Below are 56,104 nucleotides of genomic sequence, written 5' to 3'. Positions count from 1 at the left end.
CTGGCGGCCGAGATCGGGTGGAGCCGGAAGCGACTGTGGTCGCGGTTCCGCTCCCAGGTCGGCCTCACTCCCAAACAGGCCGCGAATCTGGTTCGTTTCGATCATGCGGTGCACCGCCTCGCCGCAGGTCATGCCGCCGCTCGGGTGGCCGCGGACACCGGTTACGCCGATCAGCCGCACCTGCATCGGGATGTCATGGCCTTTACCGGGCTGACGACCACCGCCGCGGCGGTCGCGCCCTGGCTGGCGGTCGACGATGTCGCCTGGGCGGGCCGGGAGCACATCTCCGCGAGGTAAACGGCACCGGCGCAACGACATTCGCCCGCCGGGAACATTTATTCAAGACGTTGTGCTCGCACGGCTGCAATGCTGCCTCTCAGGACCGCGAGGACGAGGTGGCCGTCAGACCGCCCGACGGTGCGACAGGAGATGGTCCGATGACAAAGCAGATGTCCGGTGAGACGAATACCGGTGACCGGTTCGTCCGGCTCGACGATGGCGACATGCATATAAGGGAGGACGGCAAGAAGGATGCGCCTGCCGTACTGCTGATCCACGGAGCGGCTGGAGGGCTGGCCATCTGGGACCCGGTGGTCCCGCTGCTGGCCGATGCCTTCCGCGTCATCCGAGCCGACCTGCTCGGGCACGGGCGATCGACGACCCCTGCCGGTGGATTCGACATTGCCACGCAGGCCCGGCGGGTCGGTGCGGCGTTGGACCGGCTCGGCGTCGGTCGGTTGATGGTGGTCGGGCATTCCACCGGGTGTGCCGTGGCCACCGCCCTTGCCGAGCAAAGGCCCGGCACGGTGACTGCCCTGGCACTCATCGATATGGGACCTACCCCGGAATCCAAGATCCCGCAGCGCCTGCTCGAGCGTCTCTTGCTGACGCGCTTTCCCGGGCGGGTGCTTTGGCGGCTGTATCGGCTCCAATCCGCCGATGGCATCCGAAAAGCCTTGCGCGCCGCCTGCGTTCGCCCGGCCGAGTTTCCCGATGCCGTGGTCGAAGGCGTGGTCAGGACGACGCATCGCTCCTTCACGGGCACCATGCGCGCGCCCCTTGACTACATTGCCCAGCGCAGCCTGACCGACCGCCTCGCTGCACTGGACCTGCCCGTGCTGGTGGTCTTCGGCGCCGATGACCCGCGCTGGCGGCCCTCCTCGGCCGCGGCCTACCGGACCGTGCCTCGCACCCGCGTCGAGATGCTGCCGGGTGTGGGACACATCCCGATGATGGAAGACCCGCAAGCCACGGGCACTCTGCTGCTGGACTTCGCCGGGAGATGAATACGGTCCCAGGCCACCCAGGCCACCCTGGGTGGTGATCTCTTCCACCTTGGGCGGCGGAGCTCACTCCACGGGGACCTGCTGTCGACGGCGTGTGCGGCGAATAGTTGGAGCAATCCCGCACACGAACAGGAACCCCGATGTCGATCGCAAGCACCATCGCCGCCGCGGCGCACCGTCGTGTCACGGTCCGGACCGAAGATGGTGTGACACTTGCGATTCAGCAGTACGGTCCTCGCCATGCCGAGGTGACGGTTGTGTTGTTGCACGGCCACTGTGGCCGGAGTGAATCCTGGACTCACGTGCGTGACGACTTGCGGCGGCGGTATCCGAGCGCTCGGATCGTTTGTTATGACCACCGGGGTCACGGGGACTCCGCCGCGGCGGCTCGGCGGACCTATAACCTCGAGCAGCTCGGGCATGACCTTCGCGAGGTGCTCGACGCGGTCGCTCCGACCGGCCCCGTGATTCTGATCGGGCATTCGATGGGCGGCATGAGCGTGCTGACCTACATCAGCCAGCATCCGCATGAGATCGGTACGCGTATCGCGGGTGTCGGGCTCATCGCGACGGCCGCGGGCAGCCTCACCGACGCCGGGTTCGGCCGTCTGCTGCGTCACCCGGTCATCTCCCTGTTCCAGGCGGCCGTTCATTTCGCTCCCGGATTCATGCATCACGCGAAACTTATGGCGGGCAAGGCTTTCGCGCCGATCGTGCGGAACGCCGAGCGTGGCAGTCGTAAGGTCGGCCCGCGCGTGCTGGCCCTCGCGAACGCGATCCACAACAAGACGCCGATCGTGACGATGGCCGCCTTCCTCGATGCCTTCGAGACGTATGACCGCACCGACGCACTCGCGATGCTGTCGCAGATCCCCACGCTGATGCTGTGCGGTTCCGCGGATCTGATGACTCCCCCGTCGCACACCATCGCGATGGCGGCGGCCGTCGATTACTCGGATCTGGTGCTGATCGAGGGTGCCGGGCACGCGGTGATCCTCGAGCAGCCGGGCCGGGTCGCGGAAGCCCTCACACGCCTGATCGTTCGGGCGAGCGAACCTGCTCGTGCGCGACTTGCTCTCGTTGCCTAGTTACCAAGTTGCCTAGTAAAACATCACTCCGGCAATAGATTCTGGCTCCATTGCCAAGTTGTCAGATCAATGGCGTTGCCAGAATGGTTGTCTCCCGGCGGGTTCCGCGCGGAAGAAGATTCGAGCCGTGGCTCAGGTGCGCCGATGGCCTTGGGGCACAACGGGTTGCGCGCGTCGGCGGATGTCGAACGTGTGACAGTAAATTAACGACATTTCGGATATTGTTCGCGAAACTCAGCGTAGCCTGTCGTGAATACTCACTGAGGTTCCCCGCTTTGAGAGCCTCGGCAGGCACGTATTAACGCCGACCCCGTGTGGGGCGGCGGGGCTGAGACGCAATGGCGGACAATATGATCGACGATTCGGCAGCGGCTTCGACACCACCCGGCGAGGCGGCGATCCACTCCCCCGCACTGGCTCTGAACGGCGGAGATCCCGTACGGCGGGCGCCCTGGCCGACCTACGACCGGGGCGCTGTCTGTGTGCATGTCGAGGATGAAGAGGCGGCGCTGCGCGCCATTCGCAGTCATCTCTACTTCCGATACGACTACCGTGCGTCGCAGGAGACCGAGTGCGCGCAATTCGAGGCGGAGCTGTGTACCTATTTCGGGTCCAGGCACGCGCTTGCCACCTCCAGTGGCACCACCGCTCTGGCACTCGCGATCATGGCCGCCGGGGTTGAACCGGGGAGTCTGATCGCTTGTCCCGGTTTCACTTTCGCCGCCACACCCAGTGCGATCGTGCTTGCCGGATGCACGCCGTTCCTGGTCGATGTCGACGAGAATCTGCACCTCGACGTGGCTGACCTGCGCAGCCGGTGGACACCGCGGGTCAGGGCGATCGTGGTGGTGCACATGCGCGGCTTCGCCGGGGATATGGGCGCGCTGCTGCGATTCGCCGAGGAGCAGGGCGTGCCGGTGTTCGAGGATGCGGTGCCCGCGCTCGGCGCGGAACTCGACGGGCGCAAACTCGGCACCTTCGGGCTGGCCGGGGCGTTCAGCACGCAGTCGGACAAGTCGCTCAATAGCGGTGAGGGTGGCTTCCTGATCACCGATGACAGTGCCCTGTTCGCCCGTGCGACAGTGCTTTCCGGCGCGTATGAGGGGCGCTTGCGGCGGCACTTTCCCGACGGCGAGCCGCCGCTGGACACCGATCTGGATTTGCCGCTGTTCAGCTTCCGCATGGACGAGATTCGCGCCGCGCTGCTGCGGAGCGAACTGGAGCGGCTACCCATTCGGCTGGCTGCGTTCCGCACCAACTACGACTATGTCGCCGCGGCGCTGGCCGACCTCGACGCCATCAGGATTCGGCGTCCCGTCGCACCCGGCGCCTACCTCGGCGAGGCCTTCATCTTCCAGGTCGCGCATGGCCGTGCGCCGTGGTTCACGCAGGCGCTGCGTCACGAGGGCATCGAGGCGCGCAATATCGGCTCGGATTCCGATCGCAATATCCGGGCCTTCTGGAACTGGCGATTCATGTTCCGTGGCATCGAAACCGACGCCATCAAGCAGCTCTTGCCGAATGCGACCCGCCATCTGCAAGAGGCTGTGGACATTCCGCTGTCCTCCACTCTGACGCGGGCGGATTGCGATGATCTGATCGCCGCGGTGCGGAAGGTCGCGGCCGGTCTCACCGGCGTGGAGACCGGCGCGGATTCCTCCTGGGCCGCACAACGATGACGGCTTCCTCCGAAACGGGCGTGCTCCCGCGGCTCACGCTCACCGCGGTATTCGGCGGATTGTTCTGCGGATATCTGGGGCTGTCCGCGGCCATTCCGGTACTGCCGGACCATGTTCGTGACGAGTTCGGTGCGGGCGATCTCGTGGTCGGGCTCGCGGTCACCGCCACCGCGCTGACCGCCCTGCTCACCCGGCCGGTGTTCGGCGGGCTGGCCGACCGGCACGGGTATCGGCAGGTCATGCGGTTCGGTGCGCTTGCCATCGCGGCCGGGGGGTTGCTCTATTTCCTGCCGCTCGGACTAGCCGGTTTGATCATGGTGCGCTTGCTGGTCGGTGTCGGCGAGGCCGCGCTGTTCGTGGCGGGCGCGGCGTGGACCGTCACGCTCGCGCCGCATAATCGGCGCGGGCAGTTGATCGGGTTGTATGGGGTGGCCATGTGGGGTGGCATCTCGCTGGGGACCGCGCTCGGTGCGGCGCTACGACACTTCGGGATCGGCGCGGTCTGGACACTATGTGCCGCAGCGCCTTTGGTGGGATTCGTATTGATCAGCTCCGTCGCGCCGGAGTCTCGACCGGCGGGCTCCGGTGGGGGGCGTGGGCTCATGCTGCGACCGGCCGCGCTGCCCGGCCTGGCACTCGCGCTCGCCGCCGCGGGCTATGTCGGGCTGGCCGCGTTCATCATCCGTGATCTGCAAGTGCGCGGAATCGGTTCCGGTGCAGTGGTATTGAGTGTATTCAGTGCGGTCTATGCGGGTACGCGGCTGGTCATCGGGCGGCTGCCGGATCAGCTCGGACCGCGACGCGTCGGCACCGTGTCCGGTCTCGGCGAGGCGGCCGGGCTGCTGATCATCGCGTGGTCGCCGAACCTGCCGGTGGCGCTGCTCGGCGTCGTCGTCATGGGAGTCGGGTTCTCGCTGCTGCATCCTTCGCTGGCGCTGATGGTCATGAACAGCACCGAAAGCTCGAAACAGGGTGCGGCACTGGGGGCTTACACCTCGTTCTGGGATCTGGGCCTGTTCGTGTGGGGTCCGGCGACGGGGGCAATCGCGTCCGGATTGGGTTATCCCGCCGTGTATCTCGTCGGCGCGGGGTGCGCGCTCGTCGCCGCGGTCATGGCGTACACGATTCGGCAATCGGTCACCACCAGCTGAGCAGGAGTCGGCAGATGAGCACACCACCGGTCAAGGTCCTGTCCATCACCGGATGGTGCCGCAATGGCAGCACCATCCTCGGCAATATTCTCAATGAGATTCCCGGCGTATTCCACGTCGGAGAACTGCATTTTCTCTGGAAGAACGCGGCGGGCCGCGGGGTGAACGAGCAGTGCGGGTGCGGGCACAAGCTCGTCGATTGCCCGGTCTGGTCGACGATTCTGCCGGTCGGCAGGCCTTCCGGAGCCACGCTGGAAGCCCACGCCGACACCGTCATCCGGAATCAGCTCGGCAGTGCCCGGACTCGGCACACGTGGCAGGTGCTCGCCCGTGGTCTGCACAATGCGCAGCTGCGCGAGCACGCCGGGTTGCTGAGTCAGGTCTATCAGGCCGTCGCCGAGCGCAGTGGTGCGCGTGTGATCGTCGATTCCTCGAAGATGCCCGGGGAAGCCGCGTTGCTGCCACACCTCGAAGGCGTCACTCCGTATTACCTGCATCTGGTTCGTGATCCGCGGGCGGTTGCTCAATCCTGGAGTAAGCCAAAGGATTACGTGTACGCCATGTCGGCGGGGAAAAGCACCGGATACTGGAGCGGCTTCAATCTCGCGTCGCATGCGATCAATCGGCGATACCCGCGGCAGTCGCTGTTTCTGCGCTATGAGGACTTCATCGCCGACCCGGAGGGGACGGTCGACACCGTGCTGCGGCTGTGCGAGATCGATACGGCCGCCAACCCGATGATCGATCGAACGATCGACCTGCATTCCAATCACACGGTCACCGGGAATCCCGACCGCTTCCGTACCGGGGCCACGCTCATCCGCCCGACCGACGATTCCTGGCGCACCGGACTGCCGGAGTCCGCTCAGCGCACGACGACGGCGCTGTCGTGGCCGCTCATGCTGCGGTATGGGTATTCGATCCGCAATGGAAGGGTTTGAGCGGCAATGGATCTGGGGCTGACGAACAAGGTCGCTTTGGTCGCGGGTGGGTCGAGCGGCATCGGGCTGGCGATCGCTCGCGAACTGGCCGCCGAGGGCGCGCACGTTGCGATCGGGGCGCGTGACCCGGGACGGCTCGAGGCGGCCGAACGCACCGTCAAGGCGGTGGCGCGCGCTCGGGTCCACACCACTTGCGTGGATATCACTGACGCCGCAGCGGTCCGGCGGTGGGTCGACGAGGTCGCCGCGGAGTTCGGTGGCCTGCACATTGTCGTCGTCAGCGGTGGTACACCGCCGCCCGGGACCGCGGCGACCTTCGAGTCGTCGGCCTACCGCAAGGCCGTGGAGGTGGTGCTGATGCCCGCCGTCGAGCTCGCCCTGGCGGCATTGCCGCATTTGCGTGAAGCTCGGTGGGGCCGAGTGCTTTTCGTGGCCTCGGAAACCGCGGCGGTTCCGATCAGTGGTCTGGCGCTGTCCGGGGTGACCAGGGCGGCGATCGTGCGGTTCGCTCAGTCGCTCGCCGCGGAGGTCGGTCGTGATGGGGTGACCGTCAATGTGCTCGCACCGGCCGCGACTCGCACGCCATTGCTGGAGCGAGTCCTGGGATCCACGGGCCGCGACGTCGAAGCCGAACTGGCGGCCGTCGGCGGCAAGACAGCGGTGGGGCGCATTGCGCAACCCGGGGAAATCGCCGCTCTGGCAGCGTTTTTGGCCGGTGACCGTGCCGCCTACATCACCGGCACGGTCCAACTCATCGACGGGGGCGCGAGCGTGCTCGGCGCTTCCTCCGCGTACTACGCCGATTCCCAGGAGGGGAAATGTTGAAGACAGACCACGTGAAATCGACCCTGGCGCAGGTCGTCGCGGACCGCAAGCAGGAGTTGTCGCCGGGCCGGATGTTCGTGGAGGCATGCGTGCGGGACGGGCTCGACGCGGCCGTCGAATACGACGTGACCATCACCGATTCGCTGACCAGTTCGCGGCGCAAGCCCCGCAATCCCGCCCGGAACATGCTGCGGGCCGTCGACCTTTCCCGCGATCCGCGTGAGTTCTACTGGCACGAGAGCGCTCCCGCGCCAGGAGACGCGCCGATCGCCGGGGCCGAGGTGCGACGTGAAATGGCCAGCCGATTCCACAAATCGCCGATTCCGGAATTGCTCACCACCACCGCGTGGGTGCAGGTGCCCCCGGACCTGTGGAAGGACCCCGAAACCTTCGAGACCTTCATCAACTACCGCTTGATCGTCCGGCTCTGCACCGCCGAGAACGTCACGATCATCAGCGGCGAAGGCGGGCTGCTGAACATTCCCGGGATCGAACGGATGACCTCACCGGGACCCTACGCTTCGGCAATCCTGCGCGCCTGCAATGAGATCGAGCAGATGGGCGGCACCGCGGACGGCATGATCATCAACCCGAGCGACTACTACCTCGCCATGGGGAACGGGCGGCTGATGGAGGACCTGGAACAGAACGGCGTCTTCATCGTCCGCACCCGCCTGGTCGACCCGGGGCAGGCCATCGTGGGCGATTTCGGGCATGGCGCACAGCTTTTCGATGCCGGGCGTTCGGTGATCCGCTTTGCCGAGCCGCCCGCGGGCACCTTCAGCGAGCCCGGTCTGGCGCTGTGTGCGGAGATCTATGAACGGGTCGTGGTCAATCTGCCGACGAACTTCTTCGTGGTCAGCGTGTAGGCGGCGGTGGTGACACCTGATCAGGGGACTCCTGTGCGTGAGGACCCGGATGTCGTGGTCATCGGCGGTGGAGTCGTCGGACTGTTCTGTGCCTACCAATTGCGCCGCAGCGGGGCCACGGTCACGGTGCTCGAGCGCGGGGCGCTCGGCGGACCGCAATCGTGTTCCTCGGGGAACACGGGATTCGTCGGCACTCACGGGGCCGCGCCCTTGGCCGAACCCGGCATGCTCGCCCTCGCCGTCCCCGGGGCGACGGAGCCGGACGCGCCCTGGTACATCGAGCCGTCGACGGATCCCGGACGGCGGCGCTGGCTGGAGCATTTCCAGCGCGCCTGCACGGCCGAGGCTGCCGCGGCTGGATTCCGGACGCTGATCGAGATGAAGAAGCGCAGCCTGGAGATTCTGCGAGACCTGTGCGCCTCGGAAAGCCTTGCCGCCAGCCTCGAATCACCGGGCATTGTGCTGGCGTTCAAAACGATGGAGGGTTTCGACGATGCGCGGCGAGCCGTCGCGCGCACGGTTGCGGGCGGCGTGCCGCTGCGCGTGCTGCGATCGAGCGACCTCGACGAGCTCGAGCCGAAGACCAAGTTCGATATCCACGGCGCGCTGTACAACCCGGAGGGCGCTTACCTTCACGTCCCCGAGTTCATTCGCGAATTCGGGCGGGTCCTGCGGGATTCGGGCGTGGAGATCCACGAACACACCGCGGTGACCGGATTCGAGATTCGTGAGCGAAAGATTGTGCGGCTCAGTACGACTCGCGGAGATCTGCGTCCCGGCAAGGTAGTCATCGCCGCGGGCGCATGGTCGGCGGAGTGTGCCCGCATGGCAGGTATCGACCTGCTGCTCCAGCCGATCAAGGGCCACAGCGTCACGGTGCCCATGCCGCCGGGCGCACCCAGTCGACCGGTTCTGCTGAGCGAAGCGCGCGTCGCGATGGTCCCGCTCGGCGACCGGCTGCGCATCGGCGGGCAACTCGAGCTGGCCGGAATGAACACGTCCGTCTCCGAACGCCGAATCCAGGCCCTGCTGCGCACCGTCCGCGACTACCTTCCCGACTTGGAGCAACCACCAATCCTGGAGTCGTGGAGCGGATTACGGCCGTGCACCCCCGACAGCCTGCCGCTGATCGGCCCTGCCGGTGACCTCCGTAACCTCCTGATCGCCGCCGGACACGGCCACATCGGCCTGGGACTCGCGGCCGCGACCGGCGAGCTCGTCACCGACCTCCTCACCGGCGAGCATCCCCTCACCGACCCGATCCCATTGCGGCCGAACCGTTTCGGCGCATCCTCCTGAAACGGTGCCCTCATGACAGACCGGCCAGACCCCAGCATCGGTGTCCTATGTCTCGACACCGCCTACCCCAAAATCCCCGGCCACATCCGCAATCCAGCCACCTTCGACTTCCCCATCGTCTACCAGGTGGTCCACGGCGCAACCCCCCGCCGCCTGATCACCGAAGCCGACCCAACCCTCCTCGCCCCCTTCATCGACGCCGCCCGAAAACTCGAATCCGAAGGCGTCGCAGCAATAACCTCCGCCTGCGGCTTCCTGGTCCTCTTCCAACAACAACTGGCCAACGCAGTCCACATCCCCCTCTACAGCTCGAGCCTCATCCAACTCCCGATGGTCCACCGCATGCTCGCCCCTGACCGCAAGGTGGGCCTACTCGTCGCCGCCGAAAACTCCCTCACCCCCCGCCACCTACAAGCAATCGGCGCCGAATCAGTGCCCACCTGCATCGCCGGAATGTCCACCCACCCAGAATTCCGCGACGTAATCCTCGACGGCCGCCGCCCCGACCTGAACCCCGACCGCCTCGGCCAAGAGGTCCTCGCCGAAGTCGACCGCCTGGCCGCCAACAACCCCGACATGGGCGCCCTAGTCATCGAATGCACCGACCTGGTCCCCTACGCCCACACAATCCAATCCCACCTCGGCATCCCAGTCTTCGATATCGTCACCCTCACCGACATGGTCCACCACACCCTGTCCCGCACCCCCTTCCACGGAAGCCCATGAATCTCGGGAGGAACCCAATGCTCGCAGCCTTCTCGATCACCCCCATCGGCTCCGGCGAAGACGTAGGCCAACAGGTAGCCGAAGCCATCCGAATCATCCGAGAAAGCGGCCTCCCCAACCGCACCGCCGCCAGCTTCACCGAAATAGAAGGCGAATGGGACGAAGTCTTCGCCGTAATCAAAAGGGCTACCGACGCCGTAATGACGGTCTCCAGCCGCTGCAGCATCATGATCAAAGCCGACATCCGCCCCGGCCACACCAACACCCTGAACACCAAGGTCGAAACCGTAGAGCGCTACCTCGCCCAACCGTAGCGCTGCGAATTGGCAGAATTCTAGTGCGGTGCGAGTTGTGCAGAAGGTCTGCCCGGTATTAACTATGTGGATGGATATCGCAGCCACCCGGAAAGTGATGCGTCCCTGAGTCTGCCGTGTTTCGAATTCCGATGTCTACCTTGGGAGCTGATATTCGGAAGAACCAATGGAGTCTGCTGGTGGCCGCGGCCGCCGTGGGTTTCGGGCTCGGTGCGATCACCATGTATCCATCGTCACCACCGATTGCGGGCCGGGCAGTTCCCGATGCGACCCAAGTCGGGCTCGGTGCGATCAGCACCATTGATCCGTGTGGGTTCGTGAGCTCCGAGGTACTGGTGGCTCCGGGGATGGAGACACGGTGGATCCTTCCCGTCGAGTTGCGGAAATGCCATGCGATGGTGGGTAAACCCAATGATTCGGGCAACGGGGTCTTCGTCAATGTCGAACTGACGAACAACTTCGACCTCGATCAGTACCGCGATCGCGCATTGACGTTTTGGGATTGGGGTGGCGTCCATAGGGCAGCGGGCCTGGACATCCACACCCCGGGGATCAGCGATGGCATGCTCGATCTGGTCTATCAAGATAATCGGAACGCTGTTGTGGTTCGAGCGTCCTGGTTCGATCCCACGTCTACACCCGATGCGGACATTGACGTCGCTGCTGTTGCTGCCCGTGTCGGTGATGCGGCGTCGCGGGCGATGGCGGCGGGCTCGATCCAGCATCTGACTTACCCTGCGGATTCTGCTGCCTCGGTGAACCTTTGCGAGCGAGTCAACCCTGCGACGCTCGATACCGTCTTGGACGTCCCCGGTCCTCGATCGGCAGAGCTGTCTCGGAATTTCTGTCGTTGGACGATCGGCTCCGCTCCAGTGCGACCGACGGTGGCTATCCGCGTCCGTCTCGAGCAAGGGTTCGTGTTTCAACCAAGCGCGGTGGTGAACGACCGTCCCACACAGGTCTTGACCATGAATTACCCTCGCGGCACCGAGACGTGGGAAGGGTGCAGGTACACGACGCCCACAAAGGTCTGGAACCCGTGGCCCGGCTACCAAGTAATCCCAGGTCCACCCACTCCACCGGACCGGGGATTGATCGAGATGGTCGAGATCAGAGTGGAATGGCCGAGTGGTTCCGCCCAGGTGCCGCTGGCATGCGCGTCCGCCGGACGGATCGCGGAGCAAGTATGGCCGTCTCTCCCGTAGCTGATCGGAAATTGTCACAACAATCACTTGGGTGCGCGAAACCGCAATGTCCACCAGGCCATGAGGGAACCCGCGCGATGACATCCCGACGGATTCTTCCTGGGGGCCTTCGCTGATCCGTCCACGGGTAAGGCCGACGCCCGCGTCAGAACCTCAGTTCGGCCCAGTCGATATCGATGGGAAATGGCAGGTCCAGGTGGAGCTTCTGCTCGTCGAGTGCGACGAACTCGTGGGTCTGGATGTAATTGCGCTGGCGTAGGGGGAGGATGCCGTCGGGCAAATTCGTGGATTCTTCGAGGGCGTAGACGCGGAGCACTGCGATATCGCCCGCGATGAGCGTGATCTGCCAATACCAGGGAATTCCGGCTTCGGCGTACTTGGCCTTCTTGCTCTCGATGTCTTCCTCACCGTTCGAAGGGGAGAGGATCTCTCCGGCGATGACGACATCGTGTACGGCAATGTCGTCATCGATCTCATCCAAGCAGTGGTAGACGACGAAATCCGGTGTGCGGAAGTCGTTCTTGCTGTGGTTGAAGAAGACGTTGCATTCCATGTCGACTTGCCAGCAGCCGGACGGCTCGCCTGTACGCATGGCCGCCTGGGCGTTGCGCTCGAGCATATTGCCGACCCTGCGGCTGAAGCGCTGGTGACGCGGCTTGGGCATGCGGGCCCAGACCACGCGGCCGTCGTGGAGTTCGATCTGCCGGGCGATCTCCTGCGGCAGGCCTTCGAGTTCCTCCCACGTCATACGGTCAGGGATGTCGGACCGGCTTGTCGATGTCATGGCGATCCTCCGGGATCAGGTCGATGCGGCCTGACCCGACGTTACAACAGCGCGGGACCGATGTGATGCGGCCGACCGTGCGCCGATAGCACTCGGGACTCAGTCGAGGCCCTCGTCGAGCTGCTCCCAGGTGAGTTCGATTGGGCGAGGGTGATTCGCAGAAGACTCATTGCCCTGCACCGGATCTACCGGATTACGGCTGGTTCTGGCGAACGTTCCCACCGTGGGCGGAAATACAGCGAAGGCCCCCAGCTTAAGCTGAGGGCCTTCGTAATCTGTGTCGAGAGGGGGACTTGAACCCCCACGTCCCTAAGGACACTAGCACCTCAAGCTAGCGCGTCTGCCATTCCGCCACCCCGACTCGGTGGTGCTCAGCAAGATTATCGGATGATGCCGTCTCGGACCAAATCGGTCGTTTTCGGGCACTTCCGGTGCGATGCGCTGGGAGGTTGGAGCTGATCGGAGCTGGTGGGAGTGTTGCCGCCGGGTCGAAGGGCGACCCGGCAGGCGACTCCCGAGCATCAGGCGTTCAAAGCCTCCAGCAGTGCGGCGCGCTGCCGCGAACCCAGTCCGCCGATGCGGCGGTCGACGGGGATTTCGGCCTCGTCCATGAGCTTGGCGGCCTTGACCGGGCCGATGCCCGGCAGGGCCTTGATCACGGCCGCTACCTTGGTCTTCTTGACCAGGTCTTCGTTGTCTGCGCGCTTCAGCACTTCGGCCAGAGAGACCGAACCCTTCTTGACCTGCGCGATCAGTTCGGAGCGAGCCTTGCGAACCGCGGCAGCCTTGGCCAGCGCCTCGGAGCGTTGTTCGGGGGTCATCGTGGGCAGAGCCATATGTCCTTAACCTTTCACTCGTTCGCTGGTACGTCGGCGTCGATTCAACATGACACCGGCCCGCGCGCCGTAACGACACACCGCGTGGACCGGGCAGACACGTCGAGCGACCGGCGAAAACGCCCACTCTGCGCAGGTCAATCGACCAGGAGTTTGCTGCCGAAGACACCTGGCAAATACGGGGTTCACCGGGCGTTCCTAGTACTACGGTGGGCCGCAACATCACGCGCGCACCGGTGAAAGGCGGGCAATGAGAGGTCCGTATCCGTTGGTCGACCTACCGACCTCCGAACCACCCCTGGCCGACCGATACGACAGCGCGGATCCCGTCACCTGGAACGGGGCCAAGGTGTATCCGATGTACTCGCAGGTGGTGGGCGTCTCCCCCACCACGGTGACGCTGAAAATGCGTTCCTCCGCGCCACGGCCGGGCGTCCGGAGCCTCGGCATGGGTTTGTCCGTCGACGGCGGGCACGTGCTGCTGGGCGGCCGTCAGTTGCGGGGGGTTGACGTGTGGTCGGATGCCATGTTCGGCGGCATCGACCTACAGGTGTGCCCGACCAGTGGTGACGCCGCCATAGCGCTCACGCCCGTGTGGGTGGACCGCACGGACGCCACCGTCTCCTGGTCGGGGAACTACGGCATGCTCATCACCCGCGAACGCTCACTGCTCGTGCTGCATTGCAGCACCGGCGTCGGCCCACCCGATTTCAGCGAGCTGGTCGTCGAAATCACGACCGCCCTCACCCCGCTCCCGCCGGTAGCGCCCGCCGACGCCGGGCGCTACCGCGACGCCCTCTACGAACTGGGCGTGGCCATGCACGGCCGCGGCGAAGAGAGCCAAGCCTGCCAACTCTGGACGCAGGCAGCCACATTCGGCCACCTGGGCGCGGCCTACGACCTGGGCGTGGTCCGCTATCGCCAGGGCGACCTCGCCGCCGCCGAAGACTGCTGGCGCACCGCCGCCGACCACGGCGATATCCGCGCCATGGGCGGACTCGCGGAAGTCCTGGAACGCCGCGGCAATTCGAGCGAAGCCCGAGTCTGGCGAGCCGCCCTGGCCGCCGAATCCGAGTCGTAGCGAGCGGCAGCGCTGTGCCTCAGGCGTGCGCGGTCTTGTAGCGGCGCAGGTATTCGCCGGTCAGTGAGGTTCGGTCGGTCAGCAATTGCGCCGGGGTGCCGGTGAACACGACTTCGCCGCCGTTCTTGCCGCCGTCGGGGCCGAGGTCGATTACCCAGTCCGCGTGCGCGACCACATCCAGGTTGTGTTCGATCACGACGACCGTATTGCCGCGTTCGACCAGGTCGTCCATCAGGCCCAGGAGGGTGTCGACATCGGACATGTGCAGGCCGGTGGTGGGTTCGTCGAGAACGTAGATGCTCCCGGTGTTCTGGAGTTGGGTGGCCAGTTTGATGCGCTGGCGTTCACCGCCGGAGAGGGTGCTCATGGCTTGGCCGAGGCTCAGATAGTTGAGGCCGACTTCATTCATGGTGCGCAACTTGGCATTCAGTGCTTTTTCGGGGAAGAACTCGACTGCTTCCTCGGCCGAGAGTTCCAGGACGTCGGCAATCGACTTGTCGCGCAGGGTGAGTGCGAGTACCTCGTCGGAGAAGCGTCGGCCGTCGCAGGATTCGCAGTGGGTGGTCACCGGATCCATGTAGGCGACCTCGGTGATGATTTGTCCGCGGCCGCCGCATTCCTTGCAGGCGCCGTCGGAGTTGAAGCTGAACAGGCTGGCGGGGCGGCCGGTTTCCTTGGCGAACAACTTGCGGATGGGATCCATCAGCCCGAGGTAGGTGGCGGGTGTCGAGCGCGAGGACGCCGCGATGGCCGACTGGTCGACGAATACCGACTCCGGGTACAGACGCATGAATTCATCGCGGATGAGACTGCTCTTACCCGACCCTGCGACCCCGGTGATAGCGGTGAGAATTCCGGTCGGGATGGCGACGGTGACGTTTTTCAGGTTGTGCACGTTGGCATTCGCGACGGTCAGTTCCCCCGTCGATGTCCGGAATCTGTCCTTCACAGTGAAGGTCCGTCGCAGCCCTTGTCCGGTGAGGGTGTCCGCCGCGCGCAATTCCTCGAAGTTGCCGGTGAACACCACTTCGCCGCCGTGCACGCCCGCGCGCGGCCCGACATCCACGATGTGGTCGGCGATCTGGATGACATCCGGATCGTGCTCGACCACCAGCACCGTATTGCCTTTGTTCCGCAGCGCTTCCAGCATCCGGTTCAACCGCCCCACATCCCGCGGATGCAGCCCGACGCTGGGCTCGTCGAAGATGTAGGTCATCCCGACCAGCGTGCTGCCCAGATGCTTGATCATCTTCAACCGCTGGCCCTCACCGCCGGACAGCGTGGAAGTCGGCCGGTCCAGGCTCAGATACCCGAGTCCGATATCGGCGACTCGTTCGAGCGCGATCCGCGTGGCCTCGGCCAGTCCCTGCGCGGCGGAATCGGTGACCTCGCCGAGCACCTCGATCAGATCGGTGATCTGCAACCCGGTCCACTCGGCGATATTGCGCCCATTGATCTGCGTGGCCAGGGCCTTTGGATTGAGCCGCGCCCCATGGCAAGCCGGGCAGACTCCGTCGGTGAGGAACTTCGCCATCCGCTCCCGGGTCTTCTCCGACAGCGCCGAGGTATCGCGATTGACCTGTGAGCGAGTGAATTTGTCGGCGAGCCCCTCGTAGTTCGCCTTCCAAGTTCCCTTGTTGAAAGTCAGCTCCACTTTGCCTCCACTGCCATGCAGCAGGTCGTGCCATTCCGTCTCGCTGTAGTCGGAGAGCTTCTTGTCCAGGTCGAATCGCCCTGACTTGCCGTACAACTGCCAGTCGCCGCTGCCGACGGCGTAGCCCGGCAAGAGGATTGCGCCTTCATTGAGCGACTTCGATTTGTCCACAAGCTTGTCGGGGTCGGCGGTGACCGTCATCCCCAGCCCGTCGCAGTCCGGGCACATGCCTTGCGGGGTATTGAAGGAGTAGTCGTAGACCAGCCCCGTCGACGGCGATCCGAAGCGCGCGAACATGGCTCGAATGAGCGCGTAGATATCGGTCATGGTCCCGACCGTGGAGCGCGGCCCGCCGCCGACGGCCTTCTGATCGATGATCACCGGCGCGGTCAGGTTCTCGATCGCCTCGGCGTGCGGGCGCTCATAGCGTGGCAGGAAGTTGAGGATGAAGGCCGGGAACGTCGCGTACAGCTGCCGCTGCGATTCGATGGCGATGGTGTCGAAAACAATGGAGGACTTGCCGGAGCCGGAGACTCCCGTGAACACGGTGATCTGGTTCTTGGGGATTTCGATCGAGATGTTGCGCAGATTGTGCTCGCGGGCGCCGAGTACCCGAATCGTGTCGGCGGAGGCAGAACTCATGGGGTCAACGATGCCATCCGAACCCCCGGAAATGGTCGCACGTTTGTGATGTAACTCACATCTGTTTCCCGGGATCTCAGGGTCGAGCCAGGATTGCCGATTGATCGCGTCCATCTACAGTGGCGGTCGATCGCGCCGGTCCCGCCGGCGCACGGAACTCTGAGGACCACACATGAGCACCCTGCGCTGGACGACCGCTCTCGCCGCCGCCGCACTGTCCGTGACGCTGCTATCCGGCTGTAGTGAGGTCGCGACCGCTCTCAACAAGGGTGGCGACACCAAGTGCTCCGATTACATCAAGCAGAACGCCGATGATCAGCGCGTCACGATCACCAAGTTCATCAAGCAGCAGACCGGTGATGACCGCACTCCGTCCGGCACTCAGGTCGATCTGAGCATGGCCGCGGTCCAAGCCCTGTGCCAGGTTCAGGCCAATGGCGATACCCCCATCAAGAACGCCGACATCGCGGGCATCTTCATCAGGAAGTAGCCGGATCCGCCCTGCCGGTGCGGACGTGGACAGGCGCACCAGCGGGAAGCTCTATCCGTTGGTCGCCCAGATGTTCCAGGTATGCCGACCCTCGAGGCGCGGAACCAGATCATCAAAGTATCGTTTGGCCTCGCAGCCGCTGTCGCACTTCGCGTGCTTGCCCCGCCCGTGTAGCGCCGCCTGGAGATTCTGCACCGGATAGTCCGGAACCTCATGGCTGACATAACTTTTCGCGCGCGTCATATGAGCCACCTGCGCGGTGTCGGCGTAGTCCGGTGCTTAGGCGCGGCCGCTGCCCCGGCAGGAATGACCTTCCCGGCCTCGATCAACAGGCATCGCGCCTGAGACTTCGCCCCGCACACTGTGATCGGGCATTCTTGGTGTTCCTGCATGACCCTGTGTGCACGGGCCTCGGTCATCGTTTCCCACGGCACCGGCCCATGGTCGATCGGTGGAAGGCCGAACATTTCCGGTCACCTCCTTTGAGGTTGCTTGTCGGACTTAGTCTTTGGAAGTCCCGCCTGTCGGGCGTAGTCGCAAGTAGACTCCTATTTGCTTGCTCCGGAATCTCCATATGCCCGCTTCCGCCTCAGAAATGCGCCAATTCCGGCACGGACCCATTCGTCGGCAGCTTCCCCATGGCGGGGCTTTCCAAAATTCGATGCATCCGATAGTGAGGCTAACGAGATGTTGACCGGATCTACCCTCGCGCGAAGGGCTTTGGACTGGGAGTTGAAGAAACTGCGAGAGGCGAAAGGACTGAACCAGTCTCAGGGAGGTCGAGTCATCGGCGTCTCACCTCAGACGATCGGCCGCATGGAGGACGGGCTACCTACCAAGGTGTCCGACCTGTATATGAACGCAATGTGTGACGCATACTGCGCTGGTCAAAGCGATATCGCGACGCGTTCGCAGAGATCAGCCGCGTAGCGTTGGACGGTGACGCGACCAGGCAGCTCATTCTGGATATAGCGAAGGAGTGCGGTCAGTGAAGAGCGACATATCAGAGGCCAGATGGTTCAAGTCGAGCCATAGTTCTTCGGGCGGGGAATGCGTGGAGGCCGCACACCTGAGCAGGGGCATGGTTGGCGTACGAGACTCGAAGAACCCACTCGGCGCGGCGCTGGTCTTCGGCCCGTCCGCATGGGATGCCTTCCTGGGGGCCATCACTGAAGGCAAGTTCGACCAAGCCTGACAATAGGCTGGTTGCAGGCGTTCAGGGTGTGACGTCAGCGCGTGACGCTGCCGCCCGGTCCGCGATGTCCAGCAACAGCTTCAGGTACTCGTCCGGGTCGTCGGCGAGCACATTGTGGCTGGTGGGCAGACTATGGGTGCGCCAGGACGGATCCTCGCGCAACCGCTGATAGACCTCGGTGAATGGTGTGCCCTCCCACCCGGAGAGATAGATGTACTCGCGCACGATGCTTTTGGACGCCTGGCCGCTGAGCCGGATCCGCTGCAGGAACGATGCGAGCGGATGGCTGGTGGCGCGTGGATCGAGGCTCTCCAGCGGCTTCACCGCGAATCCATCGTCGCTCGCCCCCTCGAGGAAGATGCGCTGAAAGGCCGCGGAGGTGAGTTCGAAGCAGGACTCCCCGTCGGCGGGCACATAGGCGTCGGAATACACCAACGCGGCCACTCGCTCCGGCGCCCGGTCGGCGACGCCGGTGATGACCATTCCGGCGTAACTGTGGCCGACCAGCACCGCGTCCGTGATCCGCTCGGCTTCGAGTATCGCTGTCACATCATCGATGTGAGTGTCCAGATTGGTTGCGGCAGTGAGCAGATGGTTGCGATCACCCAAGCCGGTAAGCGTCACCGGATAGGCCTCATGCCCGAGCCGCCGCAGTTCCTTGGCCAGCCCCGCATACTGCCAGCCGCCGTGCCATCCCCCGGGAACCAAGACGAAGATCATGTGCCGCCCAACACGCAGCTCTGCTCGAATGTTCCGCAACCGGTCTATCCATGCACTAAATGCCCCCGGGTGGCGGTTTCCTGACGAAATCCCACTGATAGTGCATGAATAGGCCGGATCCCCCGATGTCGTCGCCCGGACCAAGTGCTCCTGCTACAGGAGTTCGGCGCTTCGCCGACCGTTCGCTCGGGAGGTTGTCTGTCCGAGGGGCTTGCTTGGAGTGCACTCCAGGTGATTACCGTCGGGGCATGAGCAAAATTTGGTTCATCACCGGCGTCTCACGAGGATTCGGCCGCGAATGGGCGCTCGCCGCGCTGGAGCGTGGCGACAGCGTCGCCGGGACAGCCCGCGACCTTGGCACCCTGGATGATCTGGTCGCCAAATATCCCGACACCTTCCTTCCCCTCCAGCTCGATGTCACCGATCGCGCGGGCGACTTCGCCGCGGTTCAGCAGGCGGCCGAGCGCTTCGGGCGACTCGACGTGGTTGTGAACAATGCCGGTTACGGGCAATTCGGCATGATCGAAGAACTCACCGAGGACGAGCTGCGAGATCAGCTGGAAACCAATGTCTTCGGGGCCCTTTGGATTACCCAGGCTGCGCTCCCCATCCTGCGAGCGCAGCAGAGTGGCCACATTCTTCAGGTCTCCAGCATCGGCGGCATCTCCGCGTTCATGAATCTGGGCGCGTACCACGCTTCGAAGTGGGCACTGGAAGGCTTCTCTCAGGCTCTCTCGCAGGAGGTGAAGCCCTTCGGGATCCACGTAACCCTCATCGAGCCGGGCGGTTTCAGTACCGACTGGTCCGGCCCCTCGGCTCGTCGCGCCACCCCCAACCCCGCCTACGATGCCCTGCGTGAAGCCCGCGCTGCCCAGCGCTCCGTCATGCGCTCCGGCGACCCGACCGCGACCGCCGGGGCCATCCTCGCTGTAGTCGACGCCCCCGAGCCGCCCCTGCGCATGTTCCTCGGCGAGATCCCGTTGACCATCGCCACCGCCGATTATGAATCCCGCCTGAAGCAGTGGCAGGAATGGCAGCCGATCGCCGCTGCCGCCCAAGGCAATTGACGGCTATGCGAGGTGGGCCTCGATGCCGTCCAGTAGGCGAGTGAGGCCGTACTCGAAGGAACCGGTGGGGTCACCCGGGGCTTGGTAGACCTCGCCCGCTGTCGAGCCGACTCGGCTCGACAGCGGGAATCGGTCGGCGGGCATGACCTTCTCGAGCAGGGGGCCGTGGACTTCCCACCATTGGGCGTCGGTCATGTCGGCGGCGCTGCGGGTGGCGGCCACGGCCATTCGGGCATTGCCGGTGGCGAATTCGGTGAGGATCGCGAGGGTGCGGTCCATGTCGAGGTCGGAGAGGCCGATATTGTCGATGGCTTCGAGCTGGCGTTCGTAGCGGCGGGAGCGACCGGGGCCGAGGACCTGCCGCCATGGAGGGACTTCGAGAAGCCATGGGTGGGTGAGGATTTCGGTTCTGATCTGGTGGGCGATGGCTGACATGCGTTCGCGCGCAGACAGATCCGGGGAGATCGGGGTGTCCTCGTCGGCGACGGCGTCGACCATGAGGACGATGAGGGCTTCCTTGCTGGGCACGTAGGTGTAGAGGCTCATGGGGCGCAGGCCCAGCTCGGCGGCGACGGTGCGGATGGAGATCTTGTCGTAGCCGTCGCGGTCGGCGATGGTCACGGCGGTGCGGACGACGGTGTCGACGTCGAGCGTCTGCTTCGGGCCGCGAACGCCGGGCCGGGGCGGCAGGGCGTGCCGCCAGAGCAGGCTCATCAGCTGTTCCGCCTGCTCGGACGCCGTTTTATCGGCCACGGCAACTCCTTCGGAAATAAAGTACGATGTACGGCGTTACAGTACTCCGTACGCTATACGCCGATTCAAGGGGTGTCGTTCTGCGCGCTGCACACGCAACTTATCTGCCCGACCGCCATATGTTCGCGGCGTGGACGTGGACCGGGCGCGAGCCGGGGCCCGCGCCGGAGATCGGGGATCGGGAGACCATCGAACTGGCCGTACCCGCTGCCGACGGCATTGCCGTGCGCGAGGTGGAGTGCGCGGTGCTCGAGCCGGAGCGGTTCGCCGCCCTCGCGGTGCGCGAGCTCGCGCCGTCGGCGCTCGCCTGGCGGGCCGTCATGCGGGACGAATCCTATGAAATGCCCGCGGCCGGGCATGCGGTGCCCAATGCGACCGGGACCGCCATCGTCTCCGCCGAGCGTGCGGTGCGGGCGTGCACCGACAGCCTTGCCGTGGCCACCGAATTGCGGACGACATTGAAGGCCGAGCTGCGTCCCTATCAGGCGCGCGGGATCGCCTGGCTGCGCGATACTGTCGCGGCGCACGGTGGCGCGGTACTCGCGGATGAGATGGGTCTCGGAAAGACCGTGCAGGCCATCGGGTTTCTGCTCTGCCGGGCCGGGAACGGGCCGCAACTCGTGGTGTGCCCGACCTCGCTGGTGCGCAACTGGGCGCACGAGATCGAGCGATTCGCGCCCGGACTGCGGCCGGTAACGTGGCGTGGCGGCGCATTCGACGGGCCGGTCGAGGCCGGCACGATCGTGATCACTGGCTATCCGACTTTGCGCGGGCACGGCGCGGTGCTGGAGGAACAGCAGTGGGCCACAGCTGTTTTCGATGAGGCGCAGGTGTTGAAGAATCCGCGCACCCTGGTAGCGAAGGCGGCGCGGGCGATCCGGGCCGAGGGGCGGATCGCACTCACCGGCACGCCTGTCGAGAACCACCTCGACGAGCTGTGGGCGTTGCTGCATCTGGTCGTGCCGACCGCCTTCACGCACAAGGCACAGTTCCGCCGCCGTTTCGTACGGCCGATCCATGAGGGTTCGGTGGAGGCCGTGGCCCGGCTGCGTGATGCGCTGGAGCCGATTCTGCTGGGGCGTAAGAAGTCTCAGGTGGCGGCAGCGCTGCCTCCCAAAATCCACACCGATCTGGTGTGCGACCTCACCGCCGAGCAGGAGCGGCTCTACGACGAACTGCTCGCCAAGGCCGAGGCCGAGGGATTCGGCACCGGCGCGCAGCGGCATACCAGGGTGCTCGCCGCGCTCACCGCGCTCAAACAAGTCTGCAATCACCCCGGTCTGGTGAACGGCGATCTCACCGAATTGACCGGCCGCTCCGGCAAATTCGATGTCTGTGCGGATATCATCGCGAATAATCTGGAGTCCGGCGATCCCACCCTCATCTTCACTCAATACCGTAAAACCGGTGAGCTCCTGGTTCGCCACTTCGTCGAGGAGTTCGGCGTCGAGGCCCCCTTCTTTCATGGCGGCCTGAGTCAATCCGAGCGCAGCGATATCGTCACCGGTTTCCAATCCCCCGACGGCCCACCGGTTCTGGTGCTCAGCCTGCGCGCGGCGGGCACCGGCCTGACCTTGACCCGCGCCGCCGACGTCATCCACTACGACCGCTGGTGGAACCCCGCCGTCGAGGCGCAGGCCTCCGATCGCGTGCACCGCATCGGCCAGACCCGCACCGTCACGGTCACCACCCTGACCTCCGGCACCACAGTCGAAGAACACATAGCCGGTATGCACGACCGCAAGTCGGCCCTCGCCGATCTCACCGACACCGCGGGCATCGCCACCCTGGCCCGCCTGGACGACGACCGCCTCATGGAGATCCTGCGCCGAAAGCGAGGCAACTGATATCGAGGCGGTCGAGTTCGCGGGAGCGTCGGATTCAGTACTGCGGGTAGGGCATGTAGCCCGCCGGTTGTGGCAGCCGCAGCTGTTTGCCGGCGGCGATCCAACGACCGGTGGACGGCACGACCGCAAAGCCGAGAATCGCGACGCAGAGCAGCGCCGCCGCGATCCTGACGAGATTCGGATCGAGACCGAACGCGAGGAAATTGAGTGCCAAACCGGTCGGCGACGCGACGATCAGCAGGACTCGACCGGCGGTCTTGCGCGCGAAAAGCAGTGCCGCACCGGCCAGAAACAACACACCCACTATGGCCGCCATTATGGCGAGCAATCCGAACATCAAGATGATCACCCCGCTGAGATCCGGGAGATCACTGGAGGCGTGCTCACTGGGCGTGACATCGGAGACCACGACGATCGAGACAACAGTGCCGACCCCCGCCGCCGAACCCGCAATGGCGCCCAGCACCGCGGCCGTGCGGGCGGTGAACCCGGAGGATCCCTGATTCGCCGGTGCGCCAGTGCCATAGCCGTATTGGTAATTCACGTTCCAACCTCCCCTGAGTTCGTGAGCACCCTACCGGTCCGACCCGAATGGAATTGACGAGGAACATGGCAGACAACGAATTCGGCTACACCAAGTGGGGCAGGGACTGGGTCCGCCTCGCCGAACCGCTACGCGTCACCAAGCCCGAGTCCCTACTCCCCCGCGCCCGTCTCATCGCCCGCAATGGTGGCGTCCAGACCGAGATCGAGGGCGCGACGGTCCGTGCCCGAATCCACCGTGGCGCACAGGCATCGGTCACTTATCTGGAGGTGGCCCCGCTCCCGGCCGCCACCATCGTCGCCATTGCCGCGCTGATCCCGCCCGGCACCATCCAACTCGACGATGAGCAGCACGCGGCCCTGACCGCGGCCGACCTCACCGTCATCCCGCGACTGACGGCCATCGACTGTTCCTGCCCCGCCCGTACCGAACGTTGCCTGCATGTCCTGGCTACTTACTACGACCTCGCCCGACGAGTAGATGAAAACCCCTGGCTCGCACTCGATCTCCAGGCCTACCGCAGCACTCCCCACGTCGCCGTCAACTCCCCCGATGCACCCCCACCCCGCTGGACTCCCCTCGATGCCCTCGACCCGGCAACCTACTTCGGTTCGGCTCATTAGTGCTGGTCCAGCCCCGATTTCAGTTTCCGGTGAAGCCTCGGCTAATCTAGTCGAGCAACACCGAGTCGGGGTGGCGGAATGGCAGACGCGCTAGCTTGAGGTGCTAGTGTCCTTAGGGACGTGGGGGTTCAAGTCCCCCTCTCGACACAATGAACCAGAGCTCTTCCTGCATATAGGAAGAGCTCTTTTTTTCGTCGTTCTTCGACTTCGCGTAGCCATGTTGGTATTCGGGCCCCAGCGGCCGTATTTGCGTAGACTCCGAACGTGACCGATCTCGCGGATTTTGCCCGGTTGATACCCGGCGATCATGGACTCTGTGTCGTGTCGACACTGAGGGCGGACGGAACGATTCAGTCGACCCTCGTCAATGCCGGTGTGCTGAAACATCCGGAGACCGGTGAGCAGGTGGTCGCGATGGTAGTGCGCGGCGGCACCCGCAAAATGGTCAACTTGCGTGCCCGGGGGCGCATGACCGTGGTTGCCCGGGTCGGCTGGGAATGGGCCGCGGCTGAAGGCCCGGTGTGGATCGTCGGGCCGGACGATCCTGCCCCCGGCATCGACGCCGAACATCTGCGACTCCTGCTTCGTGACGTCTTCACCGCGGCCGGTGGCACCCACGAGGATTGGGACGAGTACGACCGGGTCATGGCCGCCGAACGCCGCGCGGTGGTACTCGTCGTCCCCGATCGGGTTTACGGCAACGGCTGAGATCGCGGGGGTGGCGCGAATTTCCAAGAAATCCGCAGGCAGACGGCCTAGCGTTGTGGATCTTCCTCCAGAAATGAGTAGATCATGACGGAATCCATTCCGGACGCGGTCGCCTCGGTGACCGTTCCGCACTCTCCTGCGCGGGTCTGGGCCGCTTTGACCGACCCGGCCGAGATCGCGCAGTACTTTCTTGGGACTCGGGTCGAGACCGACTGGCAGGTCGGGAGCCCGATCGTGTTCCGCGGCGAATGGCAGGGCAAGCAGTATCGGGACCATGGGGAGGTTCTCGAGTTCGAGCCTGAGCGGACGTGGCGGATCACGCATTACAGTCCGCTCACCGGACTTCCCGACGTGCCGGAGAACTATCACACGCTCAGCTACACCATCGAGTCTGTGGCCGACGGCACCAGCGTGACGATCCGGCAGGGCCGCAACCGCAGCGAGGATGAAGTACAGCACTCGGAGCAGCTCTGGGGCATGGTGCTGGATAACCTCGAAAAGTATCTGGCCCAACACAACTGAGGTCGTGCACGTTCGGCGGCGGTGTCGATAGTCTTGCGTCGGAGGGCATTCGGGCCAGCATTTTAGACAATTGTCTTTGACACTTGTCTAACTTCTGTGTGTATCGTCGGTTCCGGTAAATCTCACGCACGAAAGCTGGAACCCGCATGACCAGAACACGCCCGCTGACTCCCTTCGAGCTCGCCCATTTCGACCGCAACTCGCAGCTGGGCAATGTGCCGAAAGCTGAAGTGTGGCTGTACATCGGGAGCGAGGTGCGCGGTGAGATCGATCTCGACGTGCTGCGCCTGGTGCTGGCCGAACTCGCGGCGGGGCATGCGCTGCTGCGGTCCGTGGTGCTCGGGGAGGGTAGTGACCTGCGCTTCGAAATGCGCGAGGACTACCAGCCGCCGCTCGAGGTCCGCGATGGCGGTGAGGACGAATACCGCAAGGTCGTCAATACCGAACAGGACTGGCGCGGCGGGCTTTTCAAGGGCTACGTGATTCGCGGCGAGGACTCCAGCCGCGTCGTCATCGTCGCCCATCACGGCATCTGCGACGGCCGCTCCATGTTCCCGCTGCTCGGTGAGCTGTGGGAGCGCTACAGCGCGCATCTGGCGGGTTCGCCGCTGCCGCTGTCGGATTCGGATCTCGAGCTGCCGGACGGCGTGGACGCGCAGCTGGCGAACACAGTCGCCGAGGCCGAGGTGGACGCCTTCGTCGGCCAGCTCGCGGCCATGACCCAGGCCACCGATATGGCCATGCCCGCCCCGGCGCAGCTGCCGCTGGACGGCGACGGCGTCGGCGACCCGCGCGGCCGGTTCACCCTGCAGTCCATCGAATTGAACCCCGAGGATTCGGCGGCGGTCGTTGAAGCCGCTCGCGCGCATGGGTTCTCGGTGAACAGCCTGATCTCCGGCGCGGCGCTGATGGCGGTGCGCGGCGAGATCGAGGCGGATGCCGCACCGGCGATGATGCTGATCGGGCATTGCGCGGATGTGCGCTCGGAACTGTCTCCGCCCATCGGCGGAGAGACCTTGCTCAATTGTGTGGGCGGCGTGCCGACACCGGTCTTCGTGAGCGCCGACGCGGACCCGAGCGAGCTGGCCAAGATGGTCGAGGTCGGCGTGCGCGGCGGCATCGACGCCCGCTTCCCCGCCCTGATCCTGCGGGCGCTCTCGCGCGGGCTCGATCCGGTCGCCGCCGGTATGCCGGCCATCCTGCCGACCCTGGGCTTGTCCAATGTCGGCCGGTTGCAGGCCTATCCGATCCCGGCCGAGCTCGAACTCGTGCGCAATTTCGTCTACGCCATGGGCCCCGGCATGCCCCCGGCCATGACCTTCTACACGATCGGCGACCGTCTCACGATCCAGGTCGAGTACGACACCGCCGAGCACAGCCACGCCAAGATGGCGCGAGTCACCGAGGCCCTGCGCGAGCAGCTGCGGGCACTCTGCGGTATCGCCGCGTAATCCTGTCGGACACACCATGAAAGTGGCTGTCAGCCAAGACAAGTGCATCGCGGCGGGTCAATGCACGCTGCATGCCGAAGCAGTCTTCGAGCAGAACGAGGACGATGGTCTCGTCGTGCTGCTCGAACAGCATCCGGCGGCCGAGCACGCCGAAGCCGTGCGCACGGCCGCCAGATTCTGCCCAGCACAAGCAATCCAGATCGACGAATAACGGGGGAAACCGTGTCTGATACATCGACCGAGGCCGCTACCGAAGTTCCGTACTACCCGATGCCGCGCGAGGCGGGCTGTCCGTTCGCCCCCGCCCCGCAAGTGCGGGAAATCGCCGCCGCCGGACCGATTTCCAAGGTCCGGACCTGGGAGGACCGCGAGGCGTGGCTGGTCACCGGATATAACGAGGCGCGCACGCTGTTCGCCGATCCCAGTGTCCACCTGGACAATCTGCACCCCGACTTCCCGCACACCAATGCGGCGATGAAGGGCCTGGCCGCGGTGAGCCCGCGCACCATGTTCAATACCGAAGGCGCGGAACACGCCCGCTTCCGGCGGATGGTGGCCAAGCCCTTCACGCCCAAGCGGCTGGACTCGATGCGCCCGCTCATCCAGAAGCATGTCGATCAGTGCCTGGACATCATGCTGGACTCGGGGAATTCGGCCGATCTGGTGAAGGCGCTGGCCCTGCCGGTGCCGACCGAGGTGATCTGCGATCTGCTCGGTGTCCCGTACGAGGATCACGCGCTCTTCCAGCATCACACCGAGGTCGGGTTCGACAGCAATACCTCCGCCGAGGAGGCCATGCAGAACACGCTGCAACTGCTGGAGTACCTGAACAACCTGATCGCGGTGAAGACGGAGACGCCCGGCGAGGACATGATCTCCGATATGGCCGAGCACATTCGGGCCGGTGAGCTGCAGCCGTGGGAGGCCGCGCTGCAGGCCGTCGGCTTCCTGGCCGCCGGGCATGAGACCACCGCCAATATGATCGGGCTCAGCGTCCTCGCGCTGCTGGAGCGTCCCGACCAGCTGGCGCTGATCCGCGATACCGATGACCAGAAGCTGCTCATCAATGCGGTCGACGAGCTGGTCCGCTACATGAGCATTCCGCACATCGGTCTGCGCCGGGTCACGGTGGAGGACATCGAGATCGCCGGTGAGACCATTCGCGCGGGCGACGGCATCATCTTCGATCTCGGTGCGGCGAACTGGAACGCGGAGATCTTCCCGGAGCCCGAGCGCATCGACGTGCAGCGCCCGAATGCCGCGCAGAACCTGTCCTTCGGCGCGGGCCGCCACAACTGCATCGGCCTGCAGCTGGCCCGGATCGAGCTGGCGATCACCTTGCAGACCCTGTTCCGGCGCGTCCCGGAGCTGCGCCTGGCGACCACGATCGACAAGATCAAGTTCAAGGAAGAGGCCATGGTCTACGGCTTGAGCGGCCTGCCCGTCGAGTGGTGACGCACCCCTGACGCGCGCAGGCCGGTGCCGCACAGTGTGTGGCACCGGCCTGCGCGGTTTCCCGGCCACGAGATCGTTGATCTCGGTTCGGACCCGGGAAACCCTGCCGGACAGTACGATTGGTGTCTTCCGGAGTTTGGTGAAACCGACGGTTCCCTTCGAAACAGGCGGCAGGCACTTCGGCCCTCCGATGCCCTGCCGTAGCGAGAGGCTGGACACGTCATGGGCATCAAGCATGGACATCTCGGAGCAGCGCGAATCGCGATGCTCGCCGCGGTCGCAGCGGCCGGACTCGTCACCGCAGGGCCCGCGCAGGCCGACCCGCTCTGGCCCGGCGGACCGGACATCCCGGGTATCCCGGCCATCATTCCCTCACCCGCGCCCGCGCCGGTGGTAGCGCCGTGTTCCTCGGAAACGCGGCTGTGCCTGAGCTTGTCGCAGAACCAGGCGTGGCTCATGACCGACGGCAAGGTCACTTTCGGGCCCACCGTGATCTCGACCGGCCGGCCGGGCTACGAGACGCCGCCCGGCACCTTCCACGTGGCGTTCAAGCAAGAGGACCACTGGAGCACGATCCACAATGTGCCGATGAAATGGGCGGTCTTCTTCAACGGTGACATCGCCACCCATATCGGTCCCACCGAGGAGCAGTCCCACGGCTGCATCCGAATGACGCCCGAGGGCGCGGAAGCCGCATTCAACCACCTGTCTCCCGGAGATGTGGTGCAAGTGGTGGTGTAACCCGGCCGTGGTGATCGATCAGGAATCGAGAAGCGCCGGGGACCCCGCCGAAATTACCGTTATCAGCATGAACACGACCACAGAGATCAACACCGAAATCAACGTCACCCTCGAGGTTGCCGACGCCGAGGCGGCCGCGGCCACCTACGCCGCCGCCTTCGGACTGGGCGACAAGCTGAGCTTCCGGACCTCGCAGGAACCGTCGAGCGGGTTCCGCGGCTTCATGCTCTCGCTGGTGGTTTCCCAGCCGAGCACCGTGGACAGTCTGGTGGGTACCGCGCTCGAGGCCGGTTTCACCACCTTGCAGGCCCCCAAGAAGAGCTTCTGGGGCTACGGCGCGGTCATCCAGGCCCCCGAGGGCACCATCTGGAAGGTCACTACCTCCAACAAGAAGGACATCGGCCCGGCCACCCGCGACGTGGATGACTTCGTGCTGCTGCTGGGCGTCGATGACGTGAAGGCCACCAAGCGTTTCTATGTGGAGCGCGGACTGGACGTGGCGAAGAGTTTCGGCGGCAAGTACGTCGAGTTCGCGACTCCGGGGTCGGCGTTCAAGCTGGCGCTCTACCCGCGTAAGGCCGCCGCCAAGGATGCGGGCGTGGCGATCGAGGGCACCGGATCGCATCGGTTCGTCATCGGCAGCAATGTGGGTCCCTTCACCGACCCGGACGGGTTCGTGTGGGAGGCCTCGGCCCGCTGAGGCCGGGGCGGGCCGTCCCGCGGCTAGGGTTGCCGCGGGTCGGTGGTGGTTCCGAACCCCGCGATGAAGAGAATCTGATCGCGGTAGTCGACGGAATCATGTTGGAACACACGCAAATCCAGATGATATGTCTCGCCGGAATCCGGGTGCCGCAATGCCATCCAGGCGGGGTCGCGGCCATATCCGGCCTCGCAGGAATTCCAGATCTTCTGGAATTCCCGGCAATCGGAGAGTTCCTCGAGGGTGTCGGCCCACCATTCCGGATGTTCGGACCGGCCCATGAAGCCGTGCACGAGCGACACCGTGAGTTCCGCCTCGTGCTGCCATTGCGCCAATACCTGTTTGGACCGGGGATCGAGGAATACCCAGCGCAGCACGCTGCCATTATCGAGAATTCCGGTAAAGGTGCGTTCGTAGGAGTCGTTGCAGCGCAACACATTCGAACGGGTGTCGAGGTAAGCCGCGGGCCACGGCTCATGGCGGTACAGGGTATCGACGGACCCCGATGACAGCGTGGCGCGTAAGTTTTCGACCGAAGGCCACGCCGTACCTTCCAGTCCGGCCAGGTCGAACAGGTGTCGGCGCTCGGCATTGGTCACGGGCCGCACGTCGTGCAGACATCCGATCAGCGCTTCGACCACCGAGTGGGTGGGCCGCCCGCGCTGGCCGTGCTCCAGATGGGTGATGTAGCTGGCGCTGACATTGGCGGCCTTGGCTAGCCGGTCCCGGGTGATGCCGCGGTCGTCCCGCATGCGGCGCAGGAGCGTCCCGAATGTCGGCTGATGAATCGTTTCCTCATCAAATGGCCCGGATCCGGTGTGTGACAACAGCATTCCTATGCGCGTGGGGCCGACAATTACACCGGACGCGCGATTCGATCCCACGGAACTTCGAGCGTCTACTCGAATTATTGTCGGACGCTCGAGCCGATGGCAAACCGCGCAGTCTCCTGAGCTGCCCGGAACAGTGTGACTGCCTCCGGCGCTCGTATAGGGCGGCTAACCTGACTTCGTGGCAGTTTCGGCCCAGGGGGGCACCGGCGGAGATTTCGGCACGGCGCGAGAGTTGTTCGCGCACAGGCTGTCCGAGCTGTTCGAGGCGGCGGGGAATCCGACCTTGGAACAGGTGGTGCGAGCCACCCGGGGCCGGGTCGGCGGGACGCGCTCGCTGCCGAAAATACAGCGGATCAGCGATTGGCGTTCGGGGAAGAACGTGCCCGCGCGGTTCTCCTCGCTCGAGCCGGTGCTGGCCACGCTGACCTATCTGGCACAGCCGAAGAAGGATGCGGTCCCGCCCGGGCTGCTGAATATCGCCACCTGGCAACGACTATGGAAGGCCGCGGTTGTCGAGGCCGGGCCCAGCACCGGCCCGGCCCGGATCGGCACCGTCGATCAGGAAGCCATGCCGCCGCGCCCCGCCCTCACCGATACGCTGCCGCGCGATGTGGAGACCCTCATCGGCCGCGATGACGAACTCGAACGAATTCTCGAGGTGGCCGGTGCCGAGCGCGTCGTCTCGATCCACACCATCGACGGCATGCCGGGAATCGGCAAGACCGCCTTGGCAACCCGGGTCGCGCACCGGCTGGCGGATCAATTCCCGGACGGGCGCTTCTTCGTCAATCTGCATGCGCACACCGTCGGACACAGCACCGCCAAGCCGACCGACGTGCTGGCCGGACTGCTCACCGATCTGGGCATGGACCCACGCAATATCCCCGACAGCCTCGACAATCGGCGCAGCCTGTGGCGGGATCGCGTGGCGGGCAAGCGCATCCTGCTCGTGCTCGATGACGCGCAGGACCACGCACAGGTCGAACCGCTGCTGCCGAACGGGTCGGATTGCCTCACCTTGATCACCAGTCGGCGGCGATTGGTGGCACTCGATGGCTCGCATCCTTTCGCCTTGGACACCTTGGATCCGGACAAGGCCGCCGAGCTGTTCTGCACGCTGGCCCGCCGCTCCCCCACTGACGGTGAGCGCGCCGCGGTGGACGAGATCGTCCGGCTGTGCGGCTACCTACCGCTGGCGATCGTGCTGCTCGCCGGACGCCTGGCCCATCACGCCACGTGGACCATCGCGCAGATGGCGGCGGATCTGGTTCGGGCACAGAATCGTTTGAGCGAGCTCGAAGCCGGGGAACGGGCGGTGTATGCCGCGTTCACCATGTCCTATCGCGAACTGCCGCCGGATCGGCAGCGCCTGTTCCGTCGCTTGAGCCTGCACCCCGGGCCGGATATCGACGCCTATGCCACCGCCGTCCTGGACGACATCTCGGTCTCCGCGGCCCGCCGCGAGCTGGACGCCCTGTTCACCGATCACTTCCTCGACGAGCCGACCGGCGGGCGCTTCCGCATGCACGACCTGCTGCGCGAATTCGCCCTCGCACTGGCCGATGACGATCCGTCCGAGGATCGGCGCGCGGTATTCGACCGGCTGCTCGATCACTACCAGCACACCGGCGCCCTCGCCGACCGGTACCTGTCGGGTTACATCGGCGGCGAGTCCGCCGACTCCGAGCTTTTCACCACCCCGTACTTCACGAATCGTTCCGAGGCCCTGGCCTGGCTGCGCGCCGAGCGCGGCAATCTGCTCGCCTGCCTGGAATACGCTGCCTCCCACCATCAATCGGCCCGGGTCATCGGGCTGACCCGCATTATCTCCGGCCTGCTGCGGCTGGACGGTCCCTGGCCGCTGGCCATCAAGCTGAACCGTCGCGCGGCCACCATCGCCGAGCACAATGGCGATCGGGTCGGCATGGCGGACGCCCTCAATAACCTGGGCATGGTGCGGTACGCGACCGGCGACTATCCCGGGACCGCGGATGTGGTGCGGCAGGCGCTGGCGATCTATCGGGAGATCGGCGACCAGGTCGGTCAGGCGCACGCGCTCAGCAGCCTCGGGCGGCTGGGCTATGTCACCGCCAATTACCTGGAAACCGGTGATCTGATCCGGCAGGCGCTGGCGATCTATCAACAGATCGGCGACTGGCGCGGACAGGCCTACGCGCTGATCGGGCTGGGCGTCGTGCGGTATATGACCGGCGACTATCCGGGGACGGCGCGTCTGGTGCGGGAAGCCCTGGCCACCTTCCGTGAGATCGGCGATCGGACCGGAGAGGCCTACGCGCTCAACGAATTGGGTGTGGTCAGGGCCGCAGTCGGCGACTATCGGGGCGCGATCGAACTGGTCGAGGAGGCACTGCAGATCTACCGCGATACCGGTGACCGCTACACCGAGGCGTACGCGCTCATCGACGAGGTGTGGATGCGGTATGCGACCGGCGACTATCCGGGCGGCGGCGAACTGATCCTGCGCGCGCTGGCGATCCACCAGGAGGTCGGAGATCGCCTGGGCGAGGCGTACGCTCGGGCCCGGCTGGGCCGAGTCCGGCACGCCATCGGCGACCTGAACGGTGCGAACGAGTATCTGGAGCAGGCACTGACCCTGTTCGAGGAGATCGGCGACCGGGTCGGCCAGGCCTACACCATCAATGATCTGAGCCTGATGCGGTACTCGACCAGCGATTATTGGGGCGCAGCCGATCAGATGCAGGAGGGGCTGGCCATCTTCCGTGAGATCGGTGATCGAGCCGGTGAGGCCTACACGCTGATCATGCTGGGGCTGGTGCGGTACGCGGGCGGCGAATACGACAGTGCCGAAACACATTTGCGACAGGCGCAGGTGATCTTCCAGGCGATCGGTGATCGGGTCGGCACGGCGTACACACTGTGCAGTCTCGGTCGGCTCGGCTATGCGGCGGGAACGCCGCCGTCCGGCGCCGTCGAGCATATTCAGCAGGCCCTGGCGATCTTCCGGGACATCGGCGATCGAGTCGGCGAGGGCTACGCGCTCAGCAGCCTGAGCCGCCTGCGTTTCGCCGCCGGAGACCACGCCGGGGCAGACGACCTGGTGCGCCAGGCATTGACGATCTACCAGGAGATAGGCGACCGTTTCGGCGAGGGATTCGCCCTCGGCGGCATGAGCATATTGCGTTATGCGACAGGTGATTACGCCGGAGCGACCGAACTGGCGGAACAGTCCCGGGAGATCTTCCTCGCCATCGGCGATCGAGTCAGTCAGGCCTACTCCTTCCTGGGCCTGGGAGTGCTGCGCTACCAGGCCGGTGACTATGCCGGTGCGGCCGATCTCGCGGAGAAGGCGCCCGCGATCTTTCGCGAGATCGGCGACCGCCTCGGCGAGGCCTACGCCTTCCTCGGTCTGAGCCTGGTGCGCTACAAGACCGGCGACTATGTGGGCATCGCCGATTTCCTGCAGCGCGTATTGGACATCTTTCAGGAGATGGGCGAACGTCCGGGCAAGGAGGAGATGCTCGAACGCATCAGCGACCTATGGGAATTCAGTTCACCGCAGGACGCGGTGGTGTCCTATATCGATTCGATTCGGTTGATGCGCGAGATTCAGACACGCTGGAAGAAGCGACGGGTCTGGCGGGACCTGCCGGTGCCCGATACGCGGTAGCGCTCACGCCGACCGGATCGGGCTCTCGAGACTCTTGCGCGTGCGCCAATCACGGTGCAGCAGTCCCAATTCCGTGACCGGCTCCGCGCCGAAGAGCCACTCCCGCGCGATCTTATGCCAGTTCGCGGTGGCCCCCAGATGTCCCAGCGTGCCGCAGGTCCAGAACTCGACCCGCCGGGAGAACAGGTGCTCGGGCGGCAGTACCTGACGATGCATCCCGGTGAACTCCGCCAGGCGTGGGTCGAGCGCGTGCAGCAGCGCGGTGCTGGCGAGTTCCGGGGTGAGCGTGATTTCCTCGTCGATCAGCGACCAATCCGAGGCGGACAGCACATAGTTGTATACCTGCTCGGCGCTCACCATCGATTGATCCTCGATCACGCCGCGCTCGATCATGAGCTTGTACAGATCGTCGTAACGATCCTCGGCGGCCGCACGCAGACAGGTGGCTTCGAAGGCGATGTGCTCGGGGGACATTCGCTTGTACAGGCCGAAGTCGAGGAACACCACCTTGCCGTCGGCGCGCAATAGAATGTTTCCCGGATGCGGATCACCGCAGAACTCGGCCAGTTCGAAGAGCGAGCCCACATAGAACCGGTAGATGATCTCCCCGATCCGATTGCGCTCGGCCTCCGGCAGCGCGCGGATGGCGTCGAAATCCAGTCCCGGTGAGTACTCGGTCACCAGCACCCGGCGGCTACTCAACTCCGGAAACGCTTGCGGCACAGTGATGAACGGGTGGTCGGCGTACATGTTCGCCACATGCTGCTGGGTGCGCGCCTCGAGCGGATAGTCCAGCTCCGTCTCCAGACTGCTGCGGAGCTCATCGAAGACCGCGCGGGTGAATCCGGGCAGCGCCTGCTTCATCAATGACCGCAACAGGCCCAGATTCTGAAGGTCGGCGCGTACCGCCAGATCGATTCCGGGGTACTGCACCTTCACCGCGACCTCGGTGCCGTCGGCGAGCTTGGCCCGATACACCTGCCCGATCGATGCTGCCGCAATGGGTTTCGGATCGAACTCGGCGAACGCGTCCTCCAGCGGCTTGCCCAGATCCTCCTCGATGACCCGGCGCATATCCTCGAATCCGACGGCGGGCGCTTGATCGAACAGCGTCGACAGTCGTTCCTGGAACACCTCCCGATGCCGGGGCGGCACCAGACCCAGATCCAGCAGCGACAGCAGCTGGCCCGCCTTCATGACCAGGCCCTTCATATTGCCGAGCACGAACACCACCTGCTCGGCCGCCCGTATCACCGATTCATCGGCCAGCCTGGCCCGGACCTCGGCAGATCTGCCGATCATCGAGAGCTTGGTGCGGCGCTTGCGAATCGCCTGCGCGGCCACCACCGCGCCCACCTTCGATCCCCGTGCCAGCCGCGATGTCGATACCGGCTTCGCCGAATCGGCCATTGCTGATCATCCCCTCTGCAGTGCGTCCAGGAACTCGTGCAGAACCTCCGCGAACTCTCCCGGGTGCAACCGGAATTCATCGAGCTCCGGCCGGTCCACCAAACCCCAGATGAGTCGCGAGCTCTTCTCGCCCTCGATGACGAAGACGTCCCACGGATCGAAGACCTCGGTCCGCGGGCTCACGAAGAACGGCCAATAGTGTGCGCCATCGGCGGCGATCTCCGCATCGGATCGATCATCATCGGAGAACAGGGCCCGGGTGATGATGTGCGCCACCTCCGGCGCGGGCAGGTCCATGAGTTCGGGACTGATCCGGGCGTCCTCGCGTTTGAGCAGCCGCTCGACCACGGCCGCCAGGTCGCCGATCGCTGTCGTCGAGTCATACCGGCCGACCGGCGTACCGCCACACCACCATCGGATTCGACCGAACATCCATCGCCTCAGTTCGACATCGCCGCCGGGCACGGCCTCGAGTTCATACTCGATCGCGAAGCGGTCGCGGTCTCCAACCAACATCATCGCACCTCCTCGAGAGCCCATGAGGAACAACGCAACACCCGGTCGAGCCGCGTGGGTCCGACGCTAGGGGGCGCAGCATGCGTGATGCACAGGTGTCAATCGGCGTGCGGGTCGTTATGGCTGGTCAAGGCCGCGTCACAGTTTTCCGGACCGGAATCCGGAGTGCTCGGGCTCCGCGGGCGTGATGGGGGCCGTCGCGCCGGTCCGGCGCTCGGCGGGCGCTGAAAGGGCCGTCCGGATTCCGGAGCGGATAACCCGAAAACACCCTGTGGACTGCGCATTCGGCGTTCCGGTCCGGTGTGCGGGCGGATCGGGACGGATTCGGCGCGGACTATGGCAAGTGCAAACGAAAGTCTGCTTTGCCGTCTGTTGAAAGGTGTTGGGGGGATGCGACTAGAACCGGGATCCGTCTTCGCGGGCTGCACGATCGAACGGTTGCTCGGCTCCGGAGGTATGGGACGGGTATACCTGGCTCGGCACCCGCGCCTCCCGCATCGGATCGCGCTGAAGGTGCTCAATGAATCGCTCAATGACGATGCCAAGATCCGGGAGCGCTTCCTGCGCGAGGCGGCGCTGGCCGCGCGCCTGGATCATCCCAATATCGTCGCGGGGTACGACCACAGCGGGCCCGAGGACGAGGAGCTCTGGCTGGCAATGAAATTCATCGACGGCGGGGACGTCGCGGCACTCATCGCCGCCACCCACCGCCTTGCGCCCCGCCGCGCCGTGCAGCTGATCGCGGGTGCGGCCCGCGGTCTCGACCACGCGCACCGCGAGGGCATCCTGCATCGCGATGTGAAGCCCGCCAATCTGCTCATCGAATCGGTCGCCGGCGTCGAGCAGGCGGTGGTCAGCGATTTCGGCATCGCACGCACCCTCGACAATGCCGCCACCATCTCCGGTGTCGTGGCCAGCTTCGCCTACGTGGCCCCGGAACGCTTCCGCGACCAGCCCCCGGACCCCCGCACCGACGTCTACTCGCTCGGCTGCACCCTCTTCGAAATGCTCACCGGCCAGCCACCATTTCGCCGCACGGACCCCGCAGCCCTGCTGGCCGCTCACCTGACCGAAGCCCCACCCCGCCCCTCCGACCTGCAACCCACCCTCCCCCGCGGCCTGGACGCCGTGATCGCCACCGCCATGGCCAAAACCCCCGCCGACCGCTACCCCACCTGCACCGCCCTCGCCGACGACGCGGCCGCCATGTCAGGCGGCCGCCCGCGCCGCATCACTCCCCGCCCGCGCCCCTCCGCGGTTCTCACGAAATGCGTTTTCGGAGACAATATTCCGACCGAGGTCCCCGCTTGGCGGCACGCCACCACCAACCTGGCCCGCGCGGTTTAGATTGTTACCGATACCGCTGAGATATCCCGCCACCTGGCCGATTACTGACTGGGTTGCGGAACATTGACATTGCAATCATTCACCTTGGGATTCGCCCCGACATAATTCAGCGGCCCGGCGAGAATGGTCACAGCAATGGTTCCGGTACTTGCGCAGTTAGTGGGAGCGCTATCGTAGTAGTGCCTCTGACCTGCTGCGATCGCACCGATTATGAGCCACACGACCACAATGATCGCAACGATTCCGCCGATTCCGGTCCCGCCGCGCAGTCTACTGCGATATCCATACTCTGCCATGATGATCGTCTCCGTCTTTCGTGTATCCGTCTCTCGGGTGTCGCGGATATGTATCTCGCTTGCCCGCGCAGCGACGAATGAAACACGACTACGAAGAGTGGAGCCAGAGACGGGAGCGGTCCTTGTCGGTGGTGGCCAGGAGCAGACCCGACGGCACGACGGACACTCGGGCATTGGATGCCGCTACCGGTAGTGAGATGTCCTGCCAGTTAGCACAATTCGTGGTCAGCGACACCAGGTGGGCGGTGCCGTCGAGCTTCAGGACCGCGAGCACCTGTTGGTCTCGGACCATGACCTGGAGGGTTTCGACGGCCCCGGCACCCGGACCGGTGACGGCGGGGGCATCGGGGGTGGGCCAGCAGAGGATGTGCGGGGAGGTTCCGATGGTTTGGCCGAATACCGTGCAGTTGTCGGCGGCGCAGCCTACGCGGGTGGCTGTTGCGCCGGTGCCGGGGAGTTCGATTCGCTGCCACGCCGTGCCGTCTCGGGAAGTCCATTCCAGCGGGTGGAGCGCGCCATCGCGCTGGGTCGAGCCTACGATCACGAATCCCGTTGTGCTGGAGGCGACATCGGAGGTGCCGGTTTGTTCGCCCGGGGCCGAGGCCAGGGCCGGATCGTCGGTTCGGCGGTTCCAGGTCGCACCGTCGGTGGAGGTCCAGATCGCGGCTCCGTAGCGGCCTTCGGGGCCGTCCCAGGCGCCTATGAGGAGGTTGGTGTGCTCGCGAGAGGCGGCCGCGGTCACGGCGATCGCATGGATGCCGCCGAACATTTCGACGATCTGGGGATGTTCCTCGAGGCCGTCGGTGCCACCGGCCCAGATTGTCATGCGCGGGTTCGCGTGCGCGCCGCCGAAGGCTTGGCCGAGAGCGACCACCTGGTCGCCTCGTCCGGCCGAAATGAATTCCGCGGCAAGGGCGTAGCCGCTGTGCGGCTGGACGGGGACGGTGTGCCAGCGGCTGCCGTCGGTGGAAGTCCAGGCCGCCGGTGCGCGCCCGTCGCCGGAGGGCACCGATCCCAGCGCCAGCACGCCCTCATCGAGGGGGACGAAATCCAGGATTCGCGCTCCGGCCGCGGGGACGGGCAACTCCCGCCATGGCGAATCCGACGTGGAAACCGTTGTGCCCCCGCTGTATCCGGCCAGCAGGGCGAGGGCCGCCACTACGATGAGAGCCCGTTTCATCCCACCCACTGTGCCAGAATCGGCCCCGGCGTCGGCCGGTTCCGCGGCGATTCGATCAACGCTTGCGCAGACCGAAGCCCGCCGACACCAGACCCACGAGGACGACCAGCGGCCCGATGATCGCCCAGATGCCCTGGCCGTTCATGCCGCCGCTCTGCCCGAGCAGGTCGAGCCCCTGCAGGGTCCAGATCACGCCCATCAGCACGAGCAGTGCTCCGACTATCAACCAGACCCAGCGCATAGCGACTCCTCGGTGTCGAAGTCAGTATGCGATGAACAGGATCTCGTCGCGGGAGTATTCGTGGCCCGGGTGATTCTCCTTCAGGTGGGCCTGGGTCTTGGTGACCAGGTCGTCCTCGTCGGTGCCGACAATGGTTTCGCCGCAGGGGCAGTTCAGGTTTCGCTTCATGAGGTGTCCCTTCTTCTCGTTCGACAGCCTAGGCGGCCCGGGCCGGATGCGGGTTGCGGGCACCACATCGGAGCTCTGAGATCGCAGTCAGCGGTCCCGGCATAAGGTCGGGGTATGACGAGCAACCCGTTCTTCGAGCCCAGCACGCTGCCCTACCAGTTGCCTCCGTTCGCCGACATCCGCGAGGAGCACTATCTGCCCGCGTTCGAGCGTGGGATGGCCGAGCAGCTGGCCGAGATCGCGGCGATCACCGCGCTGGACGGGGAACCCACCTTCGCCGATACCGTGGCGGCGCTGGAGCGTTCCGGGACGCTGCTCACCCGGGTGGCGAATGTCTTCTTCAATATCAGGAGCTCCGACTCCGGACCGGGGACCGATGCCATCGAGACCGAGATCTCGCCCAAGCTCGCCGCGCATGAGGATGCCATTCATCTCGATGCCGCGCTGTTCGCCCGGATCGAATCGCTCTACAACCGCCGGGATGCGCTGGGGCTGGACGCCGAGGAAGCACGGCTGCTGGAGCAGTACCGCACCCGATTCGTCCGGGCCGGTGCCCGGCTGGACGCGGCGGGTCAGGCCCGCCTGCGTGAACTGAATGCGGAACTGGCCACGGCGAGCACCGAATTCGGGCAGAACCTGCTCGCCGCCACCAATGCCGCGACGGTGATCGTGGACAAGCCCGAGGAACTGGCCGGGCTGTCATCGGCCGCGATCGCCGCCGCGAGTGAGAACGCCAAATCGCTCGGGCATCCCGGAGCCTGGGCACTGAGCTTTCAGAACTTCTCCAATCAGCCCGTACTCGCGGAACTGTCCGATCGGGATCTGCGCCGGAGGGTGATGGCGGCCTCGCTGGCGCGCGGGTTCGGTGCGGGCGGCAATGGTGCGCTCGCGGTTCGCATGGCCGCCCTGCGGGCCGAACGCGCCGCACTGCTCGGCTACCCGGATCACGCGACCTACTCCGTCGAGGACCAGACCGCCAAGACCGCCGAGGCCGTGGAAGAGATGCTCGGCCGGGTGGTCGGACCGGCGGTGGCCAATGCCGAGCGCGAGGCCGCCGATCTGACCGCGGCCATGCACGCCGCCGGATCCGACACCGAACTCGAATCCTGGGATTGGCAGTACTGGTCGGAAAAGGTTCGGGCCGAACGCTTCTCGGTCGACGCCGACGCACTGCGCCCCTACTTCGAACTCGATCGGGTCCTGCGCGACGGCGTCTTCTTCGCCGCCGGAAAGGCCTACGGAATCACCCTCGAGGAACGCCCGGATCTGGTCGGCTACCACCCGGAGGTCCGCGTCTTCGAGGTCTTCGACGCCGACGGCACCGCCCTGGGCCTGTTCCTCGGCGACTTCTTCACCCGCCCATCCAAGCGCGGCGGCGCCTGGATGAACCCGCTGGTCAGCCAATCCCGGCTGTTCGACACGCAGGCCGTGGTCGTCAACAACCTCAATATCGTGAAGCCTCCCGCCGGTGAACCCGCCCTGCTCACCTGGGATAACGTCCGCACGCTCTTCCACGAGTTCGGCCACGCCCTGCACGGCCTGTTCTCCGACGTGACGTACCCGTACTTCTCCGGCACCGAGGTCCCCCGCGATTTCGTGGAGTTCCCGTCGCAGGTGAACGAGATGTGGATGGCCCAGCCCGAGGTATTGGCCAACTACGCCAAGCACATCGAGACCGGCGAGGCCATGCCCGCCGAACTCGTCGAGCGCATGGAGGCCGCCGAGCGATTCGGCAATGGCTTCCGCACCGTCGAATACCTCGGTGCGACACTGCTGGATTGGGCGTGGCACCGCGTGCCCGCGCCGGAAGCGCTGACCGGCGTGGACGCCGAGGCCTTCGAGGATGAGGCACTGCGCAAGGCGGGCGTCGCCCTCGCGGCCATCCCACCCCGCTACCGCACCGGCTACTTCGCGCACATCTTCGCGGGCGGCTACGGCGCGGGCTACTACTCCTACATCTGGAGCGAGGTCCTGGACGCGGACACGGTGGACTGGTTCAACGACGGCGCCGCCTCGATCCGCGAAAAGGGCGAGGCCTTCCGCCGCGAATTGCTTTCGCGCGGTGGCTCGGTCGACCCACTCGAGGCCTTCGCGGCCTTCCGAGGCCGCGCCCCCGAGATCGAACCGCTCCTCATCCGCCGGGGCTTGGTGAGCTGACAGATCGCCCGATCGGTCGTGGCGGCCATCGATTCGGTCCATGCTGTGACCATGAAATTCATGGTGCTGATGTATGCGGATCCGGCGGACACTCGAGCCATGTCCAGCGCGGCCCGCGAGGATGTGGCCCGGCGGCACGAGGCATTGCATGCCGATGTGCCCAAGGCGATGCGCAATGGCGCCGGGCTCGCCTATCCGGATGCCACCATGACCCTACGACTTCAGAATGATCGCCCGGTCGCCGTCGCAGCACCGCTGACCAGCAATAAGGAGCAACTGACCGCGTACTACGTCATCGAGTGCGACAACGTCGACGAAGCGGCCGCCATCGCCGGTCGGACCCTCGACTTCCACGTCACCGCCGTGGAAGTCCGTGAAATCCATGACCACTTCGGTATGGAGGTCGCCGAGTAGCGGCCGCTCAGCCGACCGAAGCGCTCCCCGCCTGTGGCAGGTGTGGGAGCGGCTTCGAGTAGAGCCACGAATCCCATAGGGGGCGTAGGGAAATCGCGCTGTGATGGCCTGCCAGGTCGGTGAATTCCTCGGTGGTGACCGAGGAGTGGCGGTAGCGGGCCGTCCAGTCGTGCAGGAGGTCGAAGAACTTCGTGTCGCCGAGTTGCAGGCGTAGCGAGTGCAGGGTGAGTGCGCCGCGCTTGTAGACGCGGTCGTCGAACATGAGTTGCGGGCCGGGGTCGCCGATAATGATGTCGTGGCGATTGCGAGACAGGTTCTGCCAGGCCGCCTTCGCGAGCTGGTCGGCGCTGGGGCCGCCGCCCGCCTCGGACCAGATCCATTCGGCGTAGCAGGCGAAGCCCTCGTGTAGCCAGATGTCGCGCCATTGGCGGACGGTGAGGCTGTTGCCGAACCATTGGTGGGCCAGCTCATGGGCGACCAGGCGTTCTGCGCCGCGATTGCCGTCGCAGTGGTTCGCGCCGAAGATCGACATGCCCTGGGCCTCGATGGGGATCTCCAGCTCGTCGTCGGTGACGACGACGGTGTAGCTCTCGAAGGGGTAGGGGCCGAAGCGCTTCGAGAATTCCGCCATCATCTGCGGCTGGCGGGCGAAATCATGTTCGAAGTTGGTGCGCAGGCGCGGCGGCACCAGGGCGTGCATGGGGACCGGCTGCTGTGCGGAGCCGACCCGGTACTTCTGGTACTGGCCGATCTGAATGGTCGCCAGATAGGTCGCCATCGGCTCGGGCTGTTCGTACACCCAGGTGGTCTGGCTGGCCTTGGTCTGCTTGCGGGTCAGGGTGCCATTGGCGAGCGCGTAGTACGGCGAGTCGGTGGTGATCGAAATCCGGTAGCTCGCCTTGGAACTGGGATGGTCGTCGCACGGGAACCAGGACGCCGCGCCATTGGGCTGGCTGGCCACCAGCGCGCCGTCGGTGAGCTCCTCCCAGCCGACCTCACCCCACGGGCCGCGCACCGGATGCGGTGTGCCCGCGTACTGCACGACGATCGAGAGCACCCCGCCCGCCGGAATCTTCTGCGCCGGAGTGATGGTCAGCTTGCCGTCGCGATGCGTGTAGCGCGCCACCTTGCCGCCATTGACCAAAACCTTTGTGACGCCCAGTGATTGCGACATGTCCAGCGCGAATCGCGGCTGCACTTCGGTGGTGACGGCGGTGATCGCCGCCCGCCCGGCGAGCCGATTGGCCGCCACCTTGTACACCAGCTCGAGCTCATACCGCGAGACCCGATAGCCGCGATTGCCATTCTGCGGCAGATACTCGTCGATCGGGTCCTCGTAGAACTTCCCGGTCATGAGTTGCTCACCTCCGAATCCGGCCACGGTGCAATGGGATTACCCCACCAGCGGGTCGAACGCGGCACCGTATCGCCGCGCATCACGAGCGAGGCGGGGCCCACGGTGGCTCCCGCGCCGATGGTGGACGCGGGCAGCGCGACGCAATGCGGCCCGAGGGTCGCACCCGCTTCGAGGATCACCGTGTCCATGGCCATGATCCGATCATGGAACAGGTGAGTCTGCACGACACAGCCGCGCTCCACGGTCGCCCCGTCACCGAGGGTCACCAGATCGGCCTCCGGCAGCCAATACGACTCGCACCACACCCCGCGCCCGATCTTCGCCCCGAGCGCGCGCAGCCACACATTCATGACCGCGGTCCCGGTCGCGGCGCGCGCGAACCACGGCGCGGCAACGGTTTCCACGAATGCGTCGGACACCTCATTGCGCCACACGAACGAGCTCCACAGCGGATACTCGACCTTCTTGATCCGCCCGACCATCGCCCATTTCGCCGCCACCGCGACCACACCCGCGAACAGACCGGCGGCCATCAGCACCAGCCCGCACACCAGCGCCGCGAACCAGTACCCGACCGATTCGGCCAGCCACGCCAGCGCGAACAGCACACCGAGACCGATACCGAACGTCACCATCACCGGAATCAACCGGCAGGTCTCGACGATCCCGCGAAACACCTTGAGCTTGAGCGGCGGATCGAAGGTGCGCGCGGAATCGGAGCCACCGGCCGTGCGCCGCAAGCGCACCGGCGGACTGCCCAGCCACGACGATCCCGCCTTGGCCTTCTCCGGCGCGGCCGACAGCACCGCGACGAGGCCGTTCTTCGGCACCCGGCGACCGGGCGCGGTCATCCCGGAGTTGCCGAGGAAGGCTCGCTTGCCGACCTTGGCGTCGCCGATGCGCAGCCAGCCGCCGCCGAGTTCATAACTTGCGATCATGGTGTCGTCGGCGAGGAACGCACCGTCGGAGACGGTGGTGAACTTCGGAATCAGCAGCACCGTCGAGGCTTCGACATTCTTGCCGATGCTCGCCCCGAGCAGCCGCAGCCAGACCGGCGTCAGCAGGCTGGCATAGAGCGGGAACAGGAAGGTCCGCGCGGAATCCATCAATCGCTCGGTCGTCCACACCTGCCAGCCGACCCGGCTGCGCACAGGGTAGTAACCCCCGGTGAGCCCGATACTGAGCACCCGCACCGCGAGCAGTGTCGTCACCGCGAACACGACGAGACACAGCAGCGTGGCCACCGGCAGGATCGCGAACGCATGCCCGAGCGCGACCGTCAGCGTCTCATCGCCGCGCACCCACCAGGCGATGAGCCCGCCACCGGCGGCGAGGGCGAGAATCGGCATGGCGGCCAAGAGCATCGAGGTGATACCGAAGATCGCGATCCAGTGCACGGCCCGTGGTGGCGTCCGCGCGGGCCAGGGATGCTCGGCCTTGCCGACCTTCACCGCGGGCGACCCCGCCCACTCCTGGCCCGCCTTGACCTTGCCGCCCACCGCGGAACCCGGGGCGACAACGGCATTCTTGCCGATCACGGTGCCGGGCAGCAGAATCGAACGCGCCCCGATCACCGCGCCGGGACCGATGCGAATGGCACCGATATGCACGCGATCCCCGTCGATCCAATGACCTGACAGGTCGACCTCCGGCTCGATGCTGCACCCGTCGCCGAGTTCGAGCATGCCGGTCACCGGCGGCAGGGAGTGCAGGTCCACGCCCTTACCGATGCGGGCCCCGAGCGCCCGCGCGAATGGCACCATCCACGGTGCGCCGGAAAGGTTTTCCGCACCGCTGGCCTCGGACAGCCGAATCGCCGCCCAGAGTCGCAGATGCACCTGCCCGCCGCGCGGATAGGTGCCGGGTTCGACGCCACTGAGCAGCGTCCGCGCGCCGATCACGCAGATCGCCATGCGGCCGGGCGGGGAGATGAAGACCAGGAATCCCGCGAGCGCCCACCACCAGGACAGGTGCGGCATCCACGGAATCGCGCCGGACCAGCTCGCGATATTGGTGACAATGCCCAGCCAGGTGAGCCACTGCAATCCGGTGAGCGTGGTGAGGGGGATGGTCGCGAGAATCTGCGTCCACTGCGCAAGTCGCGGAGTGGGTGTCACATTGCGGGTTTCGGCGGCGGCGACCGGTGCCGAGGCATCCAGGAAATCGGCCAGCGACCCCAGTCGCGGATGGTCGTACAGGTCGGCGACGGTCACCTGCGAGAAGCGTTCGCGCAGCGCGGTCACCAATTGCGCGGCCGACAGCGAGCCGCCGCCGATATCGAAGAAGTCGATATTCGCACCGCTGATATCGGCTCCGAGAATGGAATTCCACAGTCCGGCAACCCAGGCCGCGGTGCCCTCGAGGCCATGCTCGACCTCGGTCTCGCCGACCGGCAGCGGCCAGGGCAGCGCATCGCGATCGACCTTGCCCGAGGTGCGCGTGGGCAGTTCGGGCAGCACGGCCAGCCGGGGCACCAGGGCGGCGGGCAGCTGTTCGGCGAGCAGCGTGCGGGCCTTGTGCAGATCGAATTCCGGGTCGGCGCTCGCCAGATAGCCGACCAGAATCTTATTGCCCGCCTTGGTGGTTCGCACCGTGGCGGCCGCCCCGCTGACACCGGGCAGGTTCTGCAGCGCAGTATCGATCTCGCCGAGTTCGATGCGCCTGCCCCCGATCTTGACCTGATCGTCGGCGCGACCGAGGAAGAGCAGTCCGGCGCTCTCATTCCGAACCAGGTCGCCACTGCGATACGCGCGCTCCCAACCCAAAGACGGCATGGGCGCGTACTTTTCGGCATCCTTGGCCGGATCCAGGTAGCGGGCCAGGCCGACGCCGCCGATCACGAGTTCCCCGGTCTCGCCCTCCCCCATCGGATTCGACTCCGCATCGACGACGGCGAGATCCCAGCCATCGAGGGGCAGCCCGATCCGCACCGGAGGTTCACCGGTCAATCGCGCCGCACACGCCACCACGGTGGCCTCGGTGGGCCCATAGGTATTCCACACTTCGCGATCGGCCGATCCGGCCAGCCGCTCGGCGAGTTCGGGCGGCACCGCCTCGCCGCCGAAGATCAACAGCCGCACCGCTTCCAGTGCCTCGGCGGGCCACATGGCGGCCAGCGTCGGCACCGTCGACACAATGCTGATCTCGCGGCGCACCAGCCACGGCCCCAGATCCATCCCGCTGCGCACCAGCGCGCGCGGTGCGGGCACCAGGCACGCGCCGTGCCGCCAGGCCAGCCACATCTCCTCGCACGAGGCGTCGAAGGCGACCGACAGCCCCGCCAGCACCCGGTCGCCGGGCCCGATCGGGTTGTCCTGCAAGAAGAGCCGCGCCTCGGCATCCACGAACGCCGCCGCATTGCGATGCGTCACCGCGACACCCTTCGGCGTCCCCGTCGACCCCGAAGTGAAGATGATCCAAGCGTCGTCCTCGAGCGTGGGCGTAGCCGCCGCATCGGACGCGCTCACGCTTCCCTGCTGCGCCGAAATGCCCGCGCCGGTGACGATCGCACCGACCTTGGCCTCGCCGAATACGAGCTGTGCCCGCTCATCCGGATCATCGGCATCCACCGGCACATACGCGGCCCCGGCATGCAGCACCGCGAGAATCGTCACGTACAGCTCGCGCGACCCCGACGGAATCCGCACCCCGACCCGATCACCGGCGCGAATCCCGGCCTCCCGCAAACGCTCCGCGGTCTCGCCGATCTCCTCGAGGAGTTCGCTGTAGCTGAGGCTGACCACGCCGTCATCGATGGCCGCCGCATCGGGATGCGCCGCCGCGGTCTCCGCGAGAATATCGACGAGCGTACGAGGCGGTGGAGCCTCGGCCGAACGCAGCAACGGCAATAGTGCCGGTACCTCCGCCTGGAGTGCCACGTCCTGCCCACCTTTCCATTGGATACCCGGGGTCGTGTGCTGTTCGTTGTCTCACGCCAGGGTTACCAATGCGCAAACGCGGTGCCTACCGTGTGTGACCGTCCCTGTTTGTGCCCATTGTCCCAGTCTCAGGTGTCCGACCTGCACAGGGCACCACGGAACGTCCTCGGTGTCGAATAGCTGAGGGGCCGCTGCTAGACTGAGCGCCAACGTATCGCCCAGCAGGCCGATGCGGAGCGGTGAGAGTATCTGTGACCGCCGGTTACATGTAAATCCCCTAGGCTGACAGGCCGGGGGATTTTTTGTTTTCCAGGTCCGGAACATGTGAGGTCCGGTGCGCCATAGTGGTTCACATGGGCAACGAACCTACGGTCGCCGACGCGTTTCGTCCTCTTCTCCACGCGGCGTTGGGGCCCAAGCCCTCGATCGCCTTCGAATTCTGGGATGGCAGCGGGATCTACCCCGATGGCGAATTCCCGGGGACCATGCGCATTCGATCCAAGGACGCCCTGCGTCATCTGGTGTGGGCTCCGGGCGAACTCGGCTTGGGGCGCGCTTTCGTCTCCGGCGCGGTGGATCTCGACGGTGACATCTTCAAGATCCTTCGCGCCCTGCAATCCACGGCCCCGCGCGATGCGCAACTCGGTGTCGATGCCGCATGGAAGGCGCTGGGCGCGGCCCGGCAGCTCGGCGCGCTCGGCCGTCGGCCGCAGCCGCCCGCCGAGGAATCGCGGCCCCGTCGCGGTGGATTGCACACCAAAAGTCGTGACGCGGCGGCCATCAGCCATCACTATGACGTCGGCAATGAGTTCTACCGGCTGGTGCTCGGGCCGAGTATGACGTACTCGTGCGCGCGGTTCGTCGGCGCTGACGACAATGGGCACCAAGGCGCGAACGCCTCGGTCTCCCTGGAAGACGCGCAGCGCGAGAAGCACGACTTGATCTGCCGCAAGCTGGGTTTGGCCGAGCGGCCGGGCATGCGGCTGCTCGATGTCGGATGTGGCTGGGGATCCATGGCGATGCACGCGGCCTCGACCTATGGCGCGCAGGTGGTCGGTGTGACGATCAGCAAGGCGCAGGCGGATCTCGCCCGGCAGCGGGTCGCCGACGCCGGACTGTCGGCGAGCGTGGAGATCCGGCTGTCCGACTATCGCGAATTGGGCGGCGAGCAGTTCGACGCCATCTCCTCGATCGGCATGTTCGAACATGTCGGAACCAAGCGCAGCGCGGCGTATTTCGAGACCCTGCGCGGGTTGTTACGCACCGAGGGCCGTCTGCTCAATCACGCGATCTCCTCGCGGGGCGGGTCGATCATGCGCAGCGGTTCCTTCATCGGCCGGTATGTCTTCCCCGACGGCGAGCTCCTCGATGTCGGGGAGGTCGCACTGGCCATGGAGCGCGCGGGATTCGAGGTGCGCGATGTGGAATCCCTGCGCGAGCATTACGCTCTGACACTGCGGAACTGGGTCGCCAATCTGGAGAAGGCGTGGGACGAGGCGGTGCCGCTCGTCGGTGCGGGGCGGGCACGCATCTGGCGGCTCTATATGGCCGCTTCCGCGCTCGGGTTCGAGGACGGCGGGCTCGGCCTGCACCAGGTGCTCGGTGTCGTGCCGGACGCGGTGGGCAATGCCGGGATGCCCGCGACCCGCCGTGCGTGGGGGTGACCTGGCGTAATGTGGAGCGCCCGAGGGGAATACGAGCGATCGTCGACGAAGCCGAGTCGAGCGGGATTCTTCCGAGCCTGAGCCGAGGTGCGCGTCATGAGTCCAGCGGAATTGATCTTCGTCGGCGGACCGATCATCACGGTCGATCCGCGCTACCCGAATCCGCAGGCGGTCGCGGTCGCCGATGGGCGGATCACCGCGGTGGGTGCGATCGATGAGGTGATGCCGCTGCGTGTTCCGGACACCCGGATCGTCGGGCTCGGCGGGCGATGTCTGCTGCCCGGATTCATCGATGCCCATGCGCATCCCACGCAGGATCAGTTGCTGTTCATCGAAGCGGTGGTCGATATCCGCCCGGTCACCTGCGCCACCGCGGAGGCCGTGCATGCGGTGATCCACGCGGCCCTGGCGAGCAAACCGGATGGGCAACCACTGGTGTTCAACGGGTTGGATGTGTTGTTGCAGAAGGGATTCCCGGAGCCTACTCGGGCGTGGCTGGATGAGCTCGGGCCGGACCGGCCGATCATGGTCTGGCAGAATTCGGGGCATCTGGCGTGGGCCAACTCGGCCGCGCTGGCCTTCGCGGGGATCGATGACAATACCTACGATCCGGTCGGAGGCCACTTCGATCGCGATGAGGACGGCCATCTCACCGGCAAGGCGTTCGAGACGGCCGCCATCCTGATGATCTTGGGCCCCATTGTCATTCCGGAGCTGTCCACGCCCGGCCCGCTCGCCCTGGAACATACGTACCTGGCCTCGCGCGGGGTCACCATGGTCAGTGACATGGGGTTTTCCGACGCCATGCGACCGCTCACCCAGGCCGTCTACGACCAGGGCCTGGCGAAGGTGCGCACGCGGGCGTACGAAATGTCGGATCGCCGCCTGCATACCGACTGCCCGGTGGAGAACGGCGACGACATGTTCCGCCAGATCGGCATCAAGATCTGGGTCGACGGCTCCCCGTGGGTAGGTAATATCCACACCTCGTTCCCCTACTTGAACACTCCCGAGACCGCCGCCATGGGATTGGGTCCCGACCATCGCGGGCACGCCAACTACACCTCCGATCAACTGCACGAGCTCCTCGGCGCGTACTTCCCGCCGGGCTGGCAGCTGGCCTGTCATGTCCACGGCGATCTCGGGGTGGACACCATCCTCGATGTGTACGAAAAGGCCTTGGCCGCATACCCGCGCGTGGATCATCGGCTGCGGCTCGAGCATTGCGGGACCATGACCGCCGAGCAGTACCGCCGGGCGGCGCGGATCGGCGTGACGTGCAGCCTGTTCATCGATCACCTCTACTACTGGGGTGACGTCCTGGTCGACGGCTTGTTCGGCGAGGACCACGGCGCACATTGGGTCCGAGCCAAATCAGCTCTCGACGCCGGAATGCCCATCTCCTTCCACAACGACAGTCCGGTCACACCCGAAGAGCCGCTACGCAATATGGCGGTGGCCATGAGCCGCATGTCCCGCAGCGGGCGCGTCTTCGCACCCGAGGAACGGATCACCTTCGATCAAGCCCTGCGCGCGCAAACCCTCGACGCCGCCTACCAATTGTTCGCCGACGACATCACCGGCTCCATCTCCCCCGGCAAATACGCCGACCTGGTGGTCCTCGAAACCGATCCGCGCACAGTGGAAGTGGCCGCCCTCCCCGACATCCCCGTGCACTCCACCTACCTGTCCGGCATACAGACCTATTCCGGCGTGGCGAAATGAACCCGTGACCACCGCACTACGTGTCACAGGGATATCTCCACGATAGGAGGAATCATGGTCCTCGAACCCAGCACCCGACGCCGCTTCGCCGCGTTCGCCGGAGCGCTCGCGATCGTCGCCTTCTCCGCCACGGCCTGCACATCCTCGACCTCCACCGAGAACACGACCGCGGCCCCCGCCACCGGCGCTCAAATCACCATCAGCGGCAATAAATTCGACGTCCCGGCCTCGGTCGCGCCCGGCGCGACGATCACCGTCAAGAACAATGACAAGGTCGAGCACAGCGTCACGGCCGACGACGGGAAGACCTTCGGGGTCGACGTCGACGGCAATGAGACGGTCACCCTGACCGCCCCGTCCACCGCCGGCTCGTTCCCCTTCCACTGCAAATACCACTCCAATATGGTTGCGGTGCTTGTAGTCACCTAGGAATCGAACGCTCACCACCAGCTGTCATCGTCGTCGTCGCCGAAGAGGCCTTCGGCGACGCCCTCGATGGCTTCGGCGGCGAGAATGCCGCCGCCCACCCCGAGGGCGATCTGACCCGCGCCGGAGAGGAAGTCGCCGGTCGGGTTCTCCCTGCGGTGCTCAGAGGTGTGCTGGTTGTTCCGGCGTGCGTCGGCGAGTTGCTGCTGAAGCTGGGCGATGGCGCGTTCCTGACCGATCAGCATCTGCGCCATTGTGTAAATGGCACCCGGGGTGCGGGCGGTCCGCTGCTGAATGAGCAGGGCCACGGTCGGATCCTGCGGGCCGGATTGCGCTGCGTGCCGGTCGATCTTGTGGAACAGGGATTCGATGAGGCGCTGCGCCTCGGTGCTGTGTGCGTTCATGCTCGCAACCATGCCCAGCAGCACCGACAGCCCGCTGACAGGTGACTGACAGCGGGCTGGGCTTCCAGACCGGAGGGTCAGGTCGTGGTGATGGGGCCGCCATCGATGACGAAGTCCGCATCGGTGACGTTTCCGGCGTGATCACCGGGGAACGGCGTGGGTGGTGCGGACGGCGGCCGAGATCCATCTGGAAAACCGGGAGGGTTGGCGCACAGGGCGGAAAGCGGGAGTGGAAGTACGCCTTTGATCTGGGCGGCATCGATGGCCACGCGGCGGCGGCGAGGATCATGCCAAGCAGCTTCTGGGCGATCATGCCGCCGAAGGAATGACCGACCAGGATCGGGCGAGCGGGGAGCCCGGCATTAATCACCACCGCGGGTAGCGGGTACCGCGGACGCTTGATCACTCCACAGCCAGCCGTATGTGCCGGGATATGCTGGCTTGAACCATATTTCGGTTGATCATCGCCCGTTCCCACGTAGACTTGCGACATTTCACCCTTGGGCCTTGATCTGGCAGGGAGTGGTCACAGTGTCGTCGGATGTCTGCTGCCCAGGATGCGGATCGAGCGATCTCCTGCAGAGTGTGCCAGCTCTGTCCTCTGCCGGAGCTGAGGTGATCGAAGACCGTGGCCACTTCGACGGAATCGGGTTGACCGCTTCGGGTTTCGTGCCGGTCTTCGGCACGACGTCCACGACGCAAATCCGCCGATCAGCGCTTGCAGTTGCGACCGCTCCCGAACCGGCGCTCCGTTCGACCACTGCGTCGGTCGCGTGGAGCATCGCTCTGTCGCCATTGGTCGTGATGGGTCTTCTGGCGGCCGCAATGAGCGTGCGGTCAGAAATCGCCAGCGGTGAGAGCGTCGGCGTCATGATCGTTACTGCGGCATTCTTCCTCTTCTTTGCCGGTCCCGCCATCATCGCCTTCGCGATCGTGGCGCTGCTCAGCCGCGAAAACCGGAGAATTCGCCGCGGCCGCCCGATCGGCTACCGGCTGTGGCAGGCAGCATGGTTTTGCCACCGGTGCGCGGGATGTTTCTGGGTGTCGGCACCATTGGCCGGACTGCCGGCACAGCAACTGATGGCACCTCATCAGTTTCGAGCGATGGTATGGCGTGCCGCGGGCTATATCGGCGGCCGCCCCAAATAGTTCACGACGGTCAGATTACCGTCGATGTTCTGACTCTGTGAGCGGGCGGGACGCGATGGACTTGAGCGGTGACAGTCGCAACAGGTGAGGCTCGATCAACTGCGAAACCGAAGGAAATCGACGGCCCACGACCAACCTACATGTCGCTTTGATCGTCAGCGCTGCGACCGCAGCAAGCTGCTCTGGAAACGTTCCACCCAGGATCGAGGCAACGACAGTTCTCTCATAATGAGCATCTCGTCCAGAACGAGGACGGGTTTGGAGTCTGGAACGCGAGTTGTACAAGGCTCCCTTACTGCGTGAATCCAACCGCGCATCGCACCGTCATCGCCGACCCCAGCACCTTCGGGAAACCCGGCTTCAGTCGATCGGCGGCCGTACCGTCGCGATCCGGCAATGCCAATCGGCTGGTCCTTTCGCGATCGGGCGGAGGGGCCAGCCGGTGGGCCTTGGCGTGAAATCAGTTGGTGGGACGGGGGTTTCGGAAGGTCAGGGCTACGACGAGGGTCAGGGCGGCTATGGCCGCCGCCGCCGCGAAGGCGGTGGTCATTCCGGCGACCAAGGCGTGCTGGGCGGAGCCGCCCGCGTGCTCGGAGGCGGTGCCGAAGACCGTGACCAGGATGGCGAGGCCGAGGGCGGCTCCGGTTTGCTGGAGGGTTTGCAGGGCGCCGCCCGCGGCACCGGCTTCGGTGGGGGAAACGCTGGACATGATGATGACGTTCAGGGGCGAGAAGGCCAGGCCGATACCGCAACCCATCAGGATCATGGCTATGAAGAGCAGGGGGAAGTAGCCGCTGTCGACGGTCAGCTGGGTCAGCAGGACCAGGCCGGACACCATGGAGACCGCGCCGACCAGGGTGACCGGTTTGGGTCCGAAGCGGGGTAGCAGGCGCGGGATGAGCCGGATCATGGTGAACATGAGCAGGGCGGTGGGCAGGAAGGCGAAACCTGTTGCGAGGGCGCTCAATCCGAGGACTTCCTGGAGGTACTGGGTCAGGAAGAAGAACATGGACATGCCTGCCATGGGGCCGAAGAACATGTTCGTGTAGGCCGCGGCGCGATTGCGATCGGCGAACAGGCGCAGGGGCAGCAGGGGCTGAGCGACCCTGGACTCGATGACGAGGAATGCGGCGATCAGGAGTGCACCCGCGGCGAGGGAGATATCGGTGATCTCATTGCCCCAGCCGTGGGAGGCGGCGCTGATGAAGCCGTAGACCAGGGCGGCCACTCCGGCGGTGGCGGTGACCGCACCGGGCAGGTCGAGGTGTGCGGGCTTGCGCTCGGAGCGCGGCAGATAGCGCACGGCCAGCAGGGAAACCGCAAGTCCGAACGGCACATTGATGAACAGGACCGAACGCCAGCTCAGCCACTGGGTCAGGAATCCGCCGACGATGAGGCCGATCGCGAAGCCCGCGCTGGACATTCCGGAGAACAATGCGAGTACTCGCATGCGCGCCTTGGGTTCACTGAAGATGGTGGTCAGCAGTGCGAGGGTGCTGGGTCCGGCCATGGCCGCGCCGATGCCCTGCACGACGCGGGCGATGAGCAGCAAGGTGGCCGACGGTGCGAGCCCGCCCGCCAGCGAGGCCAGCGTGAATAGGGCGGTACCGGCGATGAAGAGATTGCGGCGGCCGAACAGGTCACCGGCGCGGCCGCCGAGCAGCAGCAATCCGCCGAAGACGAGCGTGTAGGCGTTCATCACCCAGGACAGGCCGGTCGCGCTGAAGTTCAGGTCGGTCCGGATGCGCGGCAGCGCCACATTCATCACGGTGATATCGAGGACGATCATCAATTGGCAGGTCAGCAGCGTGGCGAGCACGATGCCGGAGCGAAGCCGGGGGGCTTCGGGGGTTGCGGAGACACGGGTATCCGCGGTCAAAGTGCTGGACAAGGAATGCTCCATCGAATGGGAATCAAACGGAGGTAACCTCCGTTTCCGATAGAGCTATCATATGGAGGGTTCCTCCACTTCCGCAAGTCTAACCGGAGGATCCATCCGTTTTCTAGTGGAGGGCCAGTGGAAGCACCGCCGACGGGCAAGCCGATGCGCGCCGATGCGCTGCGCAATTACGAGCGAATCATCGCGTCCGCGCGACAGGCATTCGCCGAGCAAGGGCCCGACGCACCGCTGGAAGACATCGCTCGCCGCACCGGGGTCGGCATCGGGACGCTGTATCGGCACTTCCCGAATCGGGACGTGCTGATCGAAGCCGTCTACCGATCCAGCATCGAGGAACTGAGCGCCCGCGCCCACGAACTACTCCAAAAACTCTCCCCCGCCGAAGCTTTCGAGCAGTGGCTGCGTGAGCAGGTGCAGTGGGTGATGGCCAATCGCAGTCTCGCCACCACCTTGAAGGCCGGAATGGACCACGGCTCACCCACCTTCACGCTGTGCCGGTCGGTGATCACCGAAGCGTCGACCGCCCTGCTCGAGGCAGCCCAGGGCGCGGGTGCGATCCGAGCCGATATCGAACCCCGCGACCTGCTCCGGTTCGGCCACGGCATCGGCGTCGCCTGCGAAACCACCCCCGAAGCCGCCGAGCGCCTCCTCGCGGTGACGCTCGACGGCCTGCGGGTCGCCCCCGGCTCCGCGACCCGGAGCTGATCGCGGGTTGCCGGGAACGGCCCTCTTCGGAGAGTCGGTGGGAGTTATCTATCGCGGTAGGCCACCAGGTGGGCCAGAGCGGTCAGATCCGCCGCCGCCACCTCCGGGGGCAGGGCCTCGAGCGCGGCTTCCAGGGCCGCGGTGGCGCGGCCGAGTGTGCGCTGCCTGCCGCCCGCCTCTTCGATGAGGTCGGCGGCGCGGGCCGCCCGGGCGGCCGTAATCGGTTGGCGCGCATGGTAGATGCGCGCGAGTTCACGTCCTGCCCCGGTATTCGAGGTCAGGGCGCAGACCACCGGGAAGGATTGTTTTCGGTGGATGAGATCGCTGTGCGCGGGCTTGCCGGTCAGTGCGGGATCGCCCCAGATGTCGATGGCGTCATCGACGAGCTGGAAGACCAGGCCGATCTCGCAGCCGAAGGTGTGCATGGCCGACACCGTCCGATGGTCGGCCCCTGCGCACAGCGCGCCCAGGGCGCACGCACACCCGAGCAGGGCCCCGGTCTTGCCCGCCGCCATCGACAGATATTCCTCGACGGTGACGTTCTCCCGCGTCTCGAAGGCGCAGTCCGCGTATTGGCCGCGGCACAAAATGACGGTGGCCCGGGCTAATCGGATCACCGCCTCGGATGTCACCCGCTCGGGCACGCCATCGGACAGCACGCCGAGCGCCAAGGCCTGCAAGGCATCTCCGAGCAGGGTCGCATTGGTCTCGCCCCAGATCCGCCACACCGTCGGGCGGCCATGCCGGAACGCGTCGGTATCCATGACGTCGTCGTGCACGAGCGAGAAATTGTGCAGCAGTTCCACCGCCGCGGCGGCATGCACCGCGTGGTCGAGATCGCCGCCGCAGGCGGTGGCGGCGGCGAAGGTGAGGGCCGGGCGTAGGGCCTTGCCCTGCGCGGCTTCGACTTCCGCGCCGTCGGCATCACACCAGCCGAAGTGGTAGCCCGCCATCCGATCCAGCGGATCGGCCAGGGAGGCGACTGCGGCCCGCAGTACGGGTTCGATGCTGCCGCGCGCCTCGGAGAGCTGTCTTCGCGCGCGCCGTTCTATCAGTCCGTCGAGCGTGTGTGGTCCGGATTCCGCTGCCCGGGGGCAGGTTTCGGTATGGCCGACGAGGTTGGTCACCGCGGTTCTGGATAATCCCCAGCGGCGTTTGCCCTCGAGTCGTTGTGGCACTGCGGATCTGGTCGTTTTCGACACTCGCATTGTCGGCCCCGCTCTTTCGGACACGGCCTCCCCCAGCCACCCGGCGGTAGCGGGGCGGCCATGCTTTGGAAGAAGCCCCATGGTCCCATCACGTACCGAAAAACCGGTATTGTGTGGGGGTTTCAGTTCGGCAACAGCCCGTGTGTCGCCGCTCAGGAGAGCGGCGAGCCGTGCTCCAGTGCCTCCTGTGGTGCGCTCGTGTATCTGGCTGCCTGGTAGTGATAGTCGTGATTGGCCCGCACATAGATCGTGTAATTCTGTGCGGTGATCAGCGCGTCGTC

At 65.6% G+C, this 56,104-nt stretch carries 56 protein-coding genes and 2 tRNA genes (2 of these 58 cut by a window edge); 37 read left to right on the top strand and 21 right to left on the bottom strand.

Features of this window, described 5'->3' with window-relative positions; all coding sequences use genetic code 11:
• From AB0N05_RS33430 to AB0N05_RS33375, 12 genes are all read left to right on the top strand, one after another.
• Positions 1-297, top strand: partial view of a helix-turn-helix domain-containing protein gene (locus AB0N05_RS33430; RefSeq protein ID WP_364701386.1) — the 3' end only. The gene continues 546 nt to the left of window position 1, outside the view; the window shows 297 of its 843 coding nt (coding positions 547-843); its start codon lies off the left edge, out of view; the stop codon is at positions 295-297.
• A gap of 140 nt (positions 298-437) precedes the next feature.
• Entirely contained in the window at positions 438-1,286 is an 849-nt protein-coding gene (locus tag AB0N05_RS33425) for an alpha/beta fold hydrolase (protein ID WP_364701384.1), read from the top strand.
• 140 nt (positions 1,287-1,426) lie between these two features.
• Positions 1,427-2,374: an alpha/beta hydrolase gene (locus AB0N05_RS33420; protein ID WP_364701382.1), complete on the top strand. Its 948-nt coding sequence runs from the start codon at positions 1,427-1,429 to the stop codon at positions 2,372-2,374.
• A 338-nt stretch (positions 2,375-2,712) separates the two neighbouring features.
• A complete protein-coding gene (locus AB0N05_RS33415) occupies positions 2,713-4,053 on the top strand; it encodes an aminotransferase class I/II-fold pyridoxal phosphate-dependent enzyme (protein WP_364701380.1) in 1,341 nt (446 codons plus the stop codon).
• A complete protein-coding gene (locus tag AB0N05_RS33410; RefSeq protein ID WP_364701378.1) occupies positions 4,050-5,204 on the top strand; it encodes an MFS transporter in 1,155 nt (384 codons plus the stop codon). The genes AB0N05_RS33415 and AB0N05_RS33410 overlap by 4 nt, the downstream gene beginning before the upstream one ends.
• A 14-nt stretch (positions 5,205-5,218) precedes the next feature.
• On the top strand, positions 5,219-6,145 hold the full coding sequence (locus tag AB0N05_RS33405) for a sulfotransferase (protein ID WP_364701376.1): 927 nt from the start codon (positions 5,219-5,221) through the stop codon (positions 6,143-6,145).
• Between the two features lie 6 nt (positions 6,146-6,151).
• Complete coding sequence (locus AB0N05_RS33400) at positions 6,152-6,970, top strand: SDR family oxidoreductase (protein WP_364701374.1); 819 nt, start codon at positions 6,152-6,154, stop codon at positions 6,968-6,970.
• A complete protein-coding gene (locus AB0N05_RS33395; protein WP_364701372.1) occupies positions 6,964-7,839 on the top strand; it encodes a family 3 encapsulin nanocompartment shell protein in 876 nt (291 codons plus the stop codon). The genes AB0N05_RS33400 and AB0N05_RS33395 overlap by 7 nt, the downstream gene beginning before the upstream one ends.
• A gap of 33 nt (positions 7,840-7,872) precedes the next feature.
• A complete protein-coding gene (locus tag AB0N05_RS33390) occupies positions 7,873-9,138 on the top strand; it encodes an FAD-dependent oxidoreductase (protein ID WP_364701370.1) in 1,266 nt (421 codons plus the stop codon).
• 12 nt (positions 9,139-9,150) lie between these two features.
• Entirely contained in the window at positions 9,151-9,864 is a 714-nt protein-coding gene (locus AB0N05_RS33385; protein ID WP_364701368.1) for an aspartate/glutamate racemase family protein, read from the top strand.
• A 17-nt stretch (positions 9,865-9,881) separates the two neighbouring features.
• A complete protein-coding gene (locus AB0N05_RS33380; protein WP_364701366.1) occupies positions 9,882-10,178 on the top strand; it encodes an MTH1187 family thiamine-binding protein in 297 nt (98 codons plus the stop codon).
• A 131-nt stretch (positions 10,179-10,309) separates the two neighbouring features.
• Positions 10,310-11,383 carry a hypothetical protein gene (locus AB0N05_RS33375; protein WP_364701364.1) on the top strand — a complete coding sequence of 358 codons (1,074 nt, stop codon included), beginning with the start codon at positions 10,310-10,312 and terminating at the stop codon, positions 11,381-11,383.
• Between the two features lie 145 nt (positions 11,384-11,528).
• On the opposite strand, the gene AB0N05_RS33370 is transcribed toward AB0N05_RS33375, so the two are convergent.
• The 3 genes from AB0N05_RS33370 to mihF all read right to left on the bottom strand — a co-directional run bounded on the left by AB0N05_RS33370 (position 11,529) and on the right by mihF (position 13,003).
• Positions 11,529-12,167: a Uma2 family endonuclease gene (locus tag AB0N05_RS33370; protein WP_364701362.1), complete on the bottom strand. Its 639-nt coding sequence runs from the start codon at positions 12,165-12,167 to the stop codon at positions 11,529-11,531.
• A 278-nt stretch (positions 12,168-12,445) separates the two neighbouring features.
• A tRNA-Leu gene (locus AB0N05_RS33365) sits at positions 12,446-12,528 on the bottom strand.
• 160 nt (positions 12,529-12,688) lie between these two features.
• Positions 12,689-13,003: an integration host factor, actinobacterial type gene (mihF, locus tag AB0N05_RS33360; protein ID WP_364701360.1), complete on the bottom strand. Its 315-nt coding sequence runs from the start codon at positions 13,001-13,003 to the stop codon at positions 12,689-12,691.
• Between the two features lie 250 nt (positions 13,004-13,253).
• On the opposite strand from mihF, the gene AB0N05_RS33355 reads away from it, so the two are divergent.
• Entirely contained in the window at positions 13,254-14,084 is an 831-nt protein-coding gene (locus AB0N05_RS33355) for a hypothetical protein (RefSeq protein ID WP_364701358.1), read from the top strand.
• Between the two features lie 19 nt (positions 14,085-14,103).
• Here the strand turns inward: AB0N05_RS33355 and AB0N05_RS33350 are convergent, their stop codons facing one another.
• Complete coding sequence (locus AB0N05_RS33350) at positions 14,104-16,380, bottom strand: excinuclease ABC subunit UvrA (RefSeq protein ID WP_364701356.1); 2,277 nt, start codon at positions 16,378-16,380, stop codon at positions 14,104-14,106.
• A 172-nt stretch (positions 16,381-16,552) separates the two neighbouring features.
• Between AB0N05_RS33350 and AB0N05_RS33345 the strand changes: the two genes are divergently transcribed.
• Positions 16,553-16,870: a hypothetical protein gene (locus AB0N05_RS33345; protein WP_364701354.1), complete on the top strand. Its 318-nt coding sequence runs from the start codon at positions 16,553-16,555 to the stop codon at positions 16,868-16,870.
• A gap of 51 nt (positions 16,871-16,921) precedes the next feature.
• Here the strand turns inward: AB0N05_RS33345 and AB0N05_RS33340 are convergent, their stop codons facing one another.
• The gene (locus AB0N05_RS33340; protein ID WP_364701352.1) at positions 16,922-17,113 is read right to left on the bottom strand and encodes a hypothetical protein; all 192 of its coding nucleotides are present in this window, start codon (positions 17,111-17,113) and stop codon (positions 16,922-16,924) included.
• A gap of 444 nt (positions 17,114-17,557) precedes the next feature.
• On the opposite strand from AB0N05_RS33340, the gene AB0N05_RS33335 reads away from it, so the two are divergent.
• Together AB0N05_RS33335 and AB0N05_RS33330 are read left to right on the top strand one after the other, a co-directional pair.
• Positions 17,558-17,800: a helix-turn-helix transcriptional regulator gene (locus AB0N05_RS33335; RefSeq protein ID WP_364701350.1), complete on the top strand. Its 243-nt coding sequence runs from the start codon at positions 17,558-17,560 to the stop codon at positions 17,798-17,800.
• Positions 17,801-17,849: 49 nt separating this feature from the next.
• A complete protein-coding gene (locus AB0N05_RS33330; RefSeq protein ID WP_364701348.1) occupies positions 17,850-18,065 on the top strand; it encodes a DUF397 domain-containing protein in 216 nt (71 codons plus the stop codon).
• Positions 18,066-18,086: 21 nt separating this feature from the next.
• On the opposite strand, the gene AB0N05_RS33325 is transcribed toward AB0N05_RS33330, so the two are convergent.
• Positions 18,087-18,773, bottom strand: coding sequence for an alpha/beta hydrolase (locus tag AB0N05_RS33325; protein WP_364701346.1), 687 nt, complete (start codon positions 18,771-18,773; stop codon positions 18,087-18,089).
• Between the two features lie 260 nt (positions 18,774-19,033).
• Here AB0N05_RS33325 and AB0N05_RS33320 point away from each other — a divergent pair, with 260 nt between their 5' ends.
• Positions 19,034-19,852 (top strand): SDR family oxidoreductase, encoded by an 819-nt coding sequence (locus tag AB0N05_RS33320; protein ID WP_364701345.1) that lies wholly within the window; start codon positions 19,034-19,036, stop codon positions 19,850-19,852.
• 3 nt (positions 19,853-19,855) lie between these two features.
• Here AB0N05_RS33320 and AB0N05_RS33315 read toward each other — a convergent pair whose 3' ends face one another.
• Positions 19,856-20,566, bottom strand: coding sequence for a TetR/AcrR family transcriptional regulator C-terminal domain-containing protein (locus tag AB0N05_RS33315; RefSeq protein WP_364701683.1), 711 nt, complete (start codon positions 20,564-20,566; stop codon positions 19,856-19,858).
• Between the two features lie 158 nt (positions 20,567-20,724).
• Between AB0N05_RS33315 and AB0N05_RS33310 the strand changes: the two genes are divergently transcribed.
• Positions 20,725-22,452, top strand: a complete 1,728-nt coding sequence (locus AB0N05_RS33310) for a DEAD/DEAH box helicase (RefSeq protein WP_364701344.1) — start codon at positions 20,725-20,727, stop codon at positions 22,450-22,452.
• A gap of 34 nt (positions 22,453-22,486) precedes the next feature.
• Here the strand turns inward: AB0N05_RS33310 and AB0N05_RS33305 are convergent, their stop codons facing one another.
• A complete protein-coding gene (locus AB0N05_RS33305) occupies positions 22,487-22,996 on the bottom strand; it encodes a hypothetical protein (protein WP_364701343.1) in 510 nt (169 codons plus the stop codon).
• A 65-nt stretch (positions 22,997-23,061) separates the two neighbouring features.
• Here AB0N05_RS33305 and AB0N05_RS33300 point away from each other — a divergent pair, with 65 nt between their 5' ends.
• The 9 genes from AB0N05_RS33300 to AB0N05_RS33260 all read left to right on the top strand — a co-directional run bounded on the left by AB0N05_RS33300 (position 23,062) and on the right by AB0N05_RS33260 (position 29,196).
• Positions 23,062-23,619, top strand: a complete 558-nt coding sequence (locus tag AB0N05_RS33300) for a hypothetical protein (RefSeq protein WP_364701341.1) — start codon at positions 23,062-23,064, stop codon at positions 23,617-23,619.
• Positions 23,620-23,683: 64 nt separating this feature from the next.
• Positions 23,684-23,766, top strand: a tRNA-Leu gene (locus AB0N05_RS33295).
• Positions 23,767-23,883: 117 nt separating this feature from the next.
• Positions 23,884-24,327, top strand: coding sequence for a pyridoxamine 5'-phosphate oxidase (locus tag AB0N05_RS33290; protein WP_364701339.1), 444 nt, complete (start codon positions 23,884-23,886; stop codon positions 24,325-24,327).
• Between the two features lie 84 nt (positions 24,328-24,411).
• Positions 24,412-24,849 (top strand): SRPBCC domain-containing protein, encoded by a 438-nt coding sequence (locus tag AB0N05_RS33285; RefSeq protein WP_364701337.1) that lies wholly within the window; start codon positions 24,412-24,414, stop codon positions 24,847-24,849.
• A 146-nt stretch (positions 24,850-24,995) separates the two neighbouring features.
• On the top strand, positions 24,996-26,300 hold the full coding sequence (locus tag AB0N05_RS33280; protein WP_364701335.1) for a hypothetical protein: 1,305 nt from the start codon (positions 24,996-24,998) through the stop codon (positions 26,298-26,300).
• 16 nt (positions 26,301-26,316) lie between these two features.
• On the top strand, positions 26,317-26,511 hold the full coding sequence (locus AB0N05_RS33275) for a ferredoxin (protein ID WP_364701333.1): 195 nt from the start codon (positions 26,317-26,319) through the stop codon (positions 26,509-26,511).
• 59 nt (positions 26,512-26,570) lie between these two features.
• Complete coding sequence (locus tag AB0N05_RS33270) at positions 26,571-27,755, top strand: cytochrome P450 (protein WP_364701680.1); 1,185 nt, start codon at positions 26,571-26,573, stop codon at positions 27,753-27,755.
• A 222-nt stretch (positions 27,756-27,977) separates the two neighbouring features.
• Positions 27,978-28,496 carry a L,D-transpeptidase gene (locus tag AB0N05_RS33265; protein ID WP_364701331.1) on the top strand — a complete coding sequence of 173 codons (519 nt, stop codon included), beginning with the start codon at positions 27,978-27,980 and terminating at the stop codon, positions 28,494-28,496.
• Positions 28,497-28,563: 67 nt separating this feature from the next.
• A complete protein-coding gene (locus AB0N05_RS33260; RefSeq protein WP_364701329.1) occupies positions 28,564-29,196 on the top strand; it encodes a glyoxalase in 633 nt (210 codons plus the stop codon).
• 23 nt (positions 29,197-29,219) lie between these two features.
• Here AB0N05_RS33260 and AB0N05_RS33255 read toward each other — a convergent pair whose 3' ends face one another.
• Positions 29,220-30,029: a helix-turn-helix domain-containing protein gene (locus tag AB0N05_RS33255; RefSeq protein ID WP_364701327.1), complete on the bottom strand. Its 810-nt coding sequence runs from the start codon at positions 30,027-30,029 to the stop codon at positions 29,220-29,222.
• 178 nt (positions 30,030-30,207) lie between these two features.
• Between AB0N05_RS33255 and AB0N05_RS33250 the strand changes: the two genes are divergently transcribed.
• Positions 30,208-33,678, top strand: a complete 3,471-nt coding sequence (locus AB0N05_RS33250; protein WP_364701325.1) for a tetratricopeptide repeat protein — start codon at positions 30,208-30,210, stop codon at positions 33,676-33,678.
• Positions 33,679-33,681: 3 nt separating this feature from the next.
• Here the strand turns inward: AB0N05_RS33250 and AB0N05_RS33245 are convergent, their stop codons facing one another.
• Together AB0N05_RS33245 and AB0N05_RS33240 are read right to left on the bottom strand one after the other, a co-directional pair.
• Positions 33,682-35,088 carry an AarF/ABC1/UbiB kinase family protein gene (locus AB0N05_RS33245; RefSeq protein ID WP_364701323.1) on the bottom strand — a complete coding sequence of 469 codons (1,407 nt, stop codon included), beginning with the start codon at positions 35,086-35,088 and terminating at the stop codon, positions 33,682-33,684.
• 6 nt (positions 35,089-35,094) lie between these two features.
• Complete coding sequence (locus tag AB0N05_RS33240) at positions 35,095-35,607, bottom strand: Imm42 family immunity protein (protein WP_364701321.1); 513 nt, start codon at positions 35,605-35,607, stop codon at positions 35,095-35,097.
• 387 nt (positions 35,608-35,994) lie between these two features.
• Here AB0N05_RS33240 and AB0N05_RS33235 point away from each other — a divergent pair, with 387 nt between their 5' ends.
• Complete coding sequence (locus AB0N05_RS33235; RefSeq protein ID WP_364701319.1) at positions 35,995-36,951, top strand: serine/threonine-protein kinase; 957 nt, start codon at positions 35,995-35,997, stop codon at positions 36,949-36,951.
• 41 nt (positions 36,952-36,992) lie between these two features.
• Here AB0N05_RS33235 and AB0N05_RS33230 read toward each other — a convergent pair whose 3' ends face one another.
• The 4 genes from AB0N05_RS33230 to AB0N05_RS33215 form a co-directional block, all read right to left on the bottom strand.
• On the bottom strand, positions 36,993-37,247 hold the full coding sequence (locus AB0N05_RS33230) for a hypothetical protein (RefSeq protein WP_364701317.1): 255 nt from the start codon (positions 37,245-37,247) through the stop codon (positions 36,993-36,995).
• An 88-nt stretch (positions 37,248-37,335) separates the two neighbouring features.
• A complete protein-coding gene (locus AB0N05_RS33225; RefSeq protein ID WP_364701315.1) occupies positions 37,336-38,427 on the bottom strand; it encodes a hypothetical protein in 1,092 nt (363 codons plus the stop codon).
• A 55-nt stretch (positions 38,428-38,482) separates the two neighbouring features.
• Entirely contained in the window at positions 38,483-38,668 is a 186-nt protein-coding gene (locus tag AB0N05_RS33220) for a hypothetical protein (protein ID WP_364701313.1), read from the bottom strand.
• A gap of 21 nt (positions 38,669-38,689) precedes the next feature.
• Complete coding sequence (locus tag AB0N05_RS33215; protein ID WP_364701311.1) at positions 38,690-38,836, bottom strand: DUF1059 domain-containing protein; 147 nt, start codon at positions 38,834-38,836, stop codon at positions 38,690-38,692.
• A gap of 114 nt (positions 38,837-38,950) precedes the next feature.
• Here AB0N05_RS33215 and AB0N05_RS33210 point away from each other — a divergent pair, with 114 nt between their 5' ends.
• Both AB0N05_RS33210 and AB0N05_RS33205 read left to right on the top strand, forming a co-directional pair.
• Entirely contained in the window at positions 38,951-40,993 is a 2,043-nt protein-coding gene (locus AB0N05_RS33210) for a M3 family metallopeptidase (protein WP_364701309.1), read from the top strand.
• A gap of 51 nt (positions 40,994-41,044) precedes the next feature.
• The gene (locus AB0N05_RS33205) at positions 41,045-41,407 is read left to right on the top strand and encodes a YciI family protein (protein ID WP_364701307.1); all 363 of its coding nucleotides are present in this window, start codon (positions 41,045-41,047) and stop codon (positions 41,405-41,407) included.
• 7 nt (positions 41,408-41,414) lie between these two features.
• On the opposite strand, the gene AB0N05_RS33200 is transcribed toward AB0N05_RS33205, so the two are convergent.
• Complete coding sequence (locus AB0N05_RS33200; protein WP_364701305.1) at positions 41,415-42,761, bottom strand: M1 family metallopeptidase; 1,347 nt, start codon at positions 42,759-42,761, stop codon at positions 41,415-41,417.
• Positions 42,758-46,642 carry a Pls/PosA family non-ribosomal peptide synthetase gene (locus AB0N05_RS33195; protein ID WP_364701303.1) on the bottom strand — a complete coding sequence of 1,295 codons (3,885 nt, stop codon included), beginning with the start codon at positions 46,640-46,642 and terminating at the stop codon, positions 42,758-42,760. The genes AB0N05_RS33200 and AB0N05_RS33195 overlap by 4 nt, the downstream gene beginning before the upstream one ends.
• Positions 46,643-46,995: 353 nt before the next feature.
• Here AB0N05_RS33195 and AB0N05_RS33190 point away from each other — a divergent pair, with 353 nt between their 5' ends.
• The 3 genes from AB0N05_RS33190 to AB0N05_RS33180 all read left to right on the top strand — a co-directional run bounded on the left by AB0N05_RS33190 (position 46,996) and on the right by AB0N05_RS33180 (position 50,460).
• Positions 46,996-48,306: a cyclopropane-fatty-acyl-phospholipid synthase family protein gene (locus tag AB0N05_RS33190; protein ID WP_364701301.1), complete on the top strand. Its 1,311-nt coding sequence runs from the start codon at positions 46,996-46,998 to the stop codon at positions 48,304-48,306.
• Between the two features lie 96 nt (positions 48,307-48,402).
• Positions 48,403-50,031 carry an amidohydrolase gene (locus tag AB0N05_RS33185; RefSeq protein WP_364701299.1) on the top strand — a complete coding sequence of 543 codons (1,629 nt, stop codon included), beginning with the start codon at positions 48,403-48,405 and terminating at the stop codon, positions 50,029-50,031.
• Between the two features lie 54 nt (positions 50,032-50,085).
• Positions 50,086-50,460 (top strand): cupredoxin domain-containing protein, encoded by a 375-nt coding sequence (locus AB0N05_RS33180; RefSeq protein WP_364701297.1) that lies wholly within the window; start codon positions 50,086-50,088, stop codon positions 50,458-50,460.
• 11 nt (positions 50,461-50,471) lie between these two features.
• Here the strand turns inward: AB0N05_RS33180 and AB0N05_RS33175 are convergent, their stop codons facing one another.
• Entirely contained in the window at positions 50,472-50,861 is a 390-nt protein-coding gene (locus AB0N05_RS33175; RefSeq protein ID WP_364701295.1) for a DUF2076 family protein, read from the bottom strand.
• A gap of 41 nt (positions 50,862-50,902) precedes the next feature.
• On the opposite strand from AB0N05_RS33175, the gene AB0N05_RS33170 reads away from it, so the two are divergent.
• Positions 50,903-51,190 carry a hypothetical protein gene (locus AB0N05_RS33170; protein ID WP_364701293.1) on the top strand — a complete coding sequence of 96 codons (288 nt, stop codon included), beginning with the start codon at positions 50,903-50,905 and terminating at the stop codon, positions 51,188-51,190.
• A 286-nt stretch (positions 51,191-51,476) separates the two neighbouring features.
• Positions 51,477-52,010 carry a hypothetical protein gene (locus tag AB0N05_RS33165; RefSeq protein WP_364701291.1) on the top strand — a complete coding sequence of 178 codons (534 nt, stop codon included), beginning with the start codon at positions 51,477-51,479 and terminating at the stop codon, positions 52,008-52,010.
• A 460-nt stretch (positions 52,011-52,470) separates the two neighbouring features.
• On the opposite strand, the gene AB0N05_RS33160 is transcribed toward AB0N05_RS33165, so the two are convergent.
• The gene (locus AB0N05_RS33160; protein WP_364701289.1) at positions 52,471-53,901 is read right to left on the bottom strand and encodes an MFS transporter; all 1,431 of its coding nucleotides are present in this window, start codon (positions 53,899-53,901) and stop codon (positions 52,471-52,473) included.
• Positions 53,902-54,027: 126 nt separating this feature from the next.
• Here AB0N05_RS33160 and AB0N05_RS33155 point away from each other — a divergent pair, with 126 nt between their 5' ends.
• Positions 54,028-54,615: a helix-turn-helix domain-containing protein gene (locus AB0N05_RS33155; RefSeq protein ID WP_364701287.1), complete on the top strand. Its 588-nt coding sequence runs from the start codon at positions 54,028-54,030 to the stop codon at positions 54,613-54,615.
• A gap of 44 nt (positions 54,616-54,659) precedes the next feature.
• Here AB0N05_RS33155 and AB0N05_RS33150 read toward each other — a convergent pair whose 3' ends face one another.
• Complete coding sequence (locus AB0N05_RS33150; protein ID WP_364701285.1) at positions 54,660-55,742, bottom strand: polyprenyl synthetase family protein; 1,083 nt, start codon at positions 55,740-55,742, stop codon at positions 54,660-54,662.
• A 233-nt stretch (positions 55,743-55,975) separates the two neighbouring features.
• Positions 55,976-56,104: the final stretch of a hypothetical protein gene (locus AB0N05_RS33145; RefSeq protein ID WP_364701283.1), read on the bottom strand. The gene runs 849 nt beyond the window's last position; only the last 129 of its 978 coding nucleotides appear in the window; its start codon lies off the right edge, out of view — the gene reads right to left on this strand; it ends in the stop codon at positions 55,976-55,978.

This window comes from Nocardia sp. NPDC051030, from assembly GCF_040683015.1.
Lineage (GTDB): Bacteria > Actinomycetota > Actinomycetes > Mycobacteriales > Mycobacteriaceae > Nocardia.
The sequence above is the reverse complement of the archived record's forward strand: the minus strand, read 5'-3'. Positions and strand labels throughout refer to the sequence as shown.

What these genes read in the sequence shown, in the direction of transcription:
- AB0N05_RS33245 (WP_364701323.1), bottom strand. Translation starts at nt 35,088, where the DNA reads ATGGCCGATTCGGCGAAGCCGGTATCGACATCGCGGCTGGCACGGGGA.
- AB0N05_RS33355 (WP_364701358.1), top strand. Translation starts at nt 13,254, where the DNA reads ATGAGAGGTCCGTATCCGTTGGTCGACCTACCGACCTCCGAACCACCC.
- AB0N05_RS33395 (WP_364701372.1), top strand. Translation starts at nt 6,964, where the DNA reads ATGTTGAAGACAGACCACGTGAAATCGACCCTGGCGCAGGTCGTCGCG.
- AB0N05_RS33405 (WP_364701376.1), top strand. Translation starts at nt 5,219, where the DNA reads ATGAGCACACCACCGGTCAAGGTCCTGTCCATCACCGGATGGTGCCGC.
- AB0N05_RS33420 (WP_364701382.1), top strand. Translation starts at nt 1,427, where the DNA reads ATGTCGATCGCAAGCACCATCGCCGCCGCGGCGCACCGTCGTGTCACG.
- AB0N05_RS33425 (WP_364701384.1), top strand. Translation starts at nt 438, where the DNA reads ATGACAAAGCAGATGTCCGGTGAGACGAATACCGGTGACCGGTTCGTC.
- AB0N05_RS33185 (WP_364701299.1), top strand. Translation starts at nt 48,403, where the DNA reads ATGAGTCCAGCGGAATTGATCTTCGTCGGCGGACCGATCATCACGGTC.
- AB0N05_RS33375 (WP_364701364.1), top strand. Translation starts at nt 10,310, where the DNA reads ATGTCTACCTTGGGAGCTGATATTCGGAAGAACCAATGGAGTCTGCTG.
- AB0N05_RS33180 (WP_364701297.1), top strand. Translation starts at nt 50,086, where the DNA reads ATGGTCCTCGAACCCAGCACCCGACGCCGCTTCGCCGCGTTCGCCGGA.
- AB0N05_RS33260 (WP_364701329.1), top strand. Translation starts at nt 28,564, where the DNA reads ATGAACACGACCACAGAGATCAACACCGAAATCAACGTCACCCTCGAG.
- AB0N05_RS33335 (WP_364701350.1), top strand. Translation starts at nt 17,558, where the DNA reads ATGTTGACCGGATCTACCCTCGCGCGAAGGGCTTTGGACTGGGAGTTG.
- AB0N05_RS33175 (WP_364701295.1), bottom strand. Translation starts at nt 50,861, where the DNA reads ATGAACGCACACAGCACCGAGGCGCAGCGCCTCATCGAATCCCTGTTC.
- AB0N05_RS33400 (WP_364701374.1), top strand. Translation starts at nt 6,152, where the DNA reads ATGGATCTGGGGCTGACGAACAAGGTCGCTTTGGTCGCGGGTGGGTCG.
- AB0N05_RS33265 (WP_364701331.1), top strand. Translation starts at nt 27,978, where the DNA reads ATGGGCATCAAGCATGGACATCTCGGAGCAGCGCGAATCGCGATGCTC.
- AB0N05_RS33235 (WP_364701319.1), top strand. Translation starts at nt 35,995, where the DNA reads ATGCGACTAGAACCGGGATCCGTCTTCGCGGGCTGCACGATCGAACGG.
- AB0N05_RS33340 (WP_364701352.1), bottom strand. Translation starts at nt 17,113, where the DNA reads ATGACGCGCGCGAAAAGTTATGTCAGCCATGAGGTTCCGGACTATCCG.
- mihF (WP_364701360.1), bottom strand. Translation starts at nt 13,003, where the DNA reads ATGGCTCTGCCCACGATGACCCCCGAACAACGCTCCGAGGCGCTGGCC.
- AB0N05_RS33285 (WP_364701337.1), top strand. Translation starts at nt 24,412, where the DNA reads ATGACGGAATCCATTCCGGACGCGGTCGCCTCGGTGACCGTTCCGCAC.
- AB0N05_RS33210 (WP_364701309.1), top strand. Translation starts at nt 38,951, where the DNA reads ATGACGAGCAACCCGTTCTTCGAGCCCAGCACGCTGCCCTACCAGTTG.
- AB0N05_RS33415 (WP_364701380.1), top strand. Translation starts at nt 2,713, where the DNA reads ATGGCGGACAATATGATCGACGATTCGGCAGCGGCTTCGACACCACCC.
- AB0N05_RS33280 (WP_364701335.1), top strand. Translation starts at nt 24,996, where the DNA reads ATGACCAGAACACGCCCGCTGACTCCCTTCGAGCTCGCCCATTTCGAC.
- AB0N05_RS33205 (WP_364701307.1), top strand. Translation starts at nt 41,045, where the DNA reads ATGAAATTCATGGTGCTGATGTATGCGGATCCGGCGGACACTCGAGCC.
- AB0N05_RS33220 (WP_364701313.1), bottom strand. Translation starts at nt 38,668, where the DNA reads ATGCGCTGGGTCTGGTTGATAGTCGGAGCACTGCTCGTGCTGATGGGC.
- AB0N05_RS33310 (WP_364701344.1), top strand. Translation starts at nt 20,725, where the DNA reads ATGTTCGCGGCGTGGACGTGGACCGGGCGCGAGCCGGGGCCCGCGCCG.
- AB0N05_RS33255 (WP_364701327.1), bottom strand. Translation starts at nt 30,029, where the DNA reads ATGCTGTTGTCACACACCGGATCCGGGCCATTTGATGAGGAAACGATT.
- AB0N05_RS33320 (WP_364701345.1), top strand. Translation starts at nt 19,034, where the DNA reads ATGAGCAAAATTTGGTTCATCACCGGCGTCTCACGAGGATTCGGCCGC.
- AB0N05_RS33380 (WP_364701366.1), top strand. Translation starts at nt 9,882, where the DNA reads ATGCTCGCAGCCTTCTCGATCACCCCCATCGGCTCCGGCGAAGACGTA.
- AB0N05_RS33370 (WP_364701362.1), bottom strand. Translation starts at nt 12,167, where the DNA reads ATGACATCGACAAGCCGGTCCGACATCCCTGACCGTATGACGTGGGAG.
- AB0N05_RS33275 (WP_364701333.1), top strand. Translation starts at nt 26,317, where the DNA reads ATGAAAGTGGCTGTCAGCCAAGACAAGTGCATCGCGGCGGGTCAATGC.
- AB0N05_RS33200 (WP_364701305.1), bottom strand. Translation starts at nt 42,761, where the DNA reads ATGACCGGGAAGTTCTACGAGGACCCGATCGACGAGTATCTGCCGCAG.
- AB0N05_RS33190 (WP_364701301.1), top strand. Translation starts at nt 46,996, where the DNA reads ATGGGCAACGAACCTACGGTCGCCGACGCGTTTCGTCCTCTTCTCCAC.
- AB0N05_RS33345 (WP_364701354.1), top strand. Translation starts at nt 16,553, where the DNA reads ATGAGCACCCTGCGCTGGACGACCGCTCTCGCCGCCGCCGCACTGTCC.
- AB0N05_RS33225 (WP_364701315.1), bottom strand. Translation starts at nt 38,427, where the DNA reads ATGAAACGGGCTCTCATCGTAGTGGCGGCCCTCGCCCTGCTGGCCGGA.
- AB0N05_RS33410 (WP_364701378.1), top strand. Translation starts at nt 4,050, where the DNA reads ATGACGGCTTCCTCCGAAACGGGCGTGCTCCCGCGGCTCACGCTCACC.
- AB0N05_RS33215 (WP_364701311.1), bottom strand. Translation starts at nt 38,836, where the DNA reads ATGAAGCGAAACCTGAACTGCCCCTGCGGCGAAACCATTGTCGGCACC.
- AB0N05_RS33270 (WP_364701680.1), top strand. Translation starts at nt 26,571, where the DNA reads ATGCCGCGCGAGGCGGGCTGTCCGTTCGCCCCCGCCCCGCAAGTGCGG.
- AB0N05_RS33350 (WP_364701356.1), bottom strand. Translation starts at nt 16,380, where the DNA reads ATGAGTTCTGCCTCCGCCGACACGATTCGGGTACTCGGCGCCCGCGAG.
- AB0N05_RS33385 (WP_364701368.1), top strand. Translation starts at nt 9,151, where the DNA reads ATGACAGACCGGCCAGACCCCAGCATCGGTGTCCTATGTCTCGACACC.
- AB0N05_RS33240 (WP_364701321.1), bottom strand. Translation starts at nt 35,607, where the DNA reads ATGATGTTGGTTGGAGACCGCGACCGCTTCGCGATCGAGTATGAACTC.
- AB0N05_RS33315 (WP_364701683.1), bottom strand. Translation starts at nt 20,566, where the DNA reads ATGAGCCTGCTCTGGCGGCACGCCCTGCCGCCCCGGCCCGGCGTTCGC.
- AB0N05_RS33230 (WP_364701317.1), bottom strand. Translation starts at nt 37,247, where the DNA reads ATGGCAGAGTATGGATATCGCAGTAGACTGCGCGGCGGGACCGGAATC.
- AB0N05_RS33300 (WP_364701341.1), top strand. Translation starts at nt 23,062, where the DNA reads ATGGCAGACAACGAATTCGGCTACACCAAGTGGGGCAGGGACTGGGTC.